The sequence below is a fragment of the Candidatus Igneacidithiobacillus taiwanensis genome (genome assembly GCF_031962545.1).
Lineage (GTDB): Bacteria > Pseudomonadota > Gammaproteobacteria > Acidithiobacillales > Acidithiobacillaceae > Igneacidithiobacillus > Igneacidithiobacillus taiwanensis.
The window spans coordinates 1-53408 of record NZ_JAVRKK010000006.1 but is presented as its reverse complement, the minus strand read 5'-3'; the positions used below and the strand labels follow the sequence as shown (position 1 = coordinate 53408).

The following is a 53408-nucleotide window of genomic DNA, read 5'->3' as shown; positions in this document are numbered from 1 at the left end:
CGCGCCTTTGGGCAGAATGCTGTGGCTTGCATGCTTACCCAGATAGACCTGGGCGAGGGCTTGGGCACGCTCCTCGCCAATGCGGGAGAGCTGAAAGGGATTGATCTTCTCACCATGACGAAGCAGGATGATTTCTGCGGGCACCGCCTGGGCAGCCAGGGGTGCAAGACTCAATAGTGCCAATGCAATCAGGCGGCAAGTCGTTTTCATAGGTTTCTCCTAAAAATTCAGCGCCGTAACAAGGCGCCGCGGGCAAGGCCAAGAATAAGGGCGGAACTGAAAATGCCAATCACCGACATCGCCATGCCGTCGCCAATGATTCCCTGCCGAAAATTGCCGTAGATGTAGGTCGAGATGACCTGCGTACCCGCCGGCTGCAAGAGCAGAGAAGCGACCAACTCGCGCATGGAAAGGGCAAAAACCACCGTCGCCCCACCCACGAGCATGGGCCAGGCGAGCGGAATCTGTACTCGCAATACGTTGAAGATGGGCGAGGCTCCGTGCACCCGCCCTGCTTGTTCAAGGCGCGGCGGAATTTGCGCAAGGCCGGTGCGCGCGTAGCGCATGGCAAAGGGAAAGGTGACCGTGGCATAGGCAATGGCCAAAACGATGGGATGCCCAAAAATGGGCAAGGTGTTCCACGGCGCATTCCAAAAGAGGATCATGCCCACGGCAAGTACCACCCCCGGTATGGCCATGGGCAGGGTAGCCAAGAGGTCGACAAAGGCCGCAATCCTCCCCCCGCGGCGCACGATATTGGCCGCCAACAGCGCGGCGACCATACCCAGCACCGCCACCAAAGCGGCGAGTTCGAGACTGGTACGCAATGCAGAAAAGGCGCTCGACTGGTGCGAGAGCACGTGATGGTAATGCCGCCAGGTAAAGTTGCCGGCTTCTAGCCCGGCCGTGAGCGCCTTTTCAAAAGACACCACCAAAATGGCAGAGAGCGGCAGGAGGGTGCCGATTAGAGCGAACAGGGCAAGCGGCAGCAGGCTCCAAAAATACCGCCGTGGATTGCGTGACTGCTGGATTTGACTGCGGTTTTCGCGCACCAACGGGCGATAAAATAGCCATACGATCACCCCCATGGTACAGAGCACGAGACCAATGGCGGCGGCGCGCGGCAAATCTACCGGCCACACATTTACCGCCGACTCGATACTGGTGCTTAGCACCGATACCCCGGCATAGCCCGCGAGCAAGGCCGGCACACCAAACTCCGCCGAGGTATCGAGAAAAACCAGCAGGCCCGCCGCCGCCAGCGCCGGCAACAGCAGGGGTAGTAGCGCCAAACGAAAGGCGGCCCAGACCCCGGCGCCATGCACCCGCGCCGCTTGCCAAAGGCGAAAATTACCATTTTCGAGACTGGCACGGAGCATGATGTAGACCAAGGGCGTGAGATGCAGGGCCATGACCGCTCCCATCCCCGCCAAGGAGTACAGAAACTCCTCCAGCGGGGTGCCGCCAAAGTGGATCACCTGCTCGATCAAGCCCACCGGGCCCGCCAGCAAACTCCAAGCCTCCGCGGTCAGGTAGGGCGGAATCAGGAAAGGAATCAGAATGAGGACTTCCCAGAGCGGCGCGAGCCGCGGTGGGGCATAAAACATGAGCAGCGCCAACGCGAGCCCCAGAGGCAAGGCATATAGCACGGCAAAGCCCGCCATTCCCAGGGTACCCAGGAGGGCGTGCAGAAAGTGGCGGTCTACCCCCAAATGCAGCAGGGCAATCCCCTGCCCGGTGCCGGCATCGGGCAGCAGGGCTTCATAGAGAATGGCACCCAGGGGCGCCAGTACCAGCACCCCCAAAATCAGGTAGACCAAGAGATGATTGAGAAAGCGACTCACTGGCCGAGGATTTGCTTTTTGAAACGCGCCAAAACGGCAGGTTGCTCGGCGGCCAATTTCTGCCAATCGACCGGGATGACCTTGAAACTACCGATCTTGGCCATGATCGGCTTGGCCGGAATACCCTGTAGAGCGGGGTAGAGATTGTTCTTGGCCACCAATTTTTGCCCGGCGGGCGACATCGCAAAGTTGACGAACTGCTCGGCAAGTTGCTTGTCGGGCGCCGACTTCATGATCATGATTGGGCGCGGAATCATGATGGTGCCTTCCTTGGGATAGACGAGGCTGACGGAGTTGCCCTGCGCCTTGGCCGCCACTGCAGCGTGCCCCACACACTCGAGCATTCCGCTACGCTCCCCCGACAAAACCGGCAGTAGCGCCGCATGGTTGGTACCAGGCCAGACGGTGCCATTGGCCTTCAAGGCCGAAAGAAACTGCCAGGCCTTGTTGCCATACTGGTCGACAAAGGCCACCAGAAAACTCGACGCGGTGCCCGACAAGAGCGGATTGGGGGCGGTGATACGATCCTTCCATTCCGGCTGGGTCAGGGCAAACCAGCTATTGGGCAGGCTTGCGCCCTGGGGTAGGGCCTTGGTATTGAAGACCATCGATACCGTATCCAGACCGTAAGGCAAGAAGGGCGCGGGCTCTTGGGCCGGCTGTACCAGCGTCTTTTCGATAGAGGCCGGGCGATACGGATACACCATCCCCTGGTGGGCAAGATCCAATCCGGCCGACCAGCCGGCCACCATCACCACATCGGCGTGCGGGTGGTTGGCCTCGGCAGCCAAGCGCGCCATGACCTTGCCGGTGCTGGAAGTCCAGACTTCGACATGGTCACCGGTCTTCTTCTCGAAGGCAGCAGCCAAGGACTTGGCCAAGGTGGCAGGAGCGGCACTGTAAAGGGTGAGGGTGGCGGCAGAGGCCGAGCCGGCAAAGGCAAGCCCCAGGGCGGCGAGTAGGAAACGTTTCATCATGACTCCTCTTGGGTAGTAGCGGTTTGCGGGATGCACCAGCCATGTTGCGGGCGCAATTTCCAGGGTCGGGGACCGAGATCCCCGCGACGGGAATAGGCGAGCAGTTCTTGCCCATCGCTGCTCTGTAGGGCGAGAAGATAGCGGCCGTCGTGCCAATGGGCATGGCGCACCTCGGCACGCGCTCCTTGGCTTGGGTCGATGTCATCGACTTCGATATCACCTGGACGCAGCAGCAGCGTGGCCCGACTCGCCCCGTGGAGACTGCGGGCGGCGGGAACCGTGAGACGTTGCCCTTCCCAAAGCAGCAGAGCGTGCCCGGCTTGCTGCTCGAGCACCGGCGCCTGCACCGCACGCACCGCACCGCCCAGCTTGGCAACGGCGAAGCTGGCAGGTTGTTGATAGAGGCCCTCGGGGCTATCCCACTGCTCCAGGCGACCGTTGTGCAGCACCCCCACTCGTTGGCCAAGGTAGAAGGCCTCGCCGGGATCATGGGTAACGTGCAGGGCCGTAATCCCCTCGTCGCGAAAAACGCCGTGCAGAAACTCCCGCAAATTCTCGCGCACGCCGTGGTCGAGGGCCGAGAGCGGCTCGTCGAGCAGGACGATACGCGGATTGGCAATGATGGCGCGGGCAATGGCTACTCGCTGCTGCTGGCCGCCAGAAAGCTCGTGCGGCCGGCGCTTAATCGCCGCCACCGGAATCCCCATGCGCTCGAGCAAGGCTTGGGCGCGCTTGCGATCTACCGGCAAGCGCCGTGCGCGCAGGGGATACAGCACATTGTCGAGAATGCTGAGATGCGGCCACAAGGCGGCATCCTGAAAGACCATGCCGATCTGGCGGCGTTCTGGGGCAAGCCACACCCCCGGTGCCGCAACGGTTTCGCCGCAGAGACGGATGCTTCCCTGCTGCGGGCGCAGCAAGCCAGCAATGGCCGCCAACAAGGTGCTCTTACCCGAGCCCGACTCGCCGAGCAAACACGCATAGCTGCCGCGCTCTTGGCGCAGGCTCACCTCGCGCAGCACCTGCCGACCCCCGAGCTCGATGCCGAGCTTTTCTACTTCGAGCCCAATTTCCGCGGGCAGCGCCGCCTCAGAAGGCATACTGCAGCATCAAGCGGTTATAGAGGCAGGAATGCCCGGCGTAGGAAGCCAAACCATTGTCGATGGCAACACGATCGCGAATGCTCAGGCCCCGAAGTTGTCGCGGGAAATAGCTCAGATCCAGGTAGACTCCGTTGGTCCGCCCCTCATAATTGGTGTTGAAGTGGGCGAATCCGGCAAGAAAACGAATTTGCTTCTGCCACGCTTGCAGGGCAGCCCCCAAACGCCAGGCATGCCCAGGCCCAAAGGCCAGCAGGTTGTTGGTCATGAAGGAAGCGTACATAGCCGTATAGTTACCGTAGGGCGAAACGATAGCGCCCCCGCCAAAACTGTGCGCATGTGGCTGGAGTTCATTGTAGGCAAAAAACAGGTTGGCCAGAGGAACTTTCATCCCTACTTTTACACCCCAAAGCGTGGTGTTGACGCTACCCTTCTGCCCAAAAAGACTGGCTTGATAATTCTGGAGAATACCGTTGTTCTCCCACTCGCGCATGAATTGCCCTGCAAGGTAGGGAGTAACACCAGCCACTTTCCGGCCATACTGCACACTGGTGTAAAAAAGATTGGCAAATTGGTAAAAGTCGTAATACCAAGCGGCAAGCTTGGCGTCCTCCCCCTGATACTGTGCGCCAAAGGCGAGCGTACCATTGCTGGCGGGAGTGTTATCCTTAAGGCCCACCTTCTTGACGCCATACAGAGGGTCTTCGTCATAATTCGTTGGATAATAAAGATTATCGCGATAATAATTGCTCGAAGTGCGGCTTTTCCAGCGAAAGATACGCATTCCCTCGATGGTGAGCCCAGTAGTGGGCTCGACCTTGGCAAAAATCCCCTGAAAAGTTTGCGGCAGCATGCGCGAGTCCCGCGGCCCCATCCACGGCGTGTTGATAATCTGATTACCAATCCGCAGCAACAAACGCTGGGGCATTTGGTACTGCAGATACGCCTGACCGAGGGCGTTGATGGAAGGAGCAATACCCATAAGGGTGGTATCCACTGCTTTACTGTCGGCGCCGTGGGTACCCAGACTATTGGCGGTAAAGAAACTCAGTCCGGCGCTGAAACCGTCCAGGCTCCCGCTCTGGGCGTTGAGAATCCCACCAAGACTGTAGGCATCCTGATTTTCTTGCTTGGGGGCGCCATAGAGCTTGCTGAAGTAATAAGAGCGCAGATCGCCGCTCACCGAGCCATCACGAATGATCTTTGCGAGGGTATCGGCATGGCTGCAGGGAGCCAGTACAGACAAGCCCAGAGCAAGAAGATACTTGGAGCGATTGGTCATTTTGCGGTCCATAGCGGTTCCATTAGGCCCGCTATGCTAGCCCAGAAATATGACAGGCGTGTGAACTTTTTATGAACTTTTTGTGACAGCCGGAACACGCATTGCCAACACGACTAGCATCGCCAGTCAACAAGGCTTGGAAAGCGAAAAGAAGAGCGGCAACAACATACCCAGAAACGAGAATCGAGCGACGATTTAGCATGACACGTAACCTCCACAGCAGTTTGTCCGTACTCCGGAAGCCCCCGCAGCCCTTGTCAAGCCACCCAGACCAAGCCTGGGGCTTGACATTACATGCCTCTGCAGCGCCTATACTGCCGCCAGCATAGAAAGGTACGGAGGGGCGATGAGCGAGACGGCAGAATTGCAAATCGACGTTGCGGGGATGACTTGCGCCTCCTGCAGCGCCCGCGTCGAGCGCAGTTTGCAGAAATTGCCAGGGGTGCGTGAGGCCAGCGTCAATCTCGCCAACGAACGTGCTCGACTGCACTTCGATCCGCAGCGCCTCAGCGCCCAGCAGGCGGTAGACGCCATCCGCGCCATTGGCTACACCCCCGTGGTCCGGGAGCTGGATCTGGCGGTACAGGGTATGAGCTGCGCCTCTTGCGTTGGCCGCGTCGAACGGGCCCTGCGCCGCAGCTCCGGGGTGCTCGAGGCGACGGTAAATCTTGCCACCGAGCGGGCCCATCTGCGCTATCTGCCAGCCATGACCGATCCGCAACGGATAGCCGCCGCGGTGGCGGCGGCGGGCTACCCGGCCCAGCCCCTGGACGGCGCTGCCGTTCAGGATCGGCACGCGGGTTTGCGCGCCATGCGGCGCGATGTACTCATCGCCCTACTGTTGGCGCTTCTCATCGTCGTGCTGTCCATGGGCGGCATGGTCTTTCCTGCTTTTGCCCACTTGTTACAGGCGACGAGCCCCTTTCCGCAATTTTGGGATGGGCTGCAATGGCTCCTTGCCAGCATCGTGCTCTTCGGCCCCGGGCGGCGCTTCTTCCGCCCGGGCTGGATTGCCTACCGGCACCTGTCGCCCGATATGAATTCCCTGGTTGCCACCGGCACCGGGGCTGCATGGGCCTACAGCAGCCTGGTGCTCTTCTTCCCGCAGATCTTCCCGCCCGGGGCGCGGCAGGTGTATTTCGACTCCGCGGCGGTGGTAATTGCCGCGGTGCTTTTGGGTAAATATCTCGAGGAATTAGCCAAGGGGCGCAGCTCCGCCGCCATCCGCAAGCTCGTCGATCTGCAGGCCAAGACGGCGCATCGAGTGGCGGCCGACGGTAGCGAAAATGAGGTGCCGCTGGCCCAGCTGCGGGTCGGGGAGCGGGTGCAGGTGCGCCCTGGGGAGCGCATCCCGGTAGATGGTCTGGTTTGCGCGGGCAGCGCGCAGGTAGATGAATCCATGCTGAGCGGCGAGCCGATGCCGGTGCGCAAGCAAGCCGGCGATGCAGTGGTCGGTGGCACGGTCAATCAAGACGGACGCTTGCTCATCGAGATCCGCTCCCTGGGCAATGATACGGTGTTGGCCCAGATCATTCGCCTAGTGGAAAACGCCCAGACCGGTAAGCTGCCCATTCAGCGCCTAGCCGACCGTGTGGTGCGGATTTTCTCTCCCGCCGTCCTGCTCATTGCCCTTGGCAGCCTCATTGTATGGTTATTGCTCGGGTTTCCGATCAATGCAGCGCTGGTAGCGGCGGTAGCGGTGCTTGTCGTCGCTTGTCCTTGCGCCATGGGCCTCGCCACCCCGGCGGCCATTCTGGTGGGCAGCGGCCGGGCGGCGGAACTTGGCGTGCTTTTTCGCAAAGGAGAAGCCATGGAGACCTTGTCGCAGATCGACACGGTACTCTTCGATAAGACCGGTACCCTGACCGAGGGTCGACCTGCCCTCGTCGCCATCGACGGGGCAGAAGTGGCGACGGCCCTGACCCTCGCAGCTGCCCTGGAGGCCGCTTCCGAGCATCCCTTGGCGCGGGCGATCGTGCGCGCCGCCGCAGAGCGCCAACTCACCCTCTTGCCGGTGGAGGATTTTCAGGCCATCGCCGGCTACGGTGTGCGCGGCCAGGTGGAGGGACGGCAGGTGCTGGTGGGAGCTCGACGCTTCCTCGAGCGCGAAGGCGTAGACAGTAGCCGTTTCGCGCCCCGCGCTGCGGAGTGGGAGGCCGCGGGGCGCAGCGTGGTTTTCGTTGCCGCCAATGGGGAGGTTCTCGCCCTCCTTGCCATTGCCGACCGCATCCGTGACGAGGCCGCAGCCGTTATCGCTGCCTTGCACCGGCGGCATCTGCAAGTGGCCATGGTCACCGGCGATGCGCAGCGCAGTGCCGAGGCGGTGGCCGACACCCTGGGCATCGATGCCATCCATGCCGAGGTCCTGCCGGCCGACAAGGCCAAGGTAGTCAAGGCCTTGCAAGCCGAAGGAAGGCGTGTGGCTTTTGTGGGCGATGGCATCAATGATGCCCCGGCCCTGGCGCAAGCCGACGTTGGCATTGCCCTTGCCAGCGGTACCGACATCGCCATCGAGGCTGCCGATGTGACGCTAACGCGCGGTCATCTTGGCGAACTACTTACGGCTCTTGGCACCGCGCGCCGCACCCTGGGCACCATTCGCGGCAATCTGTTTTGGGCCTTTGCTTATAATGTCGTTTTGATTCCTGTGGCCGCCGGGGTGGCAAGCCCGCTGGGCATTTCCTTGAGCCCCATGCTGGCGGGGGTAGCGATGGGGATGTCGTCGCTCTTCGTGCTCGGCAACAGTCTGCGCCTCAAAGGGCTGCGCCCGTGGCGGGGGGCTGACAGCAAGGCGCTGCTTCCCGTAGACTGACGCCTTTCTCTGGCACCAGGGAGCCCATGGTCGAGAAGATTCCCGCAGACTCCGTCGGCATTGTCTCCTATCACGATCTCGAAGTCCGCGAAGCGTTGACGCTGGCCTGCGGCCAGTCCCTGCCCGGTTACAACCTGCGCTACGAGTGCTACGGCGAGCTGAATGCCGCGCGCAGCAATGCGGTTCTGCTCTGCCATGCCCTATCCGGTGATCACCACGCGGCCGGCTACCACAGCGCCGAAGACCGCAAGCCGGGCTGGTGGGACAACATGATTGGGCCGGGCAAACCCATCGATACCCGCCGCTTCTTTGTGGTCTGCAGCAATTTTTTGGGCTCCTGCAAAGGCTCCACCGGCCCCGCCAGCATCAACCCGGCCACTGGGGAGCCTTGGGGGCTCGATTTTCCCATGGTTACCGTAGCCGACTGGGTGCGCACGCAAGCAGTTCTCAGCGACCACTTGGGCATCGCACAGTGGGCCGCCATCGTTGGCGGCAGCCTGGGCGGCATGCAAGTCTTGCAATGGGCCATCGACTTTCCCGAGCGCCTGCGCCATGCCGTGGTCATTGCTGCCGCCCCCAAGCTCAGCGCCCAAAACATCGGCTTTAACGAAGTTTGCCGGCAAGCGATCATGAGCGATCCCGACTTTCACGGCGGCCGCTACTACCAGGCCGGAACCAAACCCAAACACGGCCTTGCCTTGGCGCGGATGATCGGACACATCACCTATCTTTCGGACGATGCCATGGGCAAGAAATTCGGCCGCGAAACCCGGGGTGGCAAGCAGCTTTCCTACGGTTTTGACATCGACTTCGAAGTCGAGAGCTACCTACGCTATCAAGGCCAGCGCTTTGTCGAGCATTTCGACGCCAACAGCTATCTCTTCATTACCAAGGCTCTCGATTACTTCGACCCGGCGGCGGCCCATGGCGGCGACCTTGCCGCCACCTTCGCGCAAGTGCAAGCGCGCTTCCTCGTAGCCTCCTTTAGCAGCGACTGGCGCTTTGCCCCGGAGCGCTCCCGGGAAATCGTCCAGGCCCTTTTCCGCGCCGGTGCGGCGGTCAGCTATGCGGAAATCGAGGCACAGCACGGGCATGACTCCTTCCTGCTGCCCATACCGCAGTACCATCGGATCATGCGCGCCCACTTCGAGCGCATTGCCGAGGAGCAAGGACTATGAGCCAGCCTCTGCGTCCCGACCTGCAAATCATTGCCGACTGGATTCGTCCCGGCAGCCGAGTACTCGACCTTGGCTGCGGCGAGGGCGAGTTACTCGATTATCTGCGCCGCGAAAAACAGGTGCAGGGTTATGGCATCGAGGTCGATGACGATCGCCTGGCGGCTGCCATTCGGCGCGGCCTCCCGGTTTTGCAGCAAGATCTCGATCAGGGTCTGCGCCAATTTGCCGACAACAGTGTCGATACCGTCGTGCTCTCCCTGACCCTGCAGGCCGTCTATTACCCCCGCGAACTCTTGCTCGAGATGCTGCGGGTGGGTCGCGAGGGCATCGTCACCTTTCCCAACATGGGGCACTGGCGGGCACGCTGGCAATTGGGGGTGACGGGGCGGATGCCGATGACGGACGTACTGCCCCATTCATGGTACGATACGCCCAACATTCACCTGTGCACCATCGACGATTTCGATGCCCTCTGCCACGACAACCAGATTGCGGTTCTCGAGCGGCGGGTACTCGACGACCGTCGGCGGAACACCGCTGCCAACCGCGTCTGGCCCAACCTCTTGGGTGAGGTAGCCCTGTATCGATGTGCGCTACGCCAGCCGGAGGAGAAGAAATGAACCTGGAACTGATCAGCTCCCCCCTCTGCCCTTACGTGCAGCGTTCGGTCATTACGCTGTTGCACAAGGAAGTACCGTTTACCCTCACGCCTATCGATCTCGCCCACAAGCCCGACTGGTTTCTCGAGATTTCCCCTTTGGGCAAGGTTCCCTGCCTGCGCATCGATCGAGACACGGTGCTCTTCGAATCGCAGGTCATCAACGAATACCTGGATGAGATCCTGCCGCCGCCGCTGCACCCCAGCGATCCCCTCACGCGCGCGCAGCATCGCGCCTGGATTGCCCTCGGCAGCGATGCCCTGGGCGACCAGTTTCAGCTGATGGTGGCGCAGAGCGAGGAGCGCTTCATTGCCGCCCATCGCCAACTCTGCGACAAGCTCGAGCGCCTGGAAGCCGCCATGGGGGACGGCCCCTTCTTTGCTGGAGAATCTTTCAGTCTGGTCGACGCAGCCTTGGCGCCACTATTCATGCGCATGGAAATTCTGCACAGCCTGCGGCCATTGCCGCGCTGGGAGAGTCTCGGCAAACTACGGCTGTGGACCGCCCAGCTCATGGAATTACCGGAAGTGGCCGGTTCTGTGCGCGCAGACTTTGCCGATCTGCTGCGCGCCTATCTGAGTGAAAAGGGCAGTTTGTTGCTGCGATCAATGTAACGGAGGAAGGGATGACAGAACACGAGCTGCCCGAAGGCGAAGTCAGCACCACTCATTTCGGCTATCAGGAGGTTCCTGAGGCGGAAAAAGAAAAATTGGTCCGCGGGGTATTCAGCAGTGTTGCCAGCCGCTACGACCTGATGAACGATCTCATGTCCCTCGGCGTGCATCGCCTGTGGAAACGTTACACCGTCGACTTGGCGCGGCCGCGGCGCGGAGAGCGGGCCCTGGACCTCGCTGGCGGCACCGGCGACCTCGCCATCCTTCTTCACAAGCGCTTACAGCCCGGCGGCAGCATCGTAGTTTCCGACATCAATCCCGAAATGCTTGCCGTTGGCGAAAAACGGCTGGCCGACAAGGGTATTCTCAGCGGGGTCGAATTTGTCGAGGCGAATGCCGAAGCACTCCCCTTTGCCGACCAGCAATTCGACTTGGTCACCCTCGCCTTCGGCATCCGCAACATGACGCATCCCGAGCGCGCCCTCGCCGAAATCTACCGCGTCCTAAAAATCGGTGGCCGCGCCCTCATCCTCGAATTTTCCCATCCCCGCTGGCCGGGACTGCAGCAGATCTACGATCTCTACTCCTTCAATCTGCTGCCCAAGATTGGCGAAATCGTCGCCAAGGATCGCGACAGCTACCAATATCTGGTGGAATCCATCCGCCGTTTTCCCGACCAAGAAACCTTTCGCATGATGATGGAAGACGCCGGTTTTGCCCGCGTCGACGTACACAATCTCTCCGGTGGCATCGTCGCCATCCACCGTGGCTTTCGCCTCGACTGAGGGGCGGCATGAAGGGGATTCATTCCCCTTCGTACAATTTTCCGCTTGAGCCCGGTCCTCGGGCGCGGCATCATGGCGGCAATTTTTCCAGAGGAGTGACGCTATGACCCGGATGCACAATCTTGGTTTTCCCCGCATTGGCCACAAACGCGAGCTGAAGAAGGCAACCGAGGCCTACTGGTCGGGCGAAATCGACGCCGCCGAACTCGAGGCACGCGGCGCGCAGCTGCGTGAGCGTCATTGGCGCATCCAGCAGACCTGCGGCGTCGAACTCGTACCCGTGGGCGACTTCACTTTCTACGACCAAATGCTCGACATGAGCTGCACCCTCGGTGCCGTGCCGCCGCGCTACGGTTTTCGTGGCAAGCAGGTCGACCTCGACACATTTTTTGCCATGGCGCGTGGCTCCAAGACGCAGCCCGCCATGGAAATGACCAAGTGGTTCGATACCAACTATCACTACATCGTCCCCGAATTCCATGCCGACATGGACTTCTTTTTGAGCAGCGAGCGGATCTTCGAGCAGGTGCGCGAGGCGCAAGCCTTGGGCCTGAACGCCAAGCCGGTACTCGTTGGACCCCTTACCTATCTGTGGCTGGGCAAAGAAAAAGATGCCCAGGCAGCCAGCGGCGAGGCTGGACACCGCCATCACGAGGGCTGCGCCGGGCATGGCGAAAGCGCCCGTCACGACGGCTTCGACCGCTTGCAGTTACTTCCCAAGCTGCTGCCCGTCTATGCCGAGATTCTTGCCCGCCTGGCAGCTGCTGGCGTCGAGTGGGTACAGATCGATGAGCCCGCCTTGGTTCTCGATCTGCCCCAGGAATGGCTAACAGCCCTCGACCAAGCCTATGCCCAACTCGCCCAGGGGCCGAGCCCCAAGATTCTGCTTGCCACTTACTTCGAGTCGGTTGCCGAACATGCGGCGCGCCTCAAGGCCCTGCCGGTGGCCGGCCTGCACCTCGACCTGCGCCGTGCCCCCGCCCAGCGCGATGTCTTCCTGAACGGGTACCCCCAAGACAAGATCCTCTCTCTAGGCGTCATCGACGGTCGAAACGTTTGGCGCGCCGACCTCGACCAGGCGCTAGCGACCCTGGCACCGGCAGTGCAGGCCTTGGGCGACCGCCTGTGGATTGCCCCTTCCTGCAGCCTGATGCACAGCCCCGTCGACCTCGCCCAGGAGACGGAGCTGGACGACGAACTCAAGTCTTGGCTGGCCTTTGCAGTGCAGAAGCTCGACGAACTGCAGATCCTCGCCCGCGCCATCAACCAGGGCGAAGCCGCAGTGGCTGCGGAACTGGCGGCAGCGCGCCAAGCCGTTGCCTCGCGCAAGACCTCGCCGCGCATTCACAACGCCGCGGTGCAAGCACGCCTGCAAGCCCTAGGCAAGGATGACGGCCAGCGCGGTAGCCCCTATCCCGTGCGGGCCAAGGCGCAGGCTGCGCGCTTCCGGCTCCCCCCCTTCCCCACCACGACCATTGGCAGCTTTCCGCAGACCCCGGAAATCCGCAAGGCGCGCCTGGCGCACCGTAAGGGCGAGCTCTCCGACGCCGACTACCGTAAGGCCATGGAGGCCGAGGTCGCCTTGGTAGTGCGCGAGCAGGAGCGCTTGGGCCTCGACGTGCCGGTACATGGCGAGCCCGAGCGTAACGATATGGTGGAATATTTTGGCGAACAGCTTGCCGGTTTTGCCTTCACTCGCCACGGCTGGGTGCAGAGCTATGGCTCCCGCTACGTGAAGCCGCCCCTCATCTTCGGCGACGTTTCCCGCCCGCATCCGATGACCGTCGAGTGGGCCAAGTACGCCCAGTCCCTGACCAGCAAGCCGATGAAGGGCATGCTCACCGGTCCGGTCACCATCTTGCAATGGTCCTTCGTTCGCGACGACCAGCCGCGGGAGCAGACCGCCTTGCAGATCGCCCTAGCTATCCGCGACGAAGTGCAAGACCTGATCGACGCCGGTATCGGCATCATCCAGATCGATGAGCCGGCCTATCGGGAAGGTCTGCCCCTCAAGCGCAAGGACTGGGACAACTACTTGGCCTGGGCCTCCCGCGCTTTCCGCATCTCGGCGCAGATCGCTCCCGACGACGTGCAGATCCACACCCATATGTGCTACTCGGAGTTCAACGACATCCTGCCGGCCATTGCTGCCATGGACGCCGACGTCATTACCATCGAGACCTCGCGCTCGCAGATGGAATTGCTCGACGCCTTTGCCACCTTCAACTACCCCAACGAAATTGGGCCGGGGGTCTACGACATCCACTCGCCGCGTGTGCCGAGCGTCGAGGAGATGGTGCAGCTCATGGAAAAGGCAGCCAAGGTGGTACCTGCACAGCGGCTCTGGGTCAACCCCGATTGCGGCCTAAAAACCCGCAAATGGGCGGAAGTGACGCCCGCCCTGGAAAACATGGTCAAGGCCACGGAGGAAATCCGCAAACGCCTAGCCTGACCCGGCAAGATCCCCGCTTCGGCGGGGATTTTTTTGGCCGTGGGGAACCTCGGTGCCCATCAGCTGTTCTAATCGCTCAGTTATTCTCATAAAGGGAGCGAATTGATGCGTCAGAGACAAGAGTCCGGTGCAAAGAGCGGAACCGTGCCCAGCTCGGTGGTAGATCTATCCCCCTGGCATAACCTGCGCTACGACATTCCCGCGGCCTTGGTGGTGGCCCTGGTCGCCATCCCCCTCTGTCTAGGGGTCGCCCTAGCCTCCGGGGCCCCGCTGATGGCGGGGATTCTTGCCGGCATCATTGGCGGCATCGTCGTCCCCTTGTTCAGTCGATCGCCGCTTTCGGTAAGCGGCCCGGCTGCCGGCCTTACCGCCGTCATTGTCGTCGCCATACAGGATCTCCATGGCTTTACGCCGTTTCTGGCTGCGGTGGTCATTGCCGGCGCTCTCCAGATCGGACTTGCCGCTCTACGCGCCGGGGGTATTGCCTATTTCTTCCCCTCAGCGGTCATCGAGGGCATGCTGGCAGCCATCGGCATTATCCTGATCATGAAGCAATTTCCCTACGCCGTGGGCTTCGACCTCGGGCAATTTGGTAGCCAGGAATTCCAGAGCGGCCCCTCGGAAAATACTTTTTCCGGTATTTTCAGTGCCCTCGGCCACCTGGAATGGGGCGCCTTTCTGGTAAGCCTTGTCTGTCTGGGCATTTTGCTGCTTTGGGATGCCGTGCCGAGCCTAAAACGGCAGACTTGGTTCTCCGGCCCCCTGATTGCCGTGCTTGCAGGTACCTTCCTCAACATTTTCTTTCACGCTTTCCTACCCAACCTGCACCTGACCAGCGAGCAATTGGTGCAGCTGCCCCTCACCCACTCGATAGCGGATCTACGCCAGCTCTTTCAATTTCCCGATTGGTCGGCTTTAGGCCAAGAGCAGGTGTGGATCGTGGGCATCACCATCGCCATTGTGGCAAGTCTCGAAAGCCTGCTCTCCATCGAGGCTGCCGATAAGCTCGATCCCTTCCGTCGGCGTACCCCCCTCGACGGCGAACTGTATGGCCAGGGAATTGCCAATGTCCTCAGCGGTCTTCTCGGCGGGCTACCGGTAACTGCGGTAATCGTGCGTACCAGCGCCAATATCACCGCCGGTGCACGGACCAAGGCAGCGGCCTTTCTACATGGGGTTTTCTTGCTTTTGGCGGCGGTTTTTCTTGCCGGTCTACTCAATCAGATTCCCCTTGCCGCTTTGGCCACCATCCTCATCGTGGTCGGCTTCAAACTCGCCCACCCGCGCACCTTTCGGCACATGTATCACTTGGGTTGGAGTCAGTTTCTGCCCTTCGTCATCACCATCGTCGCGGTACTGTTCACCGACCTGCTCATCGGGGTTGGCATCGGGCTGGTGGTCGGAATCTTTTTTGTCCTGCGTGCCAACTACCACAGCGCCATCGAGCTGCAGGAAGAGGGAAAGGGTCGCTACTGCCTACGCCTCAAGCGCGAAGTGAGCTTCGTCAACAAAGCACGCCTCGCGCGCCTGCTCGACTCCCTGCCGGTAGATAGCATCCTGACCTTCGACGGCACGCAGGTAAGCTTCATCGACCACGACGTGCTCGAGGTGATTCGCAGCTTTGAGCAATCGGCTGCGCTGCGCCGCATCGAGGTACGCGAAAAGGGATTCGACGCCCCCCTGCTCAGAGCAGCTGTGTAGGTGTCTCCGGGGTACGAAGAGCGGTAGACGTGAGACACCGGACGCGAAACCCTCGCCACTGCCCGACCACGACCTGATCTGCAGTCGTTGTCGCCGATGACGAACAACATACTTTGCCATGCGGAGGGCAAGGAAAAGCGTGTCAAGAGCTCGGGGCAGAAATTGCCTGACCTACGTACTGCCCCATCCAATGCTCGATCTCCTGCACTTCCCGCAGATGTCCGTAGAGCCCGATGCGGGCATCGAACTTGGTCACGGCACTACCCACTTGGTGCAAGGTGATGAGAATGGCATCGCCGTTTGCAGTGTAACCCCGGACTTCGGTCGTTTGGGCGTTGATTGCCTTGGTGCCGGTGTAGCGCATTCCGGAAGCAGTCAGGGCACGCTCGGCGGCGTTGGTGACCACCGGCAGCGAGGCTGGGTAGTAGGTGTAGTAGGGCACCGGATTGAGTTGTGGGGCAAAGGAGGCGCTGCATCCCGAGAGGAGCAGGGTTACGCCCAGCAACAAGCCAGGAACAACTTGACGACGGGTCATGAAATATTTCTCCAGTCTAAGCCGGCTATCCCGGCCTTTGCGCGAATCGGATATACCCGTAGAATGGTACCGCAATTTTTTTGCAAATTCATGATCTAAACAACAGAAACACCTGATGGAGGCAAAGGTAATGAAGATATCTCGTTGGATAATTTTACTCGCCGTTCCTGCGGTCCTTGCCGGTTGTGCCAACAACCCGTATGCCAGTAATGCCACCACCGCCAACACCGCCGGCGGCGCTCTGCTGGGAAGTATCGCTGGCGCCGTCATTGGCAACCAAACTGGATCGCCCTTGGCCGGTGCCGCAATTGGTGCTGGTGTTGGCGGCCTTGCTGGGTATGGCATTTCCAAGTCGCAGGAGCAGCAGGCACCACAGGCACCAGCCCCCGGTTATTACGCACCTCCTGCCAGCAACGTCAGTTGTCCTCCGGGATATACGTGCACTCCCACGGCACCGCAATATCAGCAGCCACCGAGCTGCCCTCCCGGATACACCTGTAACCCAAACTGAGTCCTGGTGCTGGGGTGGCAGTCGAAGCGACTTGGCTGCCAGCACGCCTGCATTGGCAGGCCAAGGTCCGTCCCTGGCAACGGCGAGGTATCGTCGTTGCCGGTGTCGGTCCGTTGCGCTGGCTACGCGTCAGGGTAGAAGGCAATGAGATGTTACTGCAGGCAAAGGCAGTTTCTTCTTCGAAGGAGAGCATAGCCGCCGAGGTACTCTTGCATGGTAACGAGGTCTTGGCACTGAAGGATGGGTCTGCAGAGCCCCAGACCTTGGTGCTCGACCCCATTGGTGCCGGTGTCGAACTCCTGCGCCGCGAATGGATGTTGAGCCTGTTTTTATTTGGCCCGATTCTGGGTGTATTTCTTGTCAATCTGATCTTTGGCATGCCAAGCTTTCTGTGGTGGACAGCCCTTGGCGTGCTATGTTTTTCCCTGACCATCATGGCTAGCCTACTGCAGCGCGATCTGCGCGCCATGCGCGCATGGTTACAGACCCGAAAAAAGCTCTGGCAGAACAGGGCCTAGGTCCAGCCTTCGGGCAAGCTCGTCAAACGACTTGGCAGTTGCTAATTTTTCTTCTATCTTTCAGTGGACTGAAGCGTATTGTTCGCGTACTGTTTGACCATCTCTGGAGAGCTCACTCCCGGCCACGAGGATAGAAAAGCCCGCATGCAGGAGTCCACACTCATTCAGCTAGTGCGCTGGTCGCTGGTAGCGGCGGGAATCATTACCCTTGCGGGTTGTGCCAGCGTGTCAACGCCCGGGCCCTCCGCTAGGTATGCCGTCAACCGGGGCCCCGGTAGTGGCGGAGTTGCGTACTCCAATGGGGAGACTTGCTTCGCACCGCCGCCCAATCTCCAGGCAGCCTACAATCAACCCTATGAGATCAATGGGCAGTGGTACCACCCGTTACAGAGCGCCCAAGGCTATGACCGCGTCGGTATCGCTTCGTGGTACGACGTTGCCTCCTCCAGCCACGTTACCGCCATGGGGACGACCTTTCACGATAACCGCCTAACCGCCGCAAGCCGGGTTTTGCCGCTTCCCTCCTGCGTTCGGGTTACCAACCTGCAAAATGGGCGCAGCATTCTGGTCTTGGTCAATGATCGCGGTCCTTTTGTTGCCGGGCGGATCATGGATTTGTCTGTGGGTAGCGCACGCGCCTTGGGCATCGTCAACCAGGGAACGGCGCAGGTTCGGATCCAGACCGTCCAGAGCAGTGCCCCAGCGCCAACACCCTATCAACCGCGGGTGTTCCAGCAACTGGTACCGGTGCAGAATCTCCAGCCCAAGCCCGCAACACCTCTGCGCGCCGAGCCGGTTCCGGTCGAGGTCCCGCAGTCGCGCGCCCAACTTCGCTCCGTGGTGGCGAGCGCCTTTGCAAGTCCTGCGCCCTCCAATCCTGCCGCTGCAGCGCCGCGGCCGCGGAAGATGCAGACACCTCCGGTGCTCTCCCGTCCGCAGCTCGATAACGTCATCTATCTGGTGAGTGCGCAGCCAATGGAACTGCAGCGGGCACGTCAAGAAGAGCAAAAGCTCCATGCCTTTGGCATCACCACTGCGCACCTCGTGCGCGCAGCCTCGGGGTATGCCGTAAAGATTGGTCCCCTTGCCAGTACCGACGATACCGCAAGCTACGTGCACAGCCTACGGCGATTGCAGTTGGGGGACTTCCAGCCGAGCCAGCAAAGCGATGGCTGAAGAGTTCAGGCGGTTGCTCCAGAACTGAATATGGTGTCGAGCATGGCGTCGCCCGCTAGCTCCTCGCCTAATAGGCTTTGCACCAGAAGCTGTCCCCCCAATACTTCCGGGGCAATGATCAGGTCGACACCAGTCTGCCGCAACCGCTGCAGATGCCGCTGATTGCCCACCAGCGCCACCGTTTTGCCGGGAATATTCATTTCCTTTGCAGTGAGAACGATAAAGGCATTTTCGCTGTCGTCATTGCGCAGAGCGAGGACGCCGAGGGCGCGCATCGCGCCGGCGCGGCGCAAAACAGCAGGGTCGGTAGGGTCGCCCACAAAGAGATCGTCTTCGTGTACCCATTGTCGTTCTGGCTGCGCTGGTGCCACGACCAAGACCTTCAAATGTCGATGACGCAGGGCGCGGTAGGTATTTTGTGCAAAAAGATTATCGCCAACGAGCACATAATGGTCGCTCCAGTCGGACTTTTTCTCGCCGAGCAGTAATCGCTGCATGCGCCCATTGATGAGGGGTACGACCACGGCGGAAATCGAAGTGGCAAAAACCGTGATACCCAAAATGATGATCGAAATGACGAAATAGCGGGCTTCAGGACTTTTTGGGACGATGTCGCCATAACCAACGGTAGACATCGTCACTACGGCAAAATAGAGCGCCGTACCCAGGTTATCGATTTTAGGCGCGAAACCGGCGCCGAGCACATATGCGCCAAAGACGGCATAGCTGATCAACAGAATGATGGAGAGCGAGGCAAACAAGGTACCTGCCGCCACACTGGAGCGTGAGAAGTGCCGGCGAAAGGCCAGCAAGGCCAGCAGAATCAACCCGTTGAAGATCAGCATCGCAATGCTGAGCTGCTGCTGGTGGCGTAGCAGCAGCGCAAGACTCACCGCCGAGATGATGAGGGTCAGGGCCCAAGACAAGCGCGAGCGAAGCACCAGGCCAAAGGCCATGATCAGCAACACCACCCCTACGACCAGGGAGGGAATCGCCCCCAGCTGGGTAAAGGCAGGCAGTTCCGTTAGGGTGCTACTGGGGGTAATGACCGAGAGCTGCGGAATCAATGACTCCAAGGTCGGCAGAGCATGTAGAACGGAGACGGCACCCAATCCAGCCACGGCAAGGGCGAGGGGGATCTGCGGAAACCAAAGGTCCAGACGCAGGATCGCTCGCACCTGCGCCGCCCAGCGTCGCGCCCGTTGCCAGGGGGAGAAATGAAAAATTTCTGCAGGACGCATCATGAGCGGCGATTCACTCTCCGCAAAGTCAACACCTCAGGAATGGTCGCTGGCATCATCACCGGTGAAGGTGCTTTTCATTGCCGCGACCATGGCAATGACCCATAACAGACTCAAAATAATGAATAAAGCATAAAACATCGGAGGCTCCTGTGCGGTTTTACGGAATCGGAGAACATTAGAACCCTATCATAGACCAAGGTTCCCATGCGAATTCGCGGCATACCTAACCAAAAGCTGCGGCCGGGTTCACTACTATGTTAGTAAAGGTATGTAATTTTAGATGCGGGCGCAAATAAGAAAGGATAGCGGCCTTGGCAAGGGGCAAAGCCTGCCAGGCGTTGCCGCCACCATCTTCGACCACCGCCGCAACGGCAATACGTGGATGATGATAGGGCGCCCAGCCGATGAAGAGCGAGTCATCGTTATAGATCGTACGACCGTGGCGGTAGCCGACGGGTACTTCCGCCGTCCCCGTCTTGCCGGCAACGCTAATACCGGGGTAAGCAACCGTCTTACAGGTACCAGAGGTGACGCAGGCGCGCATGCCCGCGCGCACGGCTCGTAAGGCAAAGGCGGGAATGTGCAACTGTCGAGCCGGCGGAAAGTGCGGCGTGGAAACCCTTCCCGTGTTGGGGTTGCGCAGACTTTTGACGAGATGCAGGTAGGGCATCCGGCCACCGTTGGCAATCGCGGCAACCGCCCGCACCAACTGCGCCGGGGTCACCAGCAAATAGCCCTGCCCAATGCCGAGAATCACCGTATCGCCGCTATACCAGGGCGCATGCAGGTGGCTGGCCTTCCAGGCCGGAGTGGGTACAAAACCCGGCGCACTGCCGGCGAGATCGATGGGGGCGGGTGTACCAAAGCCAAAGCGCCACAAGGTTTGGTCCTGGCGCCGTATGCCCATCTTCAGGGCGAGTTTGTAGAAAAACACATCCACTGACCAAGCCAGGGCTTTGCGCAAGCCGGTCTCGCCAAAGCCCGAACGATACCAGTCCCAAAAAACATGCCCCCCCACCCGAATATAGCCGGGACAATAGGTATGGAAATGCGGCGGTAAAATCCCGTATTGCAGGGCATCGATGGAGTAAAAGGGCTTGATGGTCGAGCCCGGCGGGTACAGACCGGCAAGGGTGCGGTTGAGCAGAGGATGGTCAGGATTGCGCAGCAGCTCTTGCCAATGCTTGGCGCTGATGCCATCGACAAACCAGTTGGGGTTGTAGCTGGGGCTGCTCACACTGGCTAACACGGCGCCGGTATTGGGATTGATGGCAATCAAGGCGCCTCGATAGTGTTCCTTATCCATGACGTGGGCCACTGCTTGCTGCACGCGCAGCCGAAGAGTGGTGCGCACCGTGTCTCCCGGCCGCGGCGCGACCCGACGCAAGGTAGATACGGGATCGCCGAGGGCATTGACGCTGAGGATGTCGTAGCCAAAATGCCCGCGCAATTGTCGCTCTAGGGAATACTCCAGGCCATTGACGCCAATGCTATGGCGATATTGGTATTGGTGGGCGTCAAAGCCTTGGAGATCGCGGGCGGTGACCGGGCCAACGTAACCCACGGTATTGGCAAAAAGACTGCCGTAGGGATAGTAACGCTGCCAGCGTACCGCTAGGCGTATGCCAGGATAGTCCTGCTCGCGCACGGCAAAACGTGCCACCAGATCTGGCGTCAAATGGGAGAGCAAGACCCGTGGCAGGTACGCAGGTTTGTCGTCGATACCGTGCAAAAGCTGCTGTATTTTCTTTTGCGGGATCGGAAAAGCCTGCTGCAAACGGCGCAGGGTGCGGTGCAGGTTCTGGACCTGATCGGGGATGAGTTCGAGCACATAGTGCGGGTGATTGGATGCCAGCACCTGTCCGTGATCGGCAAGAATCAGTCCCCGGGGCGGAGCAAGCGGCACAATGGCGGTATGGTTGGCGCGCGCCAAGTGACGAAAGCGGTGATACTGAAAAACCTGCAGCAGTACCACGCGCCCAATCAACACCAGCAGGAGAACCAGCAGGATGAGTGCGGCCCAGGCGAGGCGCTGACGAAAGCGGCGGATTTCGACACCGTGATTGTTCATGTGCAGACATAGAGGCGATTGCGCGGCAAGAGTTCCCTTGCCGTTCATCCTTCTTTACAGAGGGTATGGGAACTTCCGGTCAGTCCTTTCGTCATAGGCTTCGTGCAACAAAAAGGGGAACAATATGACCGCAAACAAACCGAAGTTTCGTACGCTGTCCTTGGGCATCGCCAGCGCCCTTGTCGTCCTTGCCGTTGGCGCGGTGGGAATTTCCTTTGCCGCCAACGAAGGGGATCTGCCCATCCCCAAACCGGTGCTCAACCCCCCTGGGCCGAAGATGGTGCAGATGCCGGATTTCAGCCCCATCGTCGAAAAATACGGCAACGCCATCGTCAAAATCGACGATTCCGACACCAAGATCGTGGGCGGTGGACAGGGGCAAAATCCCTTTCCCAAGAATTCTCCCTTCTATCAATTCTTCCAGAATTTCCCGAATGCCCAGCCACCGCAAAAAGAGAAGGAAGAGGCTTTGGGATCCGGCTTCATCATTTCTTCCAATGGGTACATCGTGACCGCCGGACACGTGGTGCGCGGGATGCATCACATCATCGTCACCCTCACCAATCACCGCGCCTACCCGGCCAAGGTCGTGGGGCTTTCGGTACGCTATGATACGGCCCTGCTGAAAATCGACGCCCATAACTTGCCGACGGTGCAACTCGGTAACGCCAAGGATCTCAAGGTTGGCCAATGGCTTCTCGCCATCGGTATGCCCTTTGGATTCTACAATACGGTCACCCAAGGGGTGGTTAGCGCCCTCGATCGCTCCTTACCGCACGACGATGAGTACATCCCCTTTATCCAGAGCGATGTACCGATCAACCCCGGCAACTCCGGCGGACCGATTTTCAATATGTCGGGGCAGGTGGTTGGCATCAATGACCAGATCTATACCAACGACGGCGGCTACATGGGCCTGTCCTTCAGCATTCCCATCAATACCGCCATGCGCGCCGTCGATGCCTTCCTGGCCCACAAAAAGCTGCGCTTTGGCTGGCTCGGCGTTGACGTGCAGGAGGTGACCCCGGCCATGGCCGAGGCCCTGCACCTAAAGGAACCCGTTGGTGCCCTGGTGGCCAATGTCGAACCGGGAGAGGCGGCTGCCAAGTCCGGTCTGAAAACCGGCGATGTCATCGTCACCTACAACCATCAACCGGTATACAGCGTTGGGCAGCTACCACCGATGGTGGGTGACACCCCGCCCGGAACCGTCGTTCCGGTGGGGATTCTGCGCGATGGCAAACCGGAAACCCTGCATGTTACGGTTGGCGTGATGCCGGAAAAGATGCGCCATGCCGAGATGCGCAAAACCGCCGATATCCGCCGCTTGGGGCTACGTGTATCGTCCCTCGATAGCGCGGAAAAGAAGGCCTTGGGAATCCATCATGGCGTCTTCATCGAGAGCGTCTACCCAGGGCCCGCTGCAGAAATCGGCTTGCGTGAGGGTATGGCAATCCAGGAAATTGCCCAGCAACGCGTCGATAGCCCGGAGCAGCTGGAGCGTATCGTCAAGGGGCTGCCCGCCAACCAGCCGATCTCGATGCTCGTGCGGCAGGGTAAGAACAGCCTCTTTGTGGTCATCCACCTGCCCAAACACTGAGGACAGCAGCACATGAAAGCACTGTTGCGGCGCCCACGGGCGCCCTTCCTGGCGTTTGCGCTGCTATTCGGCAGCGGTAGTAGCTTGGCTGCCGATCTGCAAGCGCCAGCACCAAGTATTCCGAACTGCACGAGCTATGTGTTGATGGATTTTCGTACCGGTGCAATCCTTGCCGAGAAGCGGCCCAATCTGCAGCTTCCCCCCGCTAGTCTCACCAAGCTGATGACCGCCTATCTGACCTACAAAGCCTTGGCGGAGGGCCGCTTGCACTGGCAGCAACAAATCCCGGTCAGCAATGTCGCCTGGCACACCGGCGGTTCGAGCATGTTCATTCAGCCCAACCTGCCGGTAACCGTCGACCAGCTGATGCATGGCCTGATCATCGACTCCGGTAACGATGCGGCCGTTGCCCTGGCCCAGGCGGTGGCCGGAACACGGGCCAGTTTTGTGGCCGAGATGAATGCCGAGGCACAAAAAATGGGCTTGACCGGTGCGCACTACAGCAACGTCGATGGCCTTCCCGATCCAGGCTTGCATCTTTCGGCACTAAACATTGCGACACTCTCTCGCAACCTGATCCAGCGTTATCCCCAGGTCATCGACATCTCCAAAATCAAATTTTATCGCTACAACCACATCACCCAGCGCAGTTGGAATCCGGCCCTCTTTGGGCACCCGAGTATCGACGGGTTGAAAACCGGTCACACCAACGCCGCTGGCCACTGCATGGATACCACCGCCCTGCGCGATGGCCGTCGCCTCATTGCCGTGGTGATGGGGGCGCCAAACTGGCCAGCGGGGGTCGATGATGTCGTCGCCCTGCTCAACTATGGGTATGCCTTCACCCGCGATGTGGAGGCTGTGCCGCAGGGTGCCCTGATTGGTGTTTATCGCGATCCTCGACTAGACCCGCAAAAGTTTACGGTCAAGGCCGCCCATAGTGTCTGGGTTACCGTCCCCACTGGGGAACAGGGGCAATTACAGCGCTCGGTCAGCTATCGGCAATTGGGCGACCATGGGGTAGCGGCAGGCGCCGTCGTTGGTACCTTGCGCATCACTCTGCACGGCAAAGTGCTGGGCGAAACCCCCCTTCTCGCCAGCCAAGCCAGCAAGCCCGCCGGCACCCTTGGTACCTGGTGGCACGAGGCCAAAGATGCGCTCTGAAACCCCAGGCTCGTTTTCGCCCCATTCTTTGGCGACAGGCTGGCGGAAGGATCGGGCTACCGCGGCGCAATGTGCAGAAGCGCTTGACGGCGCTGGGCTTTCTGCCTATCCTTTCGGCCTTTTCCGGCGGCGCCAGCCGGTTGCTCGTTTGCGGAGGTCAAGATGTACGCGGTAGTGGAAAACGGTGGTAAACAATATCGGGTCGCGGTGGGCGACAAACTGCGCCTGGAGAAGATCGAAGCCGAGACGGGAAGCGAGCTGGTTCTCGATCGCGTGCTCATGCTTGGCGAAGGAGACTCCGTGCAGGTAGGGCAGCCCCTCGTTGCCGGCGCTACGGTCAAGGCCACCATCCTCGCGCAAGGGCGCGCCGACAAGATCCACATCTTCAAGATGCGCCGCCGCAAGCATTTCCGTAAGCGGCAGGGCCATCGCCAGTACTTCACCGAAGTACGCATCACCAGCATCGACGCCTAACAGGGGAGCAATCCAGCATGGCACACAAGAAAGCAGGCGGTTCTTCGCGCAACGGTCGTGATTCCGAGTCCAAGCGACTGGGAGTCAAGCGCTACGGTGGGCAGGCGGTCATCGCCGGCAACATCATCATTCGCCAGCGCGGCACCCAGTATCATCCCGGTGTCAACGTTGGCATCGGCAAGGACCATACCCTCTTCGCCTTGAGCGATGGTGTGGTACAGTTTGATCGCAAGGGCCCGCGGCAGGTCCGCACCGTCAGCGTCATCAACGGCTGAATTCAGCCATCGGGAAGACCCCGCCCCGGTATCGCGGGGCGGGGTTTTTATGCAATTTCTCGACGAAGTCCAGATCACCGTCGGAGCCGGCAACGGCGGCCACGGCTCGGTTAGTTTTCGCCGGGAAAAATTCATCCCCTTCGGCGGTCCCGATGGCGGCGATGGCGGGCGCGGCGGCGATGTCTATCTCGTCGCCCAGGAAAATCTCAATACCCTCATCGACTTCCGTTTTCAGCGCCGCTATCGGGCAGAAAATGGCCATGGCGGGGCGGGCCGACAGATGACCGGGCGGGCCGGGAAGGACCTCGAAATTCCGGTTCCCATCGGCACCCTGGTGTATGACGAAGACACCCGCGAACTTTTGGGCGATCTCCGTGAAAACGGGCAGCGACTCCTGGTTGCCAAGGGCGGGCGCGGCGGCCACGGTAACCTTTGGTACAAGACCAGCGTCAATCGTGCCCCGCGTCAGTTCGAAAAGGGCGGGATTGGCGAAGAACGCCGGCTGCGCCTCGAGCTACGTTTGCTTGCCGATGTGGGCCTGCTGGGACTACCCAACGCCGGCAAAAGCACCTTGCTTCGTGCCATCAGCGCGGCCAAGCCCAAGGTTGCCGATTATCCCTTCACGACCCTACACCCACAGCTCGGAGTGGTGCGGGTAGGCGAACACGAGTCCTTCGTCCTCGCCGACATCCCTGGTCTGATTCCTGGCGCTGCCGAGGGTGCCGGTCTGGGCATTCGCTTTCTACGCCATCTGCGCCGGACTCGCCTGCTCCTGCACTTGGTCGATATCGCCCCGGTCGACGAGTCGCAGCCTGCTCACAATGTCACCGAGTTGGCGGCAGAATTGGAAGCCTACAGCGCCGAGCTCGCCAGTAGGCCGCGTTGGTTGGTCGGCAACAAGGCCGATCTTTTTCGTCCCGAAGAAGCGCAAGCGCAATTCCAGGCCCTGATCGACGCCTTGGATTGGCAGGGTCCTGCTTTTTTGGTTTCAGCCGCCACCGGCAGCGGCTGCAAGGAACTTGCCCAAGCGGTCTGGCGCGCCTTACCCGAGTTACCGCCGGCACCGGAGCCGCGCAGCGAAATCGACTGGGAAGGCGAGGAAGCCGACAGCGAGGATTGGGGCGACGAGACCTGGGACGACGCCGATTGGGAGGAAGAGGAAGACGAGGAATGAAACGCCGTGATCTGAACGAAAGCCAACGCTGGGTGGTAAAGATTGGCAGCAGCCTACTCACCAACGATGGCAAAGGCCTCAACCTGCCCGCCATTGCCGCTTGGGTGCAACAGCTCATCAAGCTGCGGCAAAAGGGCCTGGAATTGATCCTGGTGAGCTCCGGCGCCGTAGCGGCGGGAATGGAACGCCTCGGCTGGCAAACGCGACCGCGCGCCCTCGCGGAACTGCAGGCTGCGGCCAGCATCGGACAGGCGGCCCTCATCCAGGTCTATCAGGGCTATCTGCAGGCCGGGGGGATGATTGGCGCCCAAGTCTTGCTCACCCACGAAGATCTCCGCGACCGCCAGCGCTACCTGAGCGCCCGCGAGACCCTGCGCACCCTGATGGAAATGGGTGCATTACCGATCATCAACGAGAATGACGCCGTTGCCAACGCCGAGTTGCGCTTTGGCGATAACGACACCCTGGCGGCCATGGTCAGCAACCTCCTCGAGGCCGATGTATTGGTCATCCTCACCGACCAGGCCGGTCTGTACGAGGCCGATCCGCGGCAAAATCCGCACGCCCGTCTCCTTGCCGAAGTCCAGGCAGGAGACCCGGAGCTACTTGCCATGGCTGGGGGTAGCGGCAGCCGCGTCGGTACCGGCGGCATGCGCAGCAAGGTCTTGGCCGCCACGCGCGCGGCCCGCTCCGGCACCAAGACCATCGTTGCCAGCGGCCACGAAGACGATGTGCTGCTGCGTCTTTTTGCCGGCGAGCCTCTCGGTACCTGCTTTCATCCGCAGCTACCCAAGCTGGCGGCGCGCAAGCGCTGGCTCTTGGGGCAGCTACCGCCCGCGGGGTCCTTGCATCTCGATGCCGGTGCTGCCCGGGTGCTGCGCGAAAAAGGCTCGAGCCTGTTGCCCGTGGGGGTGACAGCGCTCAATGGCACTTTTCAACGCGGTGACTTGGTGTCTTGCCTCGACCCGGAGGGAGTGGAGATTGCCCGCGGCCTGATCAACTTTGCGAGCAGCGAGGTGCTACCGCGGCTGGGCAAGAATAGTCAGGAAATTGCTCGACTTTTTGGCGAGCAAGAGGCAGTCGAGTTGATCCACCGCGACAATCTCGCCCTCCTGCCCTAGGGGGCAGAACTCAGACGTGCCCCTCGCCGGCAAGTATACAGCGATGCTCGGAATCGCCCTGCTCTACCTGCAGGGTGCTGTGGTGGATACCAAAATGCGTCGCCAACTCCGCCGCAAGGTGGTGGAGGAAGTTATCACCGGGAACGCCAGCCGGCATCACCAGATGGGCGGTGAGGGCATTTTCGGTGGTACTCATGGCCCAAATATGCAGATCGTGCACCCCCTGCACCCCGGTCTGCGCAAGCAAGAACTCTCGCACCGAAGCGGTCTCGATCCCCGGCGGGACGGCATCCAGGGCCAAACCCATCGACTCTCGCAACACATCCCAGGTAAACCAGACGATGAAGATGCTGACCACAATACTGGTGAGCGGGTCGAGCCAAAACCAATGGGTAAAGAGGATGACGACACCACTAGCCACCACGCCCAAGGAGAGCGCTGCATCTCCGGCCATATGCAAAAATGCTGCGCGGAGATTGAGATCGTGCTTGCGCCCGGCCAGGAAGAGTGCCGCCGTTGCCGTATTGATCAGCACACCTAGGGCGGCGACGATGACGACATCCCAGGCGGCCACCGGAGCGGGGGCAAAAAGGCGCAACACCGCCTCCCAGACGATTGCCCCGGTCACCAATAATAGAAATATGGCATTTCCCAGGGCGGAAAGGATCGAGGCACTGCGCAAACCATAAGTAAAACGCGCCGTGGGCGCACGCTGGGCGAGGTGGCTGCCGCCCCAGGCCAGAAATAAACCCAGAACATCGCCAAAATTGTGACCAGCATCGGCCAAAAGGGCGAGGGAATTGCCGAGCACACCGAAGATTGCTTCAACCAGCACAAAGGCAAAATTGATGGTGATTCCCAAGGCAAAGATGCGCCCATAGCGCGCTGGCGCGTGGACATGGCCGTGGTGGTGGTGTGCTTCCAAGGAGGGCTTAGCTGCCTTGACCCTCGAGAGAGCAAACACCGCTCTCCTGCATACCCTTGCAGGTGCCATAGAGGGAAAGGCTATGATCGGTCACGTGAAAACCACGGTCGGTGGCAATTGTTAGCTGGCGATTTTCCAGCTCTTGGTCGAAGAATTCGAGTACCTTGCCGCAGGCCGTGCAAACCATGTGGTCGTGATGCCCAGATTCGTTGAGCTCGAAAACGGCGCGGTCGCCTTCAAAGTGATGCCGACGCACCAGCCCTGCCACCTCAAACTGGGTCATGACCCGGTACACCGTCGCCAAACCCACTTCCTCACCGGCATCGAGAAGCTGTCGGTAGACCTCTTCTGCGGTAAGGTGACGGGTATCACTCGCCTCGAGGATCTGCAGGATACGCAGTCGCGGCAGGGTGGCCTTGAGACCGGCGCGTTTCAGTTCTTCACTATTCATGCTATCCAATGGCAAGTGGCGCTCTCTTTTAGTAGCATAGTGGCACCGTACGCCCAAGACAAGGACCCATGCGCACTTTCTCTCTTCTTGCCAGTTCCGTATTCCTCTGCCTCGGCCTTGGCGCCTGCAGTATCTACCGCGTCGACGTTCAACAGGGCAACGTCATCGGCCAGAAGGAGCTGGACCAAGTCCACAAGGGGATGGACCAAGCCGAAGTGCGGGCCATTCTTGGCTCGCCCTTGCTCGACAATCCGTGGCAGAAGGACGAATGGGTATATAGCTACAGTAACAAGCCCGCCTACAGTGGCACTACCGTCCGCAATATCATTTTACATTTCAACCACGACGGTACCCTGCAGAGCATCAGCGGCGACGTACAGGCCCTGCCCAAGGGCTGAGCCTCAGTTTTTTGCCAAGCGTGCGGCGCCGTAGACTTGGCGGGCGCGCTGGGCGAAGCGCTGCACCATGGTCTCCGCGGCCTGTTTGAAGATGGGCTCGAGAAAGGCGCCGACCAAGCGGCTGGCAAACTCAAAGCGCATATCGAGGGTAACCCGAGTGCCGCCTTCCACCGGCTCCAACTGCCAGAGCCCCTCCAAAAAACGGAATGGCCCATCGACCAATCGCACCTCAGCCAATTTGGGACGCTGATAGCGGTTGCGGGTAGAAAAGGCCTTACCAAAGGCGCTGTGGGCGATGCGGATTTCGGCTACCACTTCATCGCCATGATCTTGCAGGATGCGGGTAGCACCGCACCAGGGCAAAAATTGCGGATAACTACGAATATCTTCTACCAAGGCAAAAATTTCTTCGGCGCTGTAGGGAATCACCGCCGTCTTGCGGATATGGTGCATTGCACTCCTCGAATCAGTAACGTCGCGAGCCCAACGCCCGCGCCTGGATGCGACGATCGATCTGGGCCAGCAACCACTCCAAGGGCCGCCGCCACCAGGATCGACGGTGCCAGTGCGCAAGGGAGATTTCCCGCGAGCGGGAAAACTCGCGCCGGAACAGCGTATGCAGCGTGAGCAGGGGCCCCCGCCCACGCAGTTCGAGATTCAGCTCGCGGTTAAACCAGAGGCTGAGAAAATCGAGATTGGCTGAGCCAACGCTCCCCCACAATCCATCCACCAGCACATACTTGGCATGCAAAAAGGTTTCTTGGTACTCGTACACGCGCACGCCATGTCGCAACAGTTTTTGATAATACGCCTGTATACCCAGACGCAAAAGGGGATGATCGGTTACTCGTCCGGCAAGCAGGATGCGCACATCGACACCCCGCCGCACCGCGGCATAGAGGGCAGAGAGTATGACAGGATCGGGGTTGAAGTAGGGGGTCGCTACCCACAGACTCACCCGCGCCGCGCGAAAGGCGGCCAGGTAGCGGCGGCGGATACTGTAGCGCTCGGGCGGGGTGGCAGCGAGGAGACGCAGGAAGGTGTCTGAGGCAACGCTTGGCGCGCCAGCGGCAGTGCGGCGAAGTTCCCGACGCGCCAGTGGGCGGTTGCGCAAAAACAAGCGACGCACCAAGGGTACGATCGGACCGCGACAAGCGAAAAGCAACTCGCGGTAGGGTACTCGCCCAGGATCGCCGCGTAGCCATGCGTCGGCAATGGCAAAACCGCCTACCGCCAACCAGTCGCCATCAATCAATACGATACGGCGATGACTGCGGCGCAGGCGTTTTTCCCAACCTCGCCAGGTAAGTCGGTGATACCATTCGAAACTACCCCCCGCCGCTTGCAGCTGGGCAATCCAGCGCTCGGGAAAGCCATGGCTGCCAAAGGCATCCAAACGCAAAACCACACGTACCCCAGCGGCGGCCCGCGCACAGAGGATATCCAGGATCTTCTCCGGCCAGACCCCATGTTCAAAAATATAGTTCTCGAACAGGATCTCGCTTTGCGCCGCGCGCAGCCGATCCTCGAGCAACGCTGCAATGGCCGGCATCTCGCTGAGCAACTGCCAATCTTCCGCCGGCAACCAGGCGGGGTAATGCTGCAGCTTGGCCATCGATACTCGTCCTGTAGACCCGGCAGAAGTCCATAGAATAGTGGAGGCTGGGAGCGGTTTGTACCACCCCGTCTGCTTTGCGGTAAGATCGCGCATTAGATTTCAGGACCACCGATGCCATGAGCAACAGCACCATTGCCCTCAACCGTGAGGCGAGACACGAGTACTTCATCGAGGAGCGCTTCGAGGCCGGAATTGCCCTCGAAGGCTGGGAGGTGAAGTCGATGCGTGCCGGTCGCCTGCAGCTCAAGGACAGCTATGTGGTGATCAAAAATGGCGAGCTCTGGCTTCTGGGCGCGCACATCAGCCCCCTGCCCACCGCCAGCACCCATATTCAGCCGGACCCCACCCGCACCCGCAAACTGCTGATGCATCGCTTGGAAATCAATCGGTTGATTGGTGCCGTGGAGCGCAAGGGCTTTACCCTCGTCCCCCTGGCGCTGTATTGGAAACAAGGGCGCGCCAAGGCAGAAATTGCCCTCGTTAAGGGCAAGCAAGCCCACGACAAACGGGCCACCCTCAAGGAGCGGGAGTGGCAACGCGACAAGGCGCGCATCCTCAAGGGTGGAGCCCGCGATGGCTAAGACGGCCACAGCCGAGCACCATCTGTTCCATGCCCTGTTGCTGTTTGTCTTTGCCTTTTGGCTCTTTGGCTTTCATGTTGGCGATGCCAGCCTCTGGGACATCGACGAACCCAATAACGCGCAATGCTTGAAGGAGATGATCGCCCACGATAATTACGTGGTGCCGACCTTCAACGGCAATCTGCGGCCCGACAAACCGATCCTGAATTATTGGCTGATGGACCTTGGCGTGCGCCTTCTTGGGATGAATAGCTGGGGTCTGCGCATCGGTTCCGTTGCCCTCGGTGCCCTTCTCGTTCTCTACCTCAGCCTCGCGCTGCGACGTCTGCTCGGCGCCCGCGCTGCCCTCCTCACCGGGCTCTTTACGGCGACCGCCCTACACAGTCAGATCATCTTTCGTGCCGCGGTACCCGATCCGCTGGTCATCTTTTTGGTAACCGTCAGCCTGCTCAGCTACCTACGCGGCTATCTCTACCCCGAGGAAAGGCGTTGGCAGTACCCACTTTCCTATGCCGCCATGGGCCTCGGTACCCTTTGCGAGGGGCCGATTTTCTTTCTCCTACCGGGCCTGATCATCACCGTGTTTCTGCTCTTGCGGCAGGATCTTCCGCATCTTTGGCGGGAGGGACGGTTGCGCTGGGGCCTGCCTCTATTTTTGGTGTTGACCCTACCCTGGTATCTGGCGGTGGGAATCGAGACCCACTGGCGCTGGGATTTGCTTTTCATTGCCCAGCAGAATGTTGGCCGCTATACCGGCGCCATGCAGGGGCATCAGGGTCCGATATTCTATTATTTGATCAGTACCTTCCTGGGGCTCCTGCCGTGGTCGGTGTTTTTTCCACAGGTCTTCGCACCTCTCTGGCTGCAGCGTCGCGAGTACTTTCGCTCGCGTCCCGACCTGCTCTTTTTTGGGCTCTGGGCCGGGCTTTGGATCGCCTTCTTCAGCCTGGGCGCGACCAAGCTACCCAACTATGTCTGGGAGGCATACCCGCCCCTGCTCGCTCTTCTCGCCTGGCGGGTGGAGCTGGCCCTCTCCGGCGTCCATGCCCTGAGCGGACGCGGGATTGTCGCCTCCCTCGTGGCGCTGGCGGCGCTGGGCGGCATCCTACTCGGACTCGGCGCCACCCTGGTACCGCAGCAGATTCCACCGTTGGGCGCAGTCGCCTACATAGGTCTGCCCTATCTGGCTGCGGCACTACTGGCCCTGTACTTTGTCTATCGTGGGCAGTTTTTGGGTGTGATCGGCAGTCTCGGCGCGGGAGCGGTAGCCCTGACCTTTTGCTTGGTGCTCCTGCTGCTACCTGCCCTCGACCGTCTCAAACCCTCGGTGCACATGGGGGAGATGGTACGCGGCATGGAGGGCAGCCGGCCCTACTCCCTCGCCACTTGGCGCTGGTGGGAACCGAGTTTCCTTTTTTATGCCGGGCGCGGTGCCATGACGGCGACACAACTTACGAATCCACAACAACAGATCCCCCAGCTCCTCGCCAAGCATCCGGGGCCACTATTTTTGGTACTGCCGCAACGCGATCTTCCAGCCTTACACGCCGATCTCACCAGCCAAGAAAACCTGCGGGAGCTCTACCATGCCTACGAACTCTACAGTCGTCAGCAAATCTCCTTGGTACGCATCGATGCCCACTAAAGTACCTCTCCATCTTTTTGCTTTCCTTGGTCTTTTTTTTCTGCTCGCGGGCGCGAGCGAACCCGCCTCGGCGGCCAACGCGGAGCGCGATGACTATTTCTGGCAAGCCCTCACCCACACCCAGTACATTGCCGAAGGCAAGCAGGGCCCGGTGGTTTACCTTTTTCTGGACCCCAACTGTCCTTACTGCCACAAACTCTACGACCAGCTGCAAGAAAAGGTGGCCAAGGGTAAACTGCGCCTGCGGGTGGTGGTGGTCGGATTTCTGAGTCCTTCGAGTCACGCCAAGGCGGCGGCAATTTTATCGGCTGCAGACCCACGTGCCGCCTTGGCAAAGAACGAGAGCGGCTTTGCTATTCGTGATGGTCGACCGGAGGGTGGCATCGCTCCGGCGGATCCCACCCTGGTCGCCAAAGAGGCAGGCATCCTGCACCGCAATTTTGCCTTTCTGGAGGGAAAAGAGTCCCTCCTCGATAGTGTTCCCCCGGGTGTGGTTACCGTTCCCCTCCTCGTGTATCGGAGTCAGGGCCAAGAGCACTATTTGGTCAATCTGCCCACGGAAGAGCAATGGCAGGAAATTCTCGACGCCAAATGAGGCATGGCGCAGCGATGCTGGCGGGTCTTGCCGGGCTTGCGGGACTCGCAGGCTTGGCGCTCGTGCTGTATCTGCAGTTTGCCCGGCAAGTGCCGCCCTGCAGTCTGTGTATCTACCAGCGACTCGCCGACCTGGCTATGATTTTTTTGATTCTACTAGGATTTTTTGTGCTGCGACGATGGTCTTGGGCCTTGGCTGGCATCGCCGCCGGCGTCGGAGCGATCTTGGCTGCCTGGCAGTGGCATCTTGCCGATATTGCGGCGCAACACCGGGTAGAAGCGTGTGCAAACATCCAGTTGCTACCGCAAACGGTTTTTTCTTCGCCAGCCATCAGCAGTCCCTTGGCCTCGGCCCTGACGGGGCAAGGCTCCTGCGCCGTTGCCGGCGCGCATCGGCTCCTGGGCTGGCCAATCACCCACTGGAGTCTCGCTTTCTTTCTTGCTTGTGCGTTGCTGTTGACGCTGGCAGTGCTGCTCACCCGCCGCCGCTGAGGGCCGCACGGCAGGCTGCCACGGCCTGCCCGGCGTAGGAGCGGCCAAACAAGAGCCAGTGGTTGAGCAAATGATAGAGTTGGTAGAGCGGGCGGCGGCGAGCGTAGCCCTGCGGGTCGAAATCGGGCTGCGCCAGGCTCCGGTATGCCTGCCAAAAGGTTGCGGGCGGGGTGCTGAAGAGTTCGAGCATGGCAAGGTCCATTTCGCGGTCCGTTACCGCTACCGCCGGGTCGAAAAGCCAGACGGCACCGTCTACATCCACCCCCCAATTGCCGGCCCAAAGATCTCCATGGGTAAGGGAGGCGCGCGGTGCGTGTCCGTCGAGGATCGCCGGCAGGCTAGCGAGAAGGCGGGTAAAGAGCTCTTGTTCCGCTGCTTGCAGACTGGGCCCGAGCTTTTCCAGCATCGGCGCCAAACGTTGCTGCTGGAAAAATGCTAGCCAATCGGCAGCGCTGGCTCCCGGCGTTGGGGTATTGCGCTGCGGGGTAGCACCGAGAAAGTTGTTCTGCCGCCAGCCAAACTGTGGCCAAGCTGGGGTGTGTAGACGGGCCAGCACGCTTCCCAGCCGTCCCCAGTCTTCGGCGCTACGGTGCTGGAAGGCAAGAAAGGTGAGGGCAAGAACATGCTCGCCGGCCATCTCCCAGAGGCCATAGACCTGCGGCACCGGCGCCGCTGCCGCCTGCAGAGCGAGGAGACCCTCTTGCTCGGCAGCCAAATGCGCTGACTCTTTACCAACCTTGAGAAACAGGCAGGCGCTGGCACTAGCCGCCCGATAAAATCGGTAGGCATCACTGCCGCCACTGGGCTCGACCTGCCAGTGTCCGCCCAGTTTCTGCTCGAGGAGACGGGCAAGCTCCACGCCTCAGCCCACCTCGCCGCCGCGCAGCTCGGCCACGGTCCGCAGGGCTGCCTCCCGGCTTGCGGCAAGGATGTTCAGATGCCCCATTTTGCGGCCACGCCGTGCCTCTTTCTTGCCATACAGGTAGGGCTTGACCTGGGGGTGGCGCAGCCAGTGCCCCCAATCGAGCGCGCCATCGAGCCAGAGATCGCCGAGGAGATTTAGCATCACCACTGGCGAGAGCAGGCGGGTATCGCCGAGGGGCAGGTCGAGCAAGCTGCGCAGTTGCTGGTCGAACTGGCTATGCACGCAGGCATCGAGGCTAAAATGACCGCTATTGTGGGGGCGCGGCGCCATTTCGTTGAGGAGCAGCCTGCCATCGACGCTGTGAAAGAACTCCACCGCTAGCACGCCTATATAGTCGAGAGCCTCGGCAATCTGCAGCGCCCAGCGCCGCGCCTGGTCTTGCACGGCATCGGGCAGCGCCGCCGGCACGATACTGAGATCGAGGATGCCCTGGCGATGACGATTTTCGGCGAGAGGATAGAATACCGCCAAGCCGGCGCTATTGCGTGCCAGAATGACCGAAAACTCCTGCTGCAAGGGGACCATGGCTTCGACGATTGCCGGGCGTTGCCCGAGCTCCTGCCACGCCGGCGCCAGTGCTTCGGGGCTTGGTAAGCGCAGTTGGCCCTTGCCGTCATAGCCATCCTGGGCGGTTTTGAGCAGAGCGGGATAGGGAATCGTTTGCGCCGCCGCCAAGTCGGCGGGGGTACGGAGGACGGCAAATTCAGCGGTTGCCAAGCCGAGCTCGCGGAAGAAGGTTTTTTCGCGGATACGGTCTTGGGCAATGGCCACGGAACCGGGGTTGGGGCGCAGGATGCTGTGCTGGGCGCAGAATTCGAGGGTTGCCCGCGGAATCTGCTCGCGTTCGACGGTAATGGCAGCAACCCCGGCGCAGAACGCTGCCAGCGCCGTTTCCTGCTCGAAGGGGGCGCAGATGTGGCGCTCTGCAATCGCTGCTGCCGGGGCATCGGGATCGGGGTCATAGACCCAGACGGCACAATCGAAACGACGTGCTGCGAGTGCCAACATCATGCCGAGTTGGCCACCGCCAAGGATGCCGATGGTGCTGCCGGGTGCGATCATGGCGATGCTGGCGGTAGCTGGCTTTGCAGGGCCTGCGCCGTCTGCGCGGCGCGAAACTGCTCGAGGCGGGCGCGCAGTGCAGTGTCGTGCAACGCCAGTTGTGCAGCGGCAAAGAGGGCGGCATTGGCTGCCCCAGCGGTGCCAATGGCAAAGGTCGCCACCGGCACACCCTTGGGCATCTGCACGATGGAAAGCAGGGAATCCTGCCCCTGCAGGTGCCGCGAAGGTACCGGCACGCCAAGCACCGGAATCAGGGTCTTCGCCGCCAGCATACCCGGCAGATGCGCCGCGCCGCCGGCACCGGCAATGATTGCCTGCAGCCCGCGGCCAGCGGCTTCTTCGGCATACTGGAAAAGCAAGTCGGGAGTGCGGTGCGCCGAGACTACCCGCGCCTCGTGGGGAATCTGCAGGAGCGCGAGAATCTGGGTTGCCGCCTGCATGATCTCCCAGTCGCTCTGACTACCCATGACGACGCCGACGACGGGCCCTTGCTGCATCCTCTCTCTCCTTCGGCGGCTGGCCGGAAACTTGGTATAATGCCGGGCATGAACGAGTCGCTCAAGCCCAAGATGCGTCCCATCCGTAGCTTCGTCCTGCGCCAGGGACGTTTGACCGATGCGCAAGAGCGCGTTCTGGCCGAACGCGGTGCGAGCTATTTCTTGGATGCAGACGCACCCTGGCAGTCGCCTTGGCCGCAATCGACACCGCTACTGCTCGAGATTGGCTTTGGCAATGGTGCGCATTTGGCACATTTCGCCGCCAACCATCCCGATTGGGGCTGCATCGGGGCGGAGGTCCATCGCCCCGGGGTCGGCGCCCTCTTGTTGCAGGCGGAGGCAGCACAATTGCAGAACCTGCGCGTGCTACCGGCAGATATCGTGCCTTGGCTACGCGCCCTTCCGGCCGCGGTATTTTCCCTCATCGTCATCCAGTTTCCCGATCCCTGGCCGAAAAAGCGGCACCACAAGCGACGTCTGATTCAGGTAGAGTTTCTGCAGCTGCTGCAGCGCGTGCTGCGCCCCGGCGGCGAATTACAGCTGGCTACCGATTGGGAGCCCTATGCCGAGCATATGCTGCAAACCGTCGAATCCCTCCCCGGTTGGCAGAATCTCGCCGGTGCCGGTAACTATGCAGCTGCCCCGGAAAACCGCATCCCAACACGCTTTGAGCGGCGTGGTCAGGCCCTCGGGCACCGGGTTTTTGATCTGCGTTTTTGCACCAAACCCGAATGAAAACCATCGGCCTCTCGGACTGCAGTCGCTGCCAAATGCGCGGCGAGAGCATTTTTGCAGGACTCGATCCGGTCGAACTCTGCAGCCTCGGCATGGAGGTGCAAGATCTCGACTGCCAGGCCAATGACGTCCTCTATCGCAGCGGCGAGCCAGCGCGCTATGCCTACACCCTACGCGAGGGGGCGGTGAAACTGGTAAAGAATCTCGCCAGTGGCCAGGAGGTCATCCTGCGCTTACTGCATCATGGCGACCTATTCGGCTTTGAGGGGCTGCACGAAACGCAGCACCGTCACGACGCCATCAGCCTCGCCCCCGGCAAGCTCTGTCGTCTCGACCTTGGCGAGCTGCAGCGTCTTTCCGAGCGCCAGCCCAAGATCCGCGCGGCAATTCTGCAGCGCTGGCACGATGCCCTGCGCGATAGCGAGGAGCGCGTGGTGGAGCTTGGCGCCAAGCGCGCCGAGGCGCGGCTGGCGACATTTCTCTTACAGTGGGCGCAGCGCTACCCGCACTTGCGCAGTCTACCCTTTCCCCTCACGCGACAAGATCTGGCGGCGTTTTTGGGGCTTTCGGTAGAGCATGTGAGCCGCATCATGGCAGAGTTCAAACGCCAGGACTGGCTCCGGGAACATCGTGGGCAGCTGGAAATCCTCGCCGCGGCCCGCCTGCAAGAGATTGCCGGCAAAAAACCCGAGTAAATCGCTCAAGATTGATTTTTATCAATGCAGCGACGAACAGAGCGGGGCAAACTATCGCCATGATCCAACAACTGCCATGGCGGCAGGGAGCAATACCATGTTTTTTCGACAACTCTTTCATCCAGAAAGCAGCACCTTTACCTACATTTTGGGCGACAGCACCTGGCGCGATGCCGTCGTCATCGACGCCGTTGCCGACAGCAGCGAGGCCGTGCTCGCCGTGCTGCGCGAAGAACACCTGCAACTCACCCATATCCTCGAAACCCACCTCCACGCCGACCACATCAGCGCCGCCAAAGCCTTGCGCAAGGCCACCGGGGCAAAGGTGGTCTTGAGTAGCCGGGCGGGGGCGGACTGCGCGGATTTACAGGTGGATGACGGCGACTTCGTCGTGCTTGGGGATGACGTCATCCGTATCCTCGCCACCCCCGGCCACACGCCGGAGTCTCTCAGCTTCCGTTGGCACGACCGCGTCTTTACCGGCGATGCCTTGCTCATTGGCGGCTGCGGGCGTACCGACTTTCAGGGCGGCAATGCCGGCCAGCTCTATGACAGCATCCACGCGCAGCTCTTTTCCCTACCCGACGAGACCCTGGTGTATCCTGGCCACGACTACAAGGGCCGCTGGGTGAGTTGTATTGGCGAAGAAAAGCACAGCAATCCGCGCTTGGCGGGCAAATCACGGGAAGAATTCATTGCCATCATGAATGGCCTCGACCTCCCGAAACCCAAGCGTATCGACGAAGCGGTACCCGCCAATCGTCTCTGCGGCCAGATCGCATAAGGAGGAACAGATCATGCCATCCATGCAAAGAACGGGTTTTGGACGCGGCGCCGCTGGCAGCGACCCGGAGCGGGCGGCGCGGCACCGTCACGACCAGGCGGTATTTCATCGTCTCCTCGCCTTGCACGAGAAGATTTCTCGCGAATTGGAAGTCTTGCCCAATGGCATCCGAGCGCGCACCCGCTCCGACGACGCCGAAGTCGTTGCCCTGCTCCATGATCACGTCCCGTCGATGAAGCAGCGCCTACACGAGAATTTTGGGCTACGCTTCTGGGACCCGGCCTTTGCCGAACTCTTTGCGCAGCGGGAAAAGATCCAGATGGAGCTTACCCTGCTGCCAGACGGGGTCATGATCGAGGAAACCAGCGATGATCCAAACGTCGTTACCCTGATCCAGGCGCACGGGCAGATCATCAATCTCTTCGTGGCCCGTGGCGCTGCCCAGGCACAGCAGGAAAGCCCACTACCCGCGGCATACCGACGCGTTCTCGTCTAGTATTGAATGCTACAGAAAAAGGAGGACACTCAAATGCCACAGTTCACGATTATCGGCAGCGGTTTTGGCGGCCTCACCGCCGTTCGTACCCTGCGCCGCCAGTCGCCCGAGGCCAAAATCCGCCTCATTGCACCCAAGCCAGAATTCATCTACTACCCGAGTCTGATTTGGGTGCCTACTGGCCTGCGCCAAGGTGAGGAATTGCGCATCGACCTGCGCGATTTCTTTGCCCGCGAAAAGGTCGAGTTTGTCCCCGGCGAGGTGCAGTCCATCGATGCCGAGGGCAAAGTACACCTGGCATCGGGCGAGAGCGTAGAGCAGGACGTGTTGATCATTGCCGCCGGCGGCCGTGGACTACGCAAGCTGCCGGGCATCGAGCACAGCCTTGCCATCTGCGATGGCATCGAGACGGCGCAGCAAATTCGTGATCGTTTGCAGGCCATGTCGGGTGGCAGCATCGCCTTTGGCTTTGCCGGCAACCCCCAAGAGCCCAGCGCCGTGCGCGGCGGTCCCATTTTCGAATTGCTTTTTGGTATCGACACCTACCTGCGCCGGCAAGGCAAGCGCGACGCCTTCACCCTCACCTTTTTCAATCCCATGCGTGAACCGGGCAACCGCCTTGGCGCCGATGCCGTAGCGGGCCTGCTGCAGGAGATGGAAAAGCGCCAGATACGGACCCATCTCGGGCACAAGATCACGAGTTTTAGCGCCGACGAGGTGCATACCGAGGGTGGCGATATCGATGCCGACCTGATCCTCTTCATGCCGGGCATGACCGGGCCTAGCTTTGCCGCCAACAGTGCCCTGCCCCTCTCTCCGGGCGGTTTTCTACAGGCCGATGCCTACTGCCAGGTGCCGGGTATACCGGGGATTTATGTGGTTGGCGATGCGGGCGCGTATCTGGATGCCCCAGATTGGCTGCCCAAGCAGGGGCATAGTGCTGATTTGCAAGCCAAGGCCGCGGTCCACAATGCCTTGCGCCATCTGCAAGGCCAGGAGGCGGACAGAGCCTTCCGCCACGAACTCATCTGCATTGTCGACAGCCTCGATGGCGGCAACCTGGTCTATCGTTCGCCGAATATGGCGCGGGTCGTGCCCGGCTCCTGGTGGCACTTGGCCAAGCGCGCCTTTGAGTGGCGCTATCTGGGCCCCTACCGCCCGCGGGGCGCGGCGTAAGTCCGTCCCTTCCACGCCCCGCCGCGGCCGGCATAGTGGCGGCGGGCGGAATCCAGCGTCATTAGGGTGTAGAGCCAGGCTGCCGGTTGCAGAGTCAGGACCCAGAACGGGGAGAGACCGCAGTGGCGTAGGGTGGGCCAGAAGAGCCGCCAAGAAAGCAGCAGGCTGAGCAAGGCCATAAGCCAAACTGCCGTTTGTCCACGCCACAGGCCAATAAGCAAGAGGAGCCAGGGCGCCAAATAAAGAAAAAGCATGGTACCGGTAGCGACGAAGAGCCGCGCCGGGCGAAAGTCGAGCTGCACATAGGCGGAGCGGGCAACCATCCGCCAAATTTCTCCAAGCCGTGTGTACTCGCGCAGACTGTAGCTCTCCTCTGCAAGCCCGAGCCAGATCGACCCTTGGCGTTTCAGTTGTGCGGCCAGGGTGCAGTCGTCGATCAGGGCCGAGCGCATGGCAGTCAGGCCGCCACTCGCTGCCAAGGCGGTGCGCGCCACCAGCATGCACCCACCGGCTGCCCCGGCAAGGCGACGGCGCGGATCATTGACCCAAGGGAAGGGATAGAGCTTCTGGAAAAAGAAGAGAAAGGGCGGAATCAACCAGCGCTCCCAGAGGCCCCGACAGGAGAGGCGCACCATCAAGGAGACTAGTACGCGCCGTTCGGACTCGGCTTTGGCCACCAAATTGCGCAGTACCCGCGGTGGATGGACGATGTCGGCATCGGTAAACCACAGGTAGGGGACCTCATCGCCTGCCGCCGTCACCCCTTGCGCCATCGCCCAGACCTTGCCCGCCCATCCTTCTGGCAGCCCTTGACCAGCCAAGACGGTTAAGCGCCCGGCAGCATCCAGCTCTGCGGCGGCATGGCGGGCGAGTTGGGCAGTAGCGTCACTGCTTTGGTCGTCGATCACGATCAAGCGCAATTCGCCGGGATAATCTTGGCAGAGAATTCCGCGCACGCAGGCAGCAATACCTTCGGCCTCGTTGCGCGCCGGCACCACCGCCGTTACCGCTGGCCAGTCGGTCAGCGATCCCGACCCGAGTCGTTGGTCGGCGCGCCAGAAGCCGCCGCGAGCAAGGAAAAGCAGCAGCCAAGCAAGTAACACTGCTGCCGAAAACAGCAGGGCAATCAAGGCGTGCCGCCGATGTTCCAGCTATCCGTAACCGCCTCCGTCGCCTTACTGCCCGGATCTTCCAGACCTCTGCGCATACACTCCATTTTGATCGCCAAGCGCAGGTCGTTGGTGGAATCGGCGGCGCGGATGGCGTCGTCGTACTCGATCAGACCGTTCATGTAGAGGCTCACCAAGGACTGGTCGAAGGTCTGCATTCCGACATCGTTGGGGCGTGCCATCACCGTCTTCAACAGGCCAACTTCGCCACGATTGATGAGGTCTGCCACCGTAGGCGTGTTGATCAATACCTCCATGGCCGCAATCCGCCCGGGTTTGCCTTTCAGCGGCAACAAGCGCTGCGAGACGACCGCCTTGAGGTTGAGAGAGAGGTCCATGAGCAGCTGCTTTTTGCGCTCCTCGGGGAAAAAATTGATGATGCGTTCAATGGCCTGGTTGGCATTATTGGCATGCAGGGTCGACATACACAAATGCCCGGTTTCGGCATAGGCAACGGCATGATCCATGGTATCGCGACTGCGAATTTCGCCAATCAGGATGACGTCCGGCGCCTCGCGCAAGGCATTTTCCAAGGCATTTTCATAGCTCAGGGTATCGATTCCTACCTCGCGTTGATTGACGATGGACTTGATGTTGCGGTGCAGGTACTCGATCGGATCCTCGATGGTAAGAATGTGTCCGGCCGCATTGGCATTACGATACTGCAGCATGGAAGCCAGCGACGTGCTCTTACCGGAACCGGTGGCGCCAACAAAGAGAATCAGCCCGCGCGCGCTCATTGCCAGTTCCTTGAGAACAGGCGGCATGTGTAACTGTTCCAGAGTCGGTATCTCTGTCTTGATCGACCGCAGCACCAGAGCAATTTGGTTGCGCTGAAAAAAGCCATTGACACGAAAGCGTCCGACTCCCGAAACAGACAGGGCCATATTGACTTCTTTCTCACGCTGAAATTCTTGAAGTCGCTCGACCCCGAGAATCTCCTTGGCCAAGGCCAGGCTCTGCTCGGGCTTCAGAGCCTCGTCACCGACCGGCACTGCGCGCCCGTCGATCTTGATGACCGGCGGCGAGCCGACGGTAAAATACAGGTCCGAGCCGTTTTTTTGGACCATGAGTCGCAACAGGTCGTCCAGCACCGTCATAGTCGTTTCCTGCCTCAGGCGACGTTGAAAAGGCTGTCTTTATTTTGCGCCCGGCGCAAGGCATCTTCACGACTGATGGTATGCGCTCGCACCAAACTGAGGAGGCACTGATCGAGGGTCTGCATGCCCTGATTCTGCCCGGTCTGAATCACCGAATACATTTGCGCGACCTTATTTTCGCGAATCAGGTTGCGGATTGCCGGATTGGCAATCATGATCTCGTGCGCCGCCACCCGTCCGCGACGGTCGGCGGTCGGGATCAGGGTCTGGGCGATCACCGCGCGCAAAGACTCGGAAAGCATCGAGCGCACCATATCCTTCTCGCCGCCGGGGAAGGAGTCGATGATACGATCGATGGTCTTGGGTGCCGAACTGGTGTGCAGGGTACCAAACACTACATGGCCCGTCTCCGCCGCCGTCAGTGCCAAACGCATGGTCTCGAGGTCACGTAACTCGCCTACGAGAATGACATCGGGGTCCTCGCGCAGGGCCGAACGCAGGGCGTTCTCGAAAGACTTGGTGTTGGGTCCCACCTCGCGTTGATTGATCAGGCAGCGGTTGGGAGTATGCAGAAACTCGATGGGATCTTCGATGGTGATGATGTGCTCTTGGCGATGATTATTGATGTGGTTGATCATTGCCGCCAAGGTGGTGGACTTACCCGAGCCCGTCGGCCCCGTCACCAACACTAGGCCGCGGGGTACGTCGATGATCTCCTTGAAAATCGCTGGCGCTCTGAGATCCTCGAGGCTGAGAACCTTGGCGGGAATGGTCCGGAAGGCCGCCGCTGGGCCGCGATCCTGCTGGAAAGCATTGACGCGAAAACGCGCCACCTGGGGCACGTCGATGGCAAAATCGATTTCCAGATTTTCTTCGTACCACTTACGCTGGGCGTCGTTCATGATGTCGTAGATCATGGCATGGACGACTTCCTTGCTCAGAGCAGGCGCATTGATCGGGCGCATTTCTCCATTGATGCGCACCATCGGCGGCAAGCCTGCCGAGAGATGAATATCCGAGGCCTTGTTCTTGACGGCAAAGCCGAGTAGATCGGTAACGTCCATCTGGCTCATCCGTACCCCCACGTTTCGAAAGACAATGAACTCCAGGTAATATAGTCGAGCTTTGCGATTCCGCCCAAGGAAAGCCATGGACCTGCCGCAGCGTCTGCTCGCCATTCAGGAACAGCTCCGCCCCTACCCGGCCGCGCGCGTACTTGCCGTCAGCAAGAAAGTATCGGCAGAGCGGCTGCGGGAGGCCCATGCCCTCGGCCTGCGCCACTTTGGCGAAAATTACCTGCAGGAAGCCCAGGCAAAAATCACTGCCCTCGCCGATCTCGATCTCTGCTGGCATTTCATTGGTCGCATCCAGCGCAACAAGACGCGGGATATTGCCCGGCACTTCGACTGGGTGGAGAGCGTCGACCGCGAAATTCTACTGGCGCGCCTCGACCAGGAACGGGCCGGCTTGCCACCCCTACAAATTTTGCTCGAGGTGGCGGCCAGCGGCGAGGAAAACAAGGGCGGCATCGCCCCAGACCAAGTCATTGCCTTGGCGCGAACAGTGCTGCGCTACCCCAATTTGCGTCTCCGCGGGCTGATGGCCTTGGTGCATCCCGACCCGCAGGAGGCAGTAAGCAACTTCCGGCAAATGGCGCGACTTTTTCAACGACTGCAGGCGGAATTTCCGGAGCAGGCCATTGATACCCTTTCCATGGGGACCTCGGGCGACTATCCTCAGGCCTTGGCCCACGGGGCCACAGAAATTCGACTGGGGACCGTCCTCTTCGGCGCACGCCCCAAGGAGTGAGCATTGCAAACCGAGCACATCGTCTTCCTCGGGGCGGGGAACATGGCCCGTGCCCTCATCGCCGGCATCTGTAAAAGCGGCTTCCCTGCCCAGCAAATTCAGGTGCATGCCCCGCACCCCGAGCGGCGCGATGCCTTGGCGGCAGAGTTTGGTGTACGAAGCTGCAGCGCCGAACCCTGCGACCTACCTTCCCAGGCTGTCGTTTTCTACGCCGCCAAGCCGAAGCAAGCGCGGGCCATTCTGCAGGGATGGGCAGAGTCACTCCGCGCTGCCCAGGCCCTGCTCATTTCCGTGGCGGCCGGCATTCGTCTGCAAGAATTGCAGCGCTTGGTACCCGCGGTAGACATCGTTCGGGTGATGCCCAATACCCCCGCCCAGATTGGCTTTGGCGCCAGTACCATGGTGGCCGGCCCGGCGGTGCATGCGGCGCGGCGGGCAGCGGCAGAAACACTCATCAAAAGTACGGGAATGGTCGAATGGTTGGCAGACGAAGACAGTATGGACATGGCGACCGCATTGGCCGGCAGCGGGCCTGCCTATGTTTTCCTCTTTCTTGAGGCCCTCGAGGATGCCGCCGTGGCGGGAGGATTGTACCGCGATCAGGCGCGGCGCCTTGCCATTGCTACCCTGCGCGGTGCGGCGGAACTGGCGGCGCGCAGCGAGCTGGCACCGGCCCTGCTCCGCCATCAGGTGACCAGCCCAGGGGGCACAACCGCGGCGGGGCTGGCTGCTTGGGAAGAAGGCCTGCGTCCTCTTGCGCAACGGGCCCTGGACGCCGCGAGCCAGCGCAGCCAGGCCCTTGCCCAACAGCTAGCCAAGGAGCTCTAAGCATGCTGCTCTACGACCTCTACCGCCTGATCGAGCTCGCCATGACCCTACTTTTTTGGGCGATCTTTCTGCGCGCCATTCTATCGTGGGTGCAACCGGATCCGTATAACCCCATCGTGCGCTTTCTGAGTCGGGTTACCGATCCCATACTTCTGCCCTTGCAACGGCACTTGCCGTCCTTTGGGAATATCGACATCAGCCCTTTCGTCGCGATGCTCCTCATCGAGGCGGCCAAGATGCTGCTGCCACGCCTGCTGTTTGGCACCCTCTGAATTCGCCCTAGAGAAGCTACCATGACCACTCTGCAAGACCCCAGCCTGGAGGAAATCCTCGCCCTCTTCGAGCTTCCTTTTCCCGATCTCCTGTTTCGCGCCCAACAAGTGCATCGGGAGCATTTTTCAGCAACCGAGCTGCAGTGTTCTACCCTTTTGTCGATCAAGACCGGGGCCTGTCCCGAAGACTGCGGCTACTGTGCGCAAAGCGTGCATCACGAGGCCAAATTGGCGGTTACCCCCCTGCTGCCTCTCGCCGAGGTCGTGGCCGCTGCCAAGGCCGCCAAGGCGGCGGGAGCACAACGCTTTTGTATGGGTGCCGCGTGGCGCAGTCCGCACGACAAGGACCTCGAGCGGGTGGCGGAGATGGTGGCAGCGGTAAAGGACTTGGGTCTGGAAACCTGCGTCACCCTCGGCATGCTCAAGCCCGGCCAGGCCGAGCGCCTACAGGCTGCGGGCCTCGATTACTACAACCACAATTTAGATACTTCCCCGGAATTCTACGGCGAGGTCATCCATACCCGTAGTTACCAGGAGCGCCTCGACACCCTGGCCGCCGTCCGCGAAGCCGGTATCAAGGTCTGCAGTGGCGGCATCCTTGGGATGGGGGAAAGCCGCCGCGATCGCGCCCGCCTCTTACAAAGCCTCGCCGCTCTGCGCCCGGCGCCGGAAAGCGTTCCCATCAACGCCTTGGTGCCGATTGCCGGCACGCCCCTCGCTGGGGCAGAACCCGTGGATGAAATCGAATTTGTGCGCACCATTGCCGTCGCCCGCATTCTCTTTCCCATGAGCTACGTGCGCCTTGCCGCTGGGCGCGAGAAGATGAGCGATGCCCTCCAAGCCCTCGCCTTTCTGGCGGGAGCCAACAGCATCTTCCTGGGCGAACGCCTGCTGACTACCAACAATGCCAGCACCGATCACGATGCTGGCCTTTTTGCCAAACTCGGGCTGCGCGCGGCTGGCTAAGCGCCGCGCGCTTTGGCCATTAGCTATGGTCGCCGAAGGAGAGCGGGAAGGAGTAGGTAACCAAGGCCTCATTCTCGCCGGGATCTTGCGGGACGATGTAGGCATTGGAAACGTGCGCGATTTTAAAACCCAGACGGCCACCGTTGGCGAACTGATACGCCAGACCCAACTCCAGGCGGAACTCAAAGATACTGCCCAAGTCCTTACCGTTGCCGGCATCGTAGCCGCCAAAACCCAGCACGGGGGTAAGCACCCAACGATCCCAGGCGATGTCGGAATAGAAACCGGTATACCCCATAAAGCCGCCGCGGGTATTGGCCATCAAGCCCCAAACGGCGCCAACCCCAAATAGCTTGGAAGCGGTTTGATATTCGACATTGATTTCCGGCACCCGCGGATTCGGGCCGGTTTCGGGGTGAATGCCAACGCCGTTGAATACGCCGATCCCCGTGCTGAGATACGCGGGCCCGCCCTGGATAACGTGCAGTCCCTCGGCACTAGCGGCCGGGGCCGCAACCAACATTGCCAGGGCAATGAGCCCTGTCTTGGCACGAATCAATCGCATGCTTAGCTCCTCAATAAAGTGAAAACGACTTGCCCGGCAGCGCCGCATGCGCTACCTTATCGACCGAACGGTCAGTATGGTTTCGAATCGCGTCAAAGACCGTAGCGGACATCGCTCCTCCTCTTCTGGCGCGCCCTGCTACGTAATTTCTGGAGAAGGATATTCGCCATGCGTTGGTTGAAACGGTTTGCGGTGCTGATCATCATTGTGCTGGTTGTCTTTGGCGCCTACGCCTATTTCCAAATCTCCGATTACTATCCAAGCACCGATGATGCCTATGTGCACGCCCACGTCGTCAACATTGCGCCACGGGTGAGTGGACGCATTGTCGCAATCTACGTTCACGACAACCAGATTGTGCAAAAAGGGCAGCCTCTCGTCAAAATTGACCCGCGCGCTTACGAATACAAGCTCCAGCAGGCCGAGGCCGAACTCGCCCAGGCCGAGCGCCAACGCGCGGCCATTGCTGCCAATATCGCCGCCGCCCAAGCGCAGCTCCAGGCCAACCAAATCAATTATGGCAACGCCGCGCGCAATGCCGAGCGCGCCAAGGCCCTCGCCGCCCAGCGCTACCTATCCGCGCAGGCCGCCGATAATGCCCAAACCAAAGCATCGGAATTTGCCGCACAGATGGCGGCCAATCGCGCCTCCCTCGCAGGCGCCAGCGCGCAGAGCGCCCTCAATCAGGCCAAGATCGAGGCCGCCGAGGCTGCCGTACGCATGGCCAAGCTCGATCTGTCCGATACGGTCATTTACGCTCCCATCACCGGGGTAGTGAGCAAGGTCGACAAAATACATGTAGGCGATGTCGCCAGCGTCAATCAGGATCTCTTCCCTCTCATTGGCAATGGTGCCTACTGGATCGAGGCCAACTACAAAGAGACCGATCTCAAGCGGATTCATCCCGGGCTGGCGGCAGACATCCAGATCGATATGTATCCCAATCATGCCTTCAAGGGTCGGGTGGTGAGCATGAGTGGCGGCGCCGGCAACGCCTTTTCTCTTTTGCCACCGGAAAATGCCACTGGCAACTGGGTAAAGGTCACCCAGCGAGTGCCAGTGCGTATCGAAGTGCTGAATCCCGATCCTAAACTGCCGCTGCGCATCGGCACCAGCGCTACGGTGACCGTCGATACTGGCAACGTGCCGGATTGGGTACGCTTCCTGCGCCCGATCTTCTAAAACTAGCGCGGTGGCAGCTGCGTCAACTGGTCGCGGCGACGGCGCACGGGATGCACCCAGGTAGTCGCCATACCCAGCCGACGGGCACTGCGCAGGTTGGCGCGGCTATCGTCATAAAAGTGACAGCGACGGGCGGCTACCCGATAGCGCCGCAAAAGATGGCGATAGGCTTGCGGATCGGGCTTGCCGCGCAGGCCCGCAGCAACCAAATCAAATATCTCGACAAAAACGTGCGCAACGCCCAGGCGTTGTACGACCCGCTCGGCATGGGCACGGATGCTATTGGTAAAGATGTATGCCGGACCATCGAGGCCTTCCAGCCAGCGCTGGAGCTGTCGATTTCTAGGGACCGTCGCCGCCAGCGCCGGCGGATGAATGGCTTCGAGAAACTCATAGGGGTTGGTATCGTGATGGCGAATCAGCCCCGCCAGAGTGGTGCCGTAGCGTCGCCAGTAGCGCTGGCGCAAGGCCACTGCTGCCGCTGGATCGAGCCCCAGTTTCTCCTCGAGGTAGGCGTGCATGTAGCGATGCATCTGCGGAAAGCAATGGATGTTGGCGTCGTAGAGGGTGTTGTCGAGATCGAAAAGATACACCGGCCAGGGGCGGCGACGTTGGCCAAGAAAACGTGGCAAAATCCGGTCGGCACGACGGGCGCCACGCCGTTGTCCGCGGCGCGCTTTCAATCGAGATCCGAAATCAGGGTACCCACGCCGTGGCGGGTAAAGACCTCTAGCAACAGCGCGTGGGGCACCCGGCCGTCGATGATGTGGGCAGCGCGTACCCCGCCCGCCAAGGCGTCGAGGCAGCAGTTGAGCTTAGGGATCATGCCGCCACTGATCACACCATTGGCCATCAACTGTTGCACCTCGGTAATGCGCAGCCGCTCGTAGAGTTTGCTCTCGGGGTCGAGAACGCCGGCAACATTGGTCATAAGCACAAACTTATCGGCATGCAGGGTGCTGGCGAGGGCGCCGGCAACCAGATCGGCATTGATATTGTAGGACTCCCCCGCCGGGCCGACGCCGATGGGGGCAATGACCGGAATCAAACCACCGCCATCGAGAAAGCGAATGAGTTCGGCATTGACCTGACTCACCTCGCCCACCCAGCCAAGATCGAGCCCGTCAGGGCGCTGCAGCTTGCGCGCCTGGATCAGATTGCCGTCCTTGCCCGTAAGCCCCACCGCCTTGCCGCCAGCCCGTTGGATGCCCTGGACGATCTGCTTGTTGACCTGACCACCCAAAACCATCTCGACGACTTCCATGGTCGCATCGTCGGTAACGCGCATACCGTCGACCATCTTTGACGGCAATTGCAGGCGCGCCAGCAGAGAGTTGATCTGTGGCCCGCCGCCATGGACGATGACCGGATTCATCCCCACCTGCTTGAGCAGGGTGACATCGTAGGCGAATTGCTCCTGCAAGGCCGGCTCGGTCATGGCGTTGCCGCCGTACTTGATGACCAGGGTGCTACCTTGGAAGCGCTGCATGTAGGGCAGCGCTTCGATCAAAAATTCGGCCTGTAAGCGGGGGTCGATGTTCATGAAGACGAATCCTGTGGGTTTTGACGAATACCTTGCAACAACACCTCTACCATGGCCAAATCGTACTCCTCCGGAGTATCGACGAAGTGCACCTCGGGGTATTGTCGCAGCAAATCCCGCAATTGAAAAAAGATGACGTTGGCACCCAACAGCATCGTTGCCACCAGGGCAGGGTCGAAGTCAGAACGCAATTCGCCCTGCTCCTGCCCCATCCGGAGTATGCCGACCAAACTCGCAAAAAGATCGGCGAGCCCGGCATCCGCCAAATCGCGAGCGCGGGGTTCCCCATTTTCCAATAGTTCGCGTAAAAAGAGGCGCACCAAGTAGGGCCGCGCTAGGAGATGCCGAAGATGGCTCACTGCAAAATGGCGTAGCGCCTCACTGGCTGGGCCGCGGGAGTCCATCGCCTCCTGCAGACGAGCGCGCAAGGCCGCACTGGCACCCTGCAAGACCGCCAAGTAGAGCGCATCTTTGTTGGAGAAATAGTGGTAAATGTTGGCTTTGCTAATTCCAGCCGCCGTTGCGATGGCATGCATCGATACCGCATCAAAGCCGTGATCGGCAAAGAGCTTCTCCGCCGCCGCAATGATCTTGAGGCGCCCTTCTCCTTCTTCGCAAGTGGCGGTAACGTCGTTTTTCATACCTGTTTCCTGCGGCCAAGCAATACCGACCCGTCGGTCAGCCAGTGTAGCACCGCGAGTGGGCAGGAGGCCATTTTTGGCAAGAAAACGTCACTGGCTTGCCTGTTTTGCTCGCCAAGGCCCTCGGCAGCTTGGGCGCCCGCGCCTTTTCTTGCTAGCATTGCATTGCGCCCCGGTAGCTCAGTGGATAGAGCAACCGCCTCCTAAGCGGTAGGTCAACCGTTCGATTCGGTTCCGGGGCACCAATAACCTTAGCAATCTATAGTATTTTTTAGACATCTTTATATTTCCGCCTCGCCGCCGTAACGCCCCCCATTATTGCCAAATATCGGGATAACCGCCTTGCGACGGTGATTACCACGCAAACAGTGCGCCATGAGATTTCCTATTTTCATCCCCCTATCTATGGGAAACCCGTGTGTGCAAATCAAGATGCCTTCCCAATCCAAGGCTCGAGATAGGCGCCTACATGGAATGAAGAACTGCGCCTGTTGCGCGCCGCGCGCAAAACCCCCGGCTGCTTTCCTTGGTGCGCTTTGCCGTCGAAACGGCCAGGCGGGCGGGCGAAATCCTGCAAACCAAGGGCACTACGGATCAGGAGACGGGCGAACGCCCTGTCCAGTACTCGGGTTTGCTGTGGAGTCATATCGACCTCAACAAACGCACAGTACCACGGCCGGAGACAAAAAACGGAAGCGCGCACGGTTCCACTGTCGTCGGTGGAAGTGGAAGTCTTGCGAGGCTTGCCGCGTTTCATGGATGGGCGGGTATTTGGACTACCTACGAGGCCATCCATTTGTCTTTCGCACGGGCCTGCCGCCGCGCCGATCTCGCAGATCTCCGATCCCGTTTTTACATGCTGGGCGTAAGAGGCTACATAGGCACAATCAAAGCTTGCAAGCACGAGGCCCCTGCAATGGCAATGCTGCGCCTACCACAACAACCAGGGGCTTTTGCCACCCTCCGGGATACTCCCCACCATCGCCACGAAAACGCCGCCTATTCCGCTCCCCCAGCAGAATGACCAGTCGTCGGGAGTGCTTTGCGACAAGCCTTCTGCACCCTGGCGAATCTCTCCTCCCTGCGCGTCGCCGATCATCACGTCACTGCGCCACCGCTTCCCGATGAGCGGTTACCAAAGACTCTCGCTCTATACTCGCGGCTCTCCAAGCATTGGCCGCAGCATTCTTTTTGCGATCCAAACTGGCACCACGGTCCAGACAGTGCAGGAGTTGGTCATCTTCCGGATCTTTACACATGGAACGTACGGCATCGCGTAAAACCGGGGACGTTCATACAAGCAGCACCTCGGTTTAGCCGATGGCGCCGAACTCGCCTGCCTCTAAGCGACCGGCTCCGCGGCGCCCGCCCGTCCGTAGACATCTTCAAAGCGGACGATGTCGTCTTCACCCAGATACGCACCACTCTGTACCTCGATGAGCACCAGATCGATAACTCCAGGGTTGCTCAAGCGATGGGTGGTTCCAGCCGGGATGAAGGTCGACTCGTTGGTCATGATGAGTCGGTTTTCCTTACCGACGGTTACCTCGGCGGTGCCGGAAACGACAATCCAATGCTCGCTGCGATGGTGATGCATTTGCAAAGAGAGGCGCTCCCCAGGTTTGACGACGATTCGCTTTATCTTGAAGTGGTGCCCCTCTTCCAGCACCGTGTAGCTACCCCAAGGGCGATGCACGGTTACATGGGTTTCGAGCAGGTGTTTGCTTTGTTTTTTGAGTCGGCTGACGATGCGCTTGACGTCCTGATCGCGTTCTTTACGGGCGATGAGCAGGGCGTCTGGGGTATCGACGACGAGGAGATCTTGCACTCCAAGGAGGGCGGTCAGGCGATGCGGACTATACACGATGCAGCCAGAGCTGTCCTCGATTATGGTATCGCCACCAATGATCCGGTTGTTGTCGCCATCGCAATCGAGCAGCTCGCCGTAGGAACGCCAGGCGCCAAGGTCATTCCAATGGAAACTGACGGGGATCACCGCCGTCTCTTCGGAGTGCTCCATGAGAGCGTAGTCGATGGAGAGGTCCGGCGCCAAGGCAAATGCGCTGCCGAGTTCCCAAGTGTCGCCATTGCGCTTGGCCTGCTGCCAAGAAACTAGGGCATTGTCATGAATTTCCGGGGCATGCTGACCGAGGCCACGCAACAGATCTTCGGCACGCATACAAAACATACCCGAGTTCCAATAATATTCGCCACTTGCGACATAGCGCTCGGCGGTGAGGGCATCGGGCTTCTCGACGAATCGGGCGACGCGATAGCCTCCCCCCGCCAAGGGCTCCCCTGCCCGAATATATCCGAAGCCGGTTTCGGGCTTGGTGGGGGTAATACCAAAGGTTACCAGGAAGCCGTCTGCGGCCATGGCTGCTGCGCGATCCACGGCCTCGGTGAAGGCAGTGGCGTCTGGAATCAAGTGATCACTGGGGAGGACGAGGAGCACAGCGTCGGGACCGATCTCCTGCTGCGCCCAGAGGGCAGCAACGGCCATTGCCGGCGCGGTATTACGGGCCTGGGATTCGAGCAGGTAATGCATGTTGGGCATCGACTGTTCGGAGTCCGCAGCCAAGCAGTCGCTATAGGCATCTCGGGTAAGAAAGTAGTAGTCGCGGTTGGTGACGGTGAGGAGGGGGGAACTACTGTGTAAGGCGGCAACGCGTTTCAGGGTTTTTTGAATCAGAGTTTCCCCATCGGGGAGGGGGATGAAGGGTTTGGGATGAGAACTGCGAGAAAGTGGCCAGAGCCTGCTGCCAGTACCGCCAGACAGTACTACAGGAACGATGCTGCGTTGCTCCGTCATGCTTGCTCTCCTGGGGCTTCTTGCTTTCGGCGTTGTGAGCACTTCTCGGGCTAGGCTATTATCCACCCAAGGCCAAGTCAACAATGTGTATGCGTCCACCACCTTTGGCACTGTGGTAGATGTTGGAGGAGGAAGGATAGCGGTGGTTTCTGTCCGAGTCGATGGTGTGGCCGTTCGGCG

Annotated in this window: 55 protein-coding genes and 1 tRNA gene; 32 read left to right on the top strand and 24 right to left on the bottom strand. The window is 60.4% G+C overall.

Going from position 1 to position 53408, the window contains the following annotated elements:
* From RTI30_RS02040 to RTI30_RS02020, 5 genes are all read right to left on the bottom strand, one after another.
* Nucleotides 1-210: hypothetical protein (locus RTI30_RS02040; protein ID WP_312283317.1), on the bottom strand; the 210-nt coding region annotated here is incomplete at its 3' end.
* A 17-nt stretch (nucleotides 211-227) separates the two neighbouring features.
* Nucleotides 228-1844, bottom strand: coding sequence for an ABC transporter permease subunit (locus RTI30_RS02035; protein WP_312261794.1), 1617 nt, complete (start codon nucleotides 1842-1844; stop codon nucleotides 228-230).
* Nucleotides 1841-2821 (bottom strand): extracellular solute-binding protein, encoded by a 981-nt coding sequence (locus RTI30_RS02030; protein ID WP_312274570.1) that lies wholly within the window; start codon nucleotides 2819-2821, stop codon nucleotides 1841-1843. The genes RTI30_RS02035 and RTI30_RS02030 overlap by 4 nt, the downstream gene beginning before the upstream one ends.
* Entirely contained in the window at nucleotides 2818-3921 is a 1104-nt protein-coding gene (locus tag RTI30_RS02025) for an ABC transporter ATP-binding protein (protein WP_312261791.1), read from the bottom strand. The genes RTI30_RS02030 and RTI30_RS02025 overlap by 4 nt, the downstream gene beginning before the upstream one ends.
* Nucleotides 3911-5203, bottom strand: coding sequence for an OprD family outer membrane porin (locus RTI30_RS02020; protein WP_312261790.1), 1293 nt, complete (start codon nucleotides 5201-5203; stop codon nucleotides 3911-3913). Before RTI30_RS02020 ends, RTI30_RS02025 begins: the two co-directional genes overlap by 11 nt.
* Nucleotides 5204-5549: 346 nt before the next feature.
* On the opposite strand from RTI30_RS02020, the gene RTI30_RS02015 reads away from it, so the two are divergent.
* The 7 genes from RTI30_RS02015 to RTI30_RS01985 all read left to right on the top strand — a co-directional run bounded on the left by RTI30_RS02015 (nucleotide 5550) and on the right by RTI30_RS01985 (nucleotide 15404).
* On the top strand, nucleotides 5550-8015 hold the full coding sequence (locus RTI30_RS02015) for a heavy metal translocating P-type ATPase (RefSeq protein WP_312261789.1): 2466 nt from the start codon (nucleotides 5550-5552) through the stop codon (nucleotides 8013-8015).
* A gap of 26 nt (nucleotides 8016-8041) precedes the next feature.
* On the top strand, nucleotides 8042-9193 hold the full coding sequence (locus RTI30_RS02010; RefSeq protein ID WP_312261788.1) for a homoserine O-acetyltransferase: 1152 nt from the start codon (nucleotides 8042-8044) through the stop codon (nucleotides 9191-9193).
* Entirely contained in the window at nucleotides 9190-9813 is a 624-nt protein-coding gene (gene metW / locus RTI30_RS02005; RefSeq protein WP_312261787.1) for a methionine biosynthesis protein MetW, read from the top strand. Before RTI30_RS02010 ends, metW begins: the two co-directional genes overlap by 4 nt.
* Nucleotides 9810-10466 (top strand): glutathione S-transferase family protein, encoded by a 657-nt coding sequence (locus RTI30_RS02000; protein ID WP_312261785.1) that lies wholly within the window; start codon nucleotides 9810-9812, stop codon nucleotides 10464-10466. The genes metW and RTI30_RS02000 overlap by 4 nt, the downstream gene beginning before the upstream one ends.
* 11 nt (nucleotides 10467-10477) lie before the next feature.
* Nucleotides 10478-11251 (top strand): bifunctional demethylmenaquinone methyltransferase/2-methoxy-6-polyprenyl-1,4-benzoquinol methylase UbiE, encoded by a 774-nt coding sequence (ubiE, locus tag RTI30_RS01995; protein WP_312261783.1) that lies wholly within the window; start codon nucleotides 10478-10480, stop codon nucleotides 11249-11251.
* 103 nt (nucleotides 11252-11354) lie between these two features.
* Nucleotides 11355-13703 (top strand): 5-methyltetrahydropteroyltriglutamate--homocysteine S-methyltransferase, encoded by a 2349-nt coding sequence (gene metE / locus RTI30_RS01990; protein ID WP_312261781.1) that lies wholly within the window; start codon nucleotides 11355-11357, stop codon nucleotides 13701-13703.
* A 105-nt stretch (nucleotides 13704-13808) separates the two neighbouring features.
* A complete protein-coding gene (locus RTI30_RS01985) occupies nucleotides 13809-15404 on the top strand; it encodes a SulP family inorganic anion transporter (RefSeq protein WP_312261780.1) in 1596 nt (531 codons plus the stop codon).
* A 142-nt stretch (nucleotides 15405-15546) separates the two neighbouring features.
* Here RTI30_RS01985 and RTI30_RS01980 read toward each other — a convergent pair whose 3' ends face one another.
* Nucleotides 15547-15939: a hypothetical protein gene (locus RTI30_RS01980; protein WP_312261779.1), complete on the bottom strand. Its 393-nt coding sequence runs from the start codon at nucleotides 15937-15939 to the stop codon at nucleotides 15547-15549.
* A 130-nt stretch (nucleotides 15940-16069) separates the two neighbouring features.
* Here RTI30_RS01980 and RTI30_RS01975 point away from each other — a divergent pair, with 130 nt between their 5' ends.
* From RTI30_RS01975 to RTI30_RS01965, 3 genes are all read left to right on the top strand, one after another.
* Nucleotides 16070-16450, top strand: coding sequence for a glycine zipper domain-containing protein (locus RTI30_RS01975; protein WP_312261777.1), 381 nt, complete (start codon nucleotides 16070-16072; stop codon nucleotides 16448-16450).
* A gap of 14 nt (nucleotides 16451-16464) precedes the next feature.
* Entirely contained in the window at nucleotides 16465-16968 is a 504-nt protein-coding gene (locus tag RTI30_RS01970; RefSeq protein ID WP_312261775.1) for a hypothetical protein, read from the top strand.
* 144 nt (nucleotides 16969-17112) lie between these two features.
* Nucleotides 17113-18144, top strand: coding sequence for a septal ring lytic transglycosylase RlpA family protein (locus tag RTI30_RS01965; RefSeq protein ID WP_312261773.1), 1032 nt, complete (start codon nucleotides 17113-17115; stop codon nucleotides 18142-18144).
* A gap of 5 nt (nucleotides 18145-18149) precedes the next feature.
* Here RTI30_RS01965 and kch read toward each other — a convergent pair whose 3' ends face one another.
* Both kch and mrdA read right to left on the bottom strand, forming a co-directional pair.
* Nucleotides 18150-19388 carry a voltage-gated potassium channel protein gene (gene kch / locus RTI30_RS01960; RefSeq protein WP_312261771.1) on the bottom strand — a complete coding sequence of 413 codons (1239 nt, stop codon included), beginning with the start codon at nucleotides 19386-19388 and terminating at the stop codon, nucleotides 18150-18152.
* Between the two features lie 223 nt (nucleotides 19389-19611).
* Nucleotides 19612-21507 carry a penicillin-binding protein 2 gene (mrdA, locus tag RTI30_RS01955; RefSeq protein ID WP_312261769.1) on the bottom strand — a complete coding sequence of 632 codons (1896 nt, stop codon included), beginning with the start codon at nucleotides 21505-21507 and terminating at the stop codon, nucleotides 19612-19614.
* Nucleotides 21508-21583: 76 nt separating this feature from the next.
* Here mrdA and RTI30_RS01950 point away from each other — a divergent pair, with 76 nt between their 5' ends.
* The 6 genes from RTI30_RS01950 (at nucleotide 21584) to proB (ending at nucleotide 27267) form a co-directional block, all read left to right on the top strand.
* On the top strand, nucleotides 21584-23059 hold the full coding sequence (locus tag RTI30_RS01950; protein ID WP_312261768.1) for a Do family serine endopeptidase: 1476 nt from the start codon (nucleotides 21584-21586) through the stop codon (nucleotides 23057-23059).
* Nucleotides 23060-23071: 12 nt separating this feature from the next.
* On the top strand, nucleotides 23072-24223 hold the full coding sequence (locus RTI30_RS01945; protein ID WP_312261766.1) for a D-alanyl-D-alanine carboxypeptidase family protein: 1152 nt from the start codon (nucleotides 23072-23074) through the stop codon (nucleotides 24221-24223).
* Nucleotides 24224-24385: 162 nt separating this feature from the next.
* Complete coding sequence (gene rplU, locus RTI30_RS01940; RefSeq protein WP_312261764.1) at nucleotides 24386-24697, top strand: 50S ribosomal protein L21; 312 nt, start codon at nucleotides 24386-24388, stop codon at nucleotides 24695-24697.
* Between the two features lie 17 nt (nucleotides 24698-24714).
* The gene (gene rpmA, locus RTI30_RS01935; RefSeq protein WP_312261763.1) at nucleotides 24715-24972 is read left to right on the top strand and encodes a 50S ribosomal protein L27; all 258 of its coding nucleotides are present in this window, start codon (nucleotides 24715-24717) and stop codon (nucleotides 24970-24972) included.
* Nucleotides 24973-25021: 49 nt separating this feature from the next.
* Nucleotides 25022-26146 (top strand): Obg family GTPase CgtA, encoded by a 1125-nt coding sequence (gene cgtA, locus RTI30_RS01930; protein WP_312261761.1) that lies wholly within the window; start codon nucleotides 25022-25024, stop codon nucleotides 26144-26146.
* Complete coding sequence (proB, locus tag RTI30_RS01925) at nucleotides 26143-27267, top strand: glutamate 5-kinase (protein WP_312261759.1); 1125 nt, start codon at nucleotides 26143-26145, stop codon at nucleotides 27265-27267. The genes cgtA and proB overlap by 4 nt, the downstream gene beginning before the upstream one ends.
* A 10-nt stretch (nucleotides 27268-27277) precedes the next feature.
* Here proB and RTI30_RS01920 read toward each other — a convergent pair whose 3' ends face one another.
* Together RTI30_RS01920 and fur are read right to left on the bottom strand one after the other, a co-directional pair.
* Nucleotides 27278-28192, bottom strand: a complete 915-nt coding sequence (locus RTI30_RS01920) for a cation diffusion facilitator family transporter (protein ID WP_312261757.1) — start codon at nucleotides 28190-28192, stop codon at nucleotides 27278-27280.
* A gap of 7 nt (nucleotides 28193-28199) precedes the next feature.
* Nucleotides 28200-28643 (bottom strand): ferric iron uptake transcriptional regulator, encoded by a 444-nt coding sequence (gene fur / locus RTI30_RS01915; RefSeq protein ID WP_312261756.1) that lies wholly within the window; start codon nucleotides 28641-28643, stop codon nucleotides 28200-28202.
* Between the two features lie 68 nt (nucleotides 28644-28711).
* Here fur and RTI30_RS01910 point away from each other — a divergent pair, with 68 nt between their 5' ends.
* Entirely contained in the window at nucleotides 28712-29041 is a 330-nt protein-coding gene (locus RTI30_RS01910) for an outer membrane protein assembly factor BamE (protein ID WP_312261754.1), read from the top strand.
* Between the two features lie 3 nt (nucleotides 29042-29044).
* Here RTI30_RS01910 and RTI30_RS01905 read toward each other — a convergent pair whose 3' ends face one another.
* Together RTI30_RS01905 and RTI30_RS01900 are read right to left on the bottom strand one after the other, a co-directional pair.
* A complete protein-coding gene (locus RTI30_RS01905) occupies nucleotides 29045-29494 on the bottom strand; it encodes a type II toxin-antitoxin system RatA family toxin (RefSeq protein ID WP_312261752.1) in 450 nt (149 codons plus the stop codon).
* A gap of 13 nt (nucleotides 29495-29507) precedes the next feature.
* On the bottom strand, nucleotides 29508-30656 hold the full coding sequence (locus RTI30_RS01900) for a phospholipase D-like domain-containing protein (RefSeq protein WP_312261750.1): 1149 nt from the start codon (nucleotides 30654-30656) through the stop codon (nucleotides 29508-29510).
* Nucleotides 30657-30775: 119 nt separating this feature from the next.
* Between RTI30_RS01900 and smpB the strand changes: the two genes are divergently transcribed.
* From smpB to RTI30_RS01880, 4 genes are read left to right on the top strand one after another with little or no spacing between them, the layout of a single operon-like run.
* The gene (gene smpB, locus RTI30_RS01895) at nucleotides 30776-31240 is read left to right on the top strand and encodes an SsrA-binding protein SmpB (protein ID WP_312261748.1); all 465 of its coding nucleotides are present in this window, start codon (nucleotides 30776-30778) and stop codon (nucleotides 31238-31240) included.
* A complete protein-coding gene (locus RTI30_RS01890) occupies nucleotides 31233-32885 on the top strand; it encodes a glycosyltransferase family 39 protein (protein WP_312261746.1) in 1653 nt (550 codons plus the stop codon). Before smpB ends, RTI30_RS01890 begins: the two co-directional genes overlap by 8 nt.
* The gene (locus RTI30_RS01885; protein ID WP_312261745.1) at nucleotides 32875-33480 is read left to right on the top strand and encodes a thioredoxin fold domain-containing protein; all 606 of its coding nucleotides are present in this window, start codon (nucleotides 32875-32877) and stop codon (nucleotides 33478-33480) included. The genes RTI30_RS01890 and RTI30_RS01885 overlap by 11 nt, the downstream gene beginning before the upstream one ends.
* Nucleotides 33477-33971: a disulfide bond formation protein B gene (locus RTI30_RS01880; protein ID WP_312274567.1), complete on the top strand. Its 495-nt coding sequence runs from the start codon at nucleotides 33477-33479 to the stop codon at nucleotides 33969-33971. Before RTI30_RS01885 ends, RTI30_RS01880 begins: the two co-directional genes overlap by 4 nt.
* Here RTI30_RS01880 and RTI30_RS01875 read toward each other — a convergent pair.
* The 3 genes from RTI30_RS01875 to purE are packed head-to-tail and all read right to left on the bottom strand — an operon-like array spanning nucleotide 33955 to nucleotide 36455.
* On the bottom strand, nucleotides 33955-34830 hold the full coding sequence (locus tag RTI30_RS01875) for a fructosamine kinase family protein (RefSeq protein ID WP_312261741.1): 876 nt from the start codon (nucleotides 34828-34830) through the stop codon (nucleotides 33955-33957). The genes RTI30_RS01880 and RTI30_RS01875 overlap by 17 nt on opposite strands.
* A gap of 3 nt (nucleotides 34831-34833) precedes the next feature.
* Nucleotides 34834-35958, bottom strand: coding sequence for a 5-(carboxyamino)imidazole ribonucleotide synthase (locus RTI30_RS01870; protein WP_312261739.1), 1125 nt, complete (start codon nucleotides 35956-35958; stop codon nucleotides 34834-34836).
* Nucleotides 35955-36455, bottom strand: coding sequence for a 5-(carboxyamino)imidazole ribonucleotide mutase (gene purE / locus RTI30_RS01865; RefSeq protein WP_312261737.1), 501 nt, complete (start codon nucleotides 36453-36455; stop codon nucleotides 35955-35957). Before purE ends, RTI30_RS01870 begins: the two co-directional genes overlap by 4 nt.
* A 39-nt stretch (nucleotides 36456-36494) precedes the next feature.
* On the opposite strand from purE, the gene trmB reads away from it, so the two are divergent.
* The 5 genes from trmB (at nucleotide 36495) to RTI30_RS01840 (ending at nucleotide 40341) form a co-directional block, all read left to right on the top strand.
* Nucleotides 36495-37190, top strand: coding sequence for a tRNA (guanosine(46)-N7)-methyltransferase TrmB (trmB, locus tag RTI30_RS01860; protein WP_312261735.1), 696 nt, complete (start codon nucleotides 36495-36497; stop codon nucleotides 37188-37190).
* Nucleotides 37187-37885, top strand: a complete 699-nt coding sequence (locus RTI30_RS01855; RefSeq protein ID WP_312261733.1) for a Crp/Fnr family transcriptional regulator — start codon at nucleotides 37187-37189, stop codon at nucleotides 37883-37885. The genes trmB and RTI30_RS01855 overlap by 4 nt, the downstream gene beginning before the upstream one ends.
* Before the next feature lie 97 nt (nucleotides 37886-37982).
* Complete coding sequence (locus RTI30_RS01850; protein WP_312261731.1) at nucleotides 37983-38669, top strand: MBL fold metallo-hydrolase; 687 nt, start codon at nucleotides 37983-37985, stop codon at nucleotides 38667-38669.
* A 13-nt stretch (nucleotides 38670-38682) separates the two neighbouring features.
* Nucleotides 38683-39165, top strand: a complete 483-nt coding sequence (locus tag RTI30_RS01845) for a hypothetical protein (protein WP_312261729.1) — start codon at nucleotides 38683-38685, stop codon at nucleotides 39163-39165.
* Nucleotides 39166-39198: 33 nt separating this feature from the next.
* Nucleotides 39199-40341: an FAD-dependent oxidoreductase gene (locus RTI30_RS01840; protein ID WP_312261727.1), complete on the top strand. Its 1143-nt coding sequence runs from the start codon at nucleotides 39199-39201 to the stop codon at nucleotides 40339-40341.
* Here RTI30_RS01840 and RTI30_RS01835 read toward each other — a convergent pair.
* Genes RTI30_RS01835 through RTI30_RS01825 form a run of 3 tightly spaced genes read right to left on the bottom strand, consistent with a single transcriptional unit; the run spans nucleotide 40317 to nucleotide 43674 of the window.
* Nucleotides 40317-41471, bottom strand: a complete 1155-nt coding sequence (locus RTI30_RS01835) for a glycosyltransferase (RefSeq protein ID WP_312261725.1) — start codon at nucleotides 41469-41471, stop codon at nucleotides 40317-40319. The genes RTI30_RS01840 and RTI30_RS01835 overlap by 25 nt on opposite strands.
* On the bottom strand, nucleotides 41468-42610 hold the full coding sequence (locus RTI30_RS01830; protein ID WP_312261723.1) for a PilT/PilU family type 4a pilus ATPase: 1143 nt from the start codon (nucleotides 42608-42610) through the stop codon (nucleotides 41468-41470). The genes RTI30_RS01835 and RTI30_RS01830 overlap by 4 nt, the downstream gene beginning before the upstream one ends.
* 14 nt (nucleotides 42611-42624) lie before the next feature.
* A complete protein-coding gene (locus tag RTI30_RS01825; RefSeq protein ID WP_409449671.1) occupies nucleotides 42625-43674 on the bottom strand; it encodes a type IV pilus twitching motility protein PilT in 1050 nt (349 codons plus the stop codon).
* A gap of 85 nt (nucleotides 43675-43759) precedes the next feature.
* Between RTI30_RS01825 and RTI30_RS01820 the strand changes: the two genes are divergently transcribed.
* From RTI30_RS01820 to bioB, 4 genes are read left to right on the top strand one after another with little or no spacing between them, the layout of a single operon-like run.
* The gene (locus tag RTI30_RS01820; RefSeq protein ID WP_312261720.1) at nucleotides 43760-44419 is read left to right on the top strand and encodes a YggS family pyridoxal phosphate-dependent enzyme; all 660 of its coding nucleotides are present in this window, start codon (nucleotides 43760-43762) and stop codon (nucleotides 44417-44419) included.
* Between the two features lie 3 nt (nucleotides 44420-44422).
* A complete protein-coding gene (gene proC / locus RTI30_RS01815; RefSeq protein ID WP_312261718.1) occupies nucleotides 44423-45247 on the top strand; it encodes a pyrroline-5-carboxylate reductase in 825 nt (274 codons plus the stop codon).
* Nucleotides 45248-45249: 2 nt separating this feature from the next.
* Complete coding sequence (locus tag RTI30_RS01810) at nucleotides 45250-45519, top strand: YggT family protein (protein WP_312261716.1); 270 nt, start codon at nucleotides 45250-45252, stop codon at nucleotides 45517-45519.
* A gap of 21 nt (nucleotides 45520-45540) precedes the next feature.
* Nucleotides 45541-46485: a biotin synthase BioB gene (gene bioB / locus RTI30_RS01805; RefSeq protein ID WP_312261714.1), complete on the top strand. Its 945-nt coding sequence runs from the start codon at nucleotides 45541-45543 to the stop codon at nucleotides 46483-46485.
* A gap of 19 nt (nucleotides 46486-46504) precedes the next feature.
* On the opposite strand, the gene RTI30_RS01800 is transcribed toward bioB, so the two are convergent.
* Nucleotides 46505-47050, bottom strand: a complete 546-nt coding sequence (locus RTI30_RS01800) for an acyloxyacyl hydrolase (RefSeq protein ID WP_312261712.1) — start codon at nucleotides 47048-47050, stop codon at nucleotides 46505-46507.
* Between the two features lie 168 nt (nucleotides 47051-47218).
* On the opposite strand from RTI30_RS01800, the gene RTI30_RS01795 reads away from it, so the two are divergent.
* On the top strand, nucleotides 47219-48232 hold the full coding sequence (locus RTI30_RS01795; protein ID WP_312261711.1) for an HlyD family secretion protein: 1014 nt from the start codon (nucleotides 47219-47221) through the stop codon (nucleotides 48230-48232).
* 2 nt (nucleotides 48233-48234) lie between these two features.
* Here the strand turns inward: RTI30_RS01795 and RTI30_RS01790 are convergent, their stop codons facing one another.
* Genes RTI30_RS01790 through RTI30_RS01780 form a run of 3 tightly spaced genes read right to left on the bottom strand, consistent with a single transcriptional unit; the run spans nucleotide 48235 to nucleotide 50416 of the window.
* Nucleotides 48235-48915: a pyrimidine 5'-nucleotidase gene (locus RTI30_RS01790; RefSeq protein WP_312261709.1), complete on the bottom strand. Its 681-nt coding sequence runs from the start codon at nucleotides 48913-48915 to the stop codon at nucleotides 48235-48237.
* Nucleotides 48912-49775: an acetylglutamate kinase gene (gene argB / locus RTI30_RS01785; RefSeq protein WP_312261707.1), complete on the bottom strand. Its 864-nt coding sequence runs from the start codon at nucleotides 49773-49775 to the stop codon at nucleotides 48912-48914. The genes RTI30_RS01790 and argB overlap by 4 nt, the downstream gene beginning before the upstream one ends.
* Nucleotides 49772-50416, bottom strand: coding sequence for a TetR/AcrR family transcriptional regulator (locus RTI30_RS01780; RefSeq protein WP_312261705.1), 645 nt, complete (start codon nucleotides 50414-50416; stop codon nucleotides 49772-49774). The genes argB and RTI30_RS01780 overlap by 4 nt, the downstream gene beginning before the upstream one ends.
* A gap of 169 nt (nucleotides 50417-50585) precedes the next feature.
* Between RTI30_RS01780 and RTI30_RS01775 the strand changes: the two genes are divergently transcribed.
* A tRNA-Arg gene (locus RTI30_RS01775) sits at nucleotides 50586-50661 on the top strand.
* 686 nt (nucleotides 50662-51347) lie between these two features.
* Here the strand turns inward: RTI30_RS01775 and RTI30_RS01770 are convergent.
* Both RTI30_RS01770 and RTI30_RS01765 read right to left on the bottom strand, forming a co-directional pair.
* Nucleotides 51348-51518 (bottom strand): hypothetical protein, encoded by a 171-nt coding sequence (locus tag RTI30_RS01770; RefSeq protein WP_312274564.1) that lies wholly within the window; start codon nucleotides 51516-51518, stop codon nucleotides 51348-51350.
* Nucleotides 51519-51758: 240 nt separating this feature from the next.
* Nucleotides 51759-53228, bottom strand: coding sequence for a mannose-1-phosphate guanylyltransferase/mannose-6-phosphate isomerase (locus tag RTI30_RS01765; RefSeq protein ID WP_312261703.1), 1470 nt, complete (start codon nucleotides 53226-53228; stop codon nucleotides 51759-51761).
* Nucleotides 53229-53408: the final 180 nt, after the last annotated feature.

What these genes read in the sequence shown, in the direction of transcription:
- RTI30_RS02030 (WP_312274570.1), bottom strand. Translation starts at nt 2,821, where the DNA reads ATGATGAAACGTTTCCTACTCGCCGCCCTGGGGCTTGCCTTTGCCGGC.
- RTI30_RS02025 (WP_312261791.1), bottom strand. Translation starts at nt 3,921, where the DNA reads ATGCCTTCTGAGGCGGCGCTGCCCGCGGAAATTGGGCTCGAAGTAGAA.
- RTI30_RS02020 (WP_312261790.1), bottom strand. Translation starts at nt 5,203, where the DNA reads ATGACCAATCGCTCCAAGTATCTTCTTGCTCTGGGCTTGTCTGTACTG.
- RTI30_RS02015 (WP_312261789.1), top strand. Translation starts at nt 5,550, where the DNA reads ATGAGCGAGACGGCAGAATTGCAAATCGACGTTGCGGGGATGACTTGC.
- RTI30_RS02010 (WP_312261788.1), top strand. Translation starts at nt 8,042, where the DNA reads ATGGTCGAGAAGATTCCCGCAGACTCCGTCGGCATTGTCTCCTATCAC.
- metW (WP_312261787.1), top strand. Translation starts at nt 9,190, where the DNA reads ATGAGCCAGCCTCTGCGTCCCGACCTGCAAATCATTGCCGACTGGATT.
- RTI30_RS02000 (WP_312261785.1), top strand. Translation starts at nt 9,810, where the DNA reads ATGAACCTGGAACTGATCAGCTCCCCCCTCTGCCCTTACGTGCAGCGT.
- ubiE (WP_312261783.1), top strand. Translation starts at nt 10,478, where the DNA reads ATGACAGAACACGAGCTGCCCGAAGGCGAAGTCAGCACCACTCATTTC.
- metE (WP_312261781.1), top strand. Translation starts at nt 11,355, where the DNA reads ATGACCCGGATGCACAATCTTGGTTTTCCCCGCATTGGCCACAAACGC.
- RTI30_RS01985 (WP_312261780.1), top strand. Translation starts at nt 13,809, where the DNA reads ATGCGTCAGAGACAAGAGTCCGGTGCAAAGAGCGGAACCGTGCCCAGC.
- RTI30_RS01980 (WP_312261779.1), bottom strand. Translation starts at nt 15,939, where the DNA reads ATGACCCGTCGTCAAGTTGTTCCTGGCTTGTTGCTGGGCGTAACCCTG.
- RTI30_RS01975 (WP_312261777.1), top strand. Translation starts at nt 16,070, where the DNA reads ATGAAGATATCTCGTTGGATAATTTTACTCGCCGTTCCTGCGGTCCTT.
- RTI30_RS01965 (WP_312261773.1), top strand. Translation starts at nt 17,113, where the DNA reads ATGCAGGAGTCCACACTCATTCAGCTAGTGCGCTGGTCGCTGGTAGCG.
- kch (WP_312261771.1), bottom strand. Translation starts at nt 19,388, where the DNA reads ATGATGCGTCCTGCAGAAATTTTTCATTTCTCCCCCTGGCAACGGGCG.
- mrdA (WP_312261769.1), bottom strand. Translation starts at nt 21,507, where the DNA reads ATGAACGGCAAGGGAACTCTTGCCGCGCAATCGCCTCTATGTCTGCAC.
- RTI30_RS01950 (WP_312261768.1), top strand. Translation starts at nt 21,584, where the DNA reads ATGACCGCAAACAAACCGAAGTTTCGTACGCTGTCCTTGGGCATCGCC.
- RTI30_RS01945 (WP_312261766.1), top strand. Translation starts at nt 23,072, where the DNA reads ATGAAAGCACTGTTGCGGCGCCCACGGGCGCCCTTCCTGGCGTTTGCG.
- rplU (WP_312261764.1), top strand. Translation starts at nt 24,386, where the DNA reads ATGTACGCGGTAGTGGAAAACGGTGGTAAACAATATCGGGTCGCGGTG.
- rpmA (WP_312261763.1), top strand. Translation starts at nt 24,715, where the DNA reads ATGGCACACAAGAAAGCAGGCGGTTCTTCGCGCAACGGTCGTGATTCC.
- cgtA (WP_312261761.1), top strand. Translation starts at nt 25,022, where the DNA reads ATGCAATTTCTCGACGAAGTCCAGATCACCGTCGGAGCCGGCAACGGC.
- proB (WP_312261759.1), top strand. Translation starts at nt 26,143, where the DNA reads ATGAAACGCCGTGATCTGAACGAAAGCCAACGCTGGGTGGTAAAGATT.
- fur (WP_312261756.1), bottom strand. Translation starts at nt 28,643, where the DNA reads ATGAATAGTGAAGAACTGAAACGCGCCGGTCTCAAGGCCACCCTGCCG.
- RTI30_RS01910 (WP_312261754.1), top strand. Translation starts at nt 28,712, where the DNA reads ATGCGCACTTTCTCTCTTCTTGCCAGTTCCGTATTCCTCTGCCTCGGC.
- RTI30_RS01905 (WP_312261752.1), bottom strand. Translation starts at nt 29,494, where the DNA reads ATGCACCATATCCGCAAGACGGCGGTGATTCCCTACAGCGCCGAAGAA.
- RTI30_RS01900 (WP_312261750.1), bottom strand. Translation starts at nt 30,656, where the DNA reads ATGGCCAAGCTGCAGCATTACCCCGCCTGGTTGCCGGCGGAAGATTGG.
- smpB (WP_312261748.1), top strand. Translation starts at nt 30,776, where the DNA reads ATGAGCAACAGCACCATTGCCCTCAACCGTGAGGCGAGACACGAGTAC.
- RTI30_RS01890 (WP_312261746.1), top strand. Translation starts at nt 31,233, where the DNA reads ATGGCTAAGACGGCCACAGCCGAGCACCATCTGTTCCATGCCCTGTTG.
- RTI30_RS01885 (WP_312261745.1), top strand. Translation starts at nt 32,875, where the DNA reads ATGCCCACTAAAGTACCTCTCCATCTTTTTGCTTTCCTTGGTCTTTTT.
- RTI30_RS01880 (WP_312274567.1), top strand. Translation starts at nt 33,477, where the DNA reads ATGAGGCATGGCGCAGCGATGCTGGCGGGTCTTGCCGGGCTTGCGGGA.
- RTI30_RS01870 (WP_312261739.1), bottom strand. Translation starts at nt 35,958, where the DNA reads ATGATCGCACCCGGCAGCACCATCGGCATCCTTGGCGGTGGCCAACTC.
- purE (WP_312261737.1), bottom strand. Translation starts at nt 36,455, where the DNA reads ATGCAGCAAGGGCCCGTCGTCGGCGTCGTCATGGGTAGTCAGAGCGAC.
- trmB (WP_312261735.1), top strand. Translation starts at nt 36,495, where the DNA reads ATGCCGGGCATGAACGAGTCGCTCAAGCCCAAGATGCGTCCCATCCGT.
- RTI30_RS01855 (WP_312261733.1), top strand. Translation starts at nt 37,187, where the DNA reads ATGAAAACCATCGGCCTCTCGGACTGCAGTCGCTGCCAAATGCGCGGC.
- RTI30_RS01850 (WP_312261731.1), top strand. Translation starts at nt 37,983, where the DNA reads ATGTTTTTTCGACAACTCTTTCATCCAGAAAGCAGCACCTTTACCTAC.
- RTI30_RS01845 (WP_312261729.1), top strand. Translation starts at nt 38,683, where the DNA reads ATGCCATCCATGCAAAGAACGGGTTTTGGACGCGGCGCCGCTGGCAGC.
- RTI30_RS01840 (WP_312261727.1), top strand. Translation starts at nt 39,199, where the DNA reads ATGCCACAGTTCACGATTATCGGCAGCGGTTTTGGCGGCCTCACCGCC.
- RTI30_RS01830 (WP_312261723.1), bottom strand. Translation starts at nt 42,610, where the DNA reads ATGACGGTGCTGGACGACCTGTTGCGACTCATGGTCCAAAAAAACGGC.
- RTI30_RS01825 (WP_409449671.1), bottom strand. Translation starts at nt 43,674, where the DNA reads ATGGACGTTACCGATCTACTCGGCTTTGCCGTCAAGAACAAGGCCTCG.
- RTI30_RS01820 (WP_312261720.1), top strand. Translation starts at nt 43,760, where the DNA reads ATGGACCTGCCGCAGCGTCTGCTCGCCATTCAGGAACAGCTCCGCCCC.
- RTI30_RS01810 (WP_312261716.1), top strand. Translation starts at nt 45,250, where the DNA reads ATGCTGCTCTACGACCTCTACCGCCTGATCGAGCTCGCCATGACCCTA.
- bioB (WP_312261714.1), top strand. Translation starts at nt 45,541, where the DNA reads ATGACCACTCTGCAAGACCCCAGCCTGGAGGAAATCCTCGCCCTCTTC.
- RTI30_RS01800 (WP_312261712.1), bottom strand. Translation starts at nt 47,050, where the DNA reads ATGCGATTGATTCGTGCCAAGACAGGGCTCATTGCCCTGGCAATGTTG.
- RTI30_RS01795 (WP_312261711.1), top strand. Translation starts at nt 47,219, where the DNA reads ATGCGTTGGTTGAAACGGTTTGCGGTGCTGATCATCATTGTGCTGGTT.
- argB (WP_312261707.1), bottom strand. Translation starts at nt 49,775, where the DNA reads ATGAACATCGACCCCCGCTTACAGGCCGAATTTTTGATCGAAGCGCTG.
- RTI30_RS01780 (WP_312261705.1), bottom strand. Translation starts at nt 50,416, where the DNA reads ATGAAAAACGACGTTACCGCCACTTGCGAAGAAGGAGAAGGGCGCCTC.
- RTI30_RS01765 (WP_312261703.1), bottom strand. Translation starts at nt 53,228, where the DNA reads ATGACGGAGCAACGCAGCATCGTTCCTGTAGTACTGTCTGGCGGTACT.